At 71.9% G+C, this 57215-nt stretch carries 51 protein-coding genes and 1 riboswitch; of the genes, 36 read left to right on the forward strand and 15 right to left on the reverse strand.

Annotation, left to right across the window (positions count from 1 at the left end; translation table 11 throughout):
• Window positions 1–311: 311 nt before the first annotated feature.
• Window positions 312–542, reverse strand: coding sequence for a hypothetical protein (locus AB0D99_RS13455; protein ID WP_329115038.1), 231 nt, complete (start codon window positions 540–542; stop codon window positions 312–314).
• Between the two features lie 432 nt (window positions 543–974).
• Here AB0D99_RS13455 and AB0D99_RS13460 point away from each other — a divergent pair, with 432 nt between their 5' ends.
• From AB0D99_RS13460 to AB0D99_RS13480, 5 genes are all read left to right on the forward strand, one after another.
• On the forward strand, window positions 975–3092 hold the full coding sequence (locus AB0D99_RS13460) for a DNA topoisomerase IV subunit B (protein WP_362359889.1): 2118 nt from the start codon (window positions 975–977) through the stop codon (window positions 3090–3092).
• 111 nt (window positions 3093–3203) lie between these two features.
• Entirely contained in the window at window positions 3204–4394 is a 1191-nt protein-coding gene (locus AB0D99_RS13465; RefSeq protein WP_362359891.1) for a histidine kinase, read from the forward strand.
• Window positions 4391–5146 (forward strand): response regulator transcription factor, encoded by a 756-nt coding sequence (locus AB0D99_RS13470; RefSeq protein ID WP_362359893.1) that lies wholly within the window; start codon window positions 4391–4393, stop codon window positions 5144–5146. Before AB0D99_RS13465 ends, AB0D99_RS13470 begins: the two co-directional genes overlap by 4 nt.
• A 98-nt stretch (window positions 5147–5244) precedes the next feature.
• Complete coding sequence (locus AB0D99_RS13475; RefSeq protein ID WP_362359895.1) at window positions 5245–5757, forward strand: DUF485 domain-containing protein; 513 nt, start codon at window positions 5245–5247, stop codon at window positions 5755–5757.
• Complete coding sequence (locus tag AB0D99_RS13480; RefSeq protein WP_362359897.1) at window positions 5754–7352, forward strand: cation acetate symporter; 1599 nt, start codon at window positions 5754–5756, stop codon at window positions 7350–7352. The genes AB0D99_RS13475 and AB0D99_RS13480 overlap by 4 nt, the downstream gene beginning before the upstream one ends.
• 15 nt (window positions 7353–7367) lie before the next feature.
• Here AB0D99_RS13480 and AB0D99_RS13485 read toward each other — a convergent pair whose 3' ends face one another.
• Window positions 7368–8051: a response regulator gene (locus tag AB0D99_RS13485; protein ID WP_362359899.1), complete on the reverse strand. Its 684-nt coding sequence runs from the start codon at window positions 8049–8051 to the stop codon at window positions 7368–7370.
• Window positions 8048–9718 carry a sensor histidine kinase gene (locus AB0D99_RS13490; RefSeq protein ID WP_362359901.1) on the reverse strand — a complete coding sequence of 557 codons (1671 nt, stop codon included), beginning with the start codon at window positions 9716–9718 and terminating at the stop codon, window positions 8048–8050. The genes AB0D99_RS13485 and AB0D99_RS13490 overlap by 4 nt, the downstream gene beginning before the upstream one ends.
• A 178-nt stretch (window positions 9719–9896) precedes the next feature.
• On the opposite strand from AB0D99_RS13490, the gene AB0D99_RS13495 reads away from it, so the two are divergent.
• Window positions 9897–10976 (forward strand): GTP-binding protein, encoded by a 1080-nt coding sequence (locus tag AB0D99_RS13495; RefSeq protein ID WP_362359903.1) that lies wholly within the window; start codon window positions 9897–9899, stop codon window positions 10974–10976.
• Here AB0D99_RS13495 and AB0D99_RS13500 read toward each other — a convergent pair.
• Complete coding sequence (locus AB0D99_RS13500; protein ID WP_362359905.1) at window positions 10973–13429, reverse strand: DNA topoisomerase IV subunit A; 2457 nt, start codon at window positions 13427–13429, stop codon at window positions 10973–10975. The two genes, AB0D99_RS13495 and AB0D99_RS13500, sit on opposite strands and share 4 nt — an antisense overlap.
• Window positions 13430–13652: 223 nt before the next feature.
• Here AB0D99_RS13500 and AB0D99_RS13505 point away from each other — a divergent pair, with 223 nt between their 5' ends.
• The 4 genes from AB0D99_RS13505 to AB0D99_RS13520 all read left to right on the forward strand — a co-directional run bounded on the left by AB0D99_RS13505 (window position 13653) and on the right by AB0D99_RS13520 (window position 18405).
• Entirely contained in the window at window positions 13653–14999 is a 1347-nt protein-coding gene (locus tag AB0D99_RS13505; RefSeq protein WP_362359907.1) for a pitrilysin family protein, read from the forward strand.
• Window positions 14996–16393 carry a pitrilysin family protein gene (locus tag AB0D99_RS13510; protein WP_362359909.1) on the forward strand — a complete coding sequence of 466 codons (1398 nt, stop codon included), beginning with the start codon at window positions 14996–14998 and terminating at the stop codon, window positions 16391–16393. The genes AB0D99_RS13505 and AB0D99_RS13510 overlap by 4 nt, the downstream gene beginning before the upstream one ends.
• 203 nt (window positions 16394–16596) lie before the next feature.
• Window positions 16597–16763: riboswitch (cyclic di-AMP (ydaO/yuaA leader) on the forward strand.
• Between the two features lie 12 nt (window positions 16764–16775).
• On the forward strand, window positions 16776–17558 hold the full coding sequence (locus tag AB0D99_RS13515) for a M23 family metallopeptidase (RefSeq protein ID WP_362359911.1): 783 nt from the start codon (window positions 16776–16778) through the stop codon (window positions 17556–17558).
• A gap of 163 nt (window positions 17559–17721) precedes the next feature.
• Window positions 17722–18405, forward strand: coding sequence for a GntR family transcriptional regulator (locus tag AB0D99_RS13520; protein WP_362359913.1), 684 nt, complete (start codon window positions 17722–17724; stop codon window positions 18403–18405).
• Between the two features lie 161 nt (window positions 18406–18566).
• Here the strand turns inward: AB0D99_RS13520 and AB0D99_RS13525 are convergent, their stop codons facing one another.
• Window positions 18567–18848: an HPr family phosphocarrier protein gene (locus AB0D99_RS13525; protein WP_362359915.1), complete on the reverse strand. Its 282-nt coding sequence runs from the start codon at window positions 18846–18848 to the stop codon at window positions 18567–18569.
• Between the two features lie 176 nt (window positions 18849–19024).
• Here AB0D99_RS13525 and AB0D99_RS13530 point away from each other — a divergent pair, with 176 nt between their 5' ends.
• From AB0D99_RS13530 to AB0D99_RS13560, 7 genes are all read left to right on the forward strand, one after another.
• On the forward strand, window positions 19025–22180 hold the full coding sequence (locus tag AB0D99_RS13530) for a GNAT family N-acetyltransferase (protein WP_362359917.1): 3156 nt from the start codon (window positions 19025–19027) through the stop codon (window positions 22178–22180).
• 67 nt (window positions 22181–22247) lie between these two features.
• The gene (locus AB0D99_RS13535) at window positions 22248–22832 is read left to right on the forward strand and encodes a DUF5998 family protein (RefSeq protein ID WP_362359919.1); all 585 of its coding nucleotides are present in this window, start codon (window positions 22248–22250) and stop codon (window positions 22830–22832) included.
• Window positions 22832–24037 (forward strand): nucleotide pyrophosphatase/phosphodiesterase family protein, encoded by a 1206-nt coding sequence (locus tag AB0D99_RS13540; protein ID WP_362359921.1) that lies wholly within the window; start codon window positions 22832–22834, stop codon window positions 24035–24037. The genes AB0D99_RS13535 and AB0D99_RS13540 overlap by 1 nt, the downstream gene beginning before the upstream one ends.
• Window positions 24038–24115: 78 nt before the next feature.
• A complete protein-coding gene (locus tag AB0D99_RS13545) occupies window positions 24116–24763 on the forward strand; it encodes a thymidine kinase (protein WP_362359923.1) in 648 nt (215 codons plus the stop codon).
• Window positions 24764–24960: 197 nt separating this feature from the next.
• A complete protein-coding gene (locus AB0D99_RS13550; protein WP_362359925.1) occupies window positions 24961–25581 on the forward strand; it encodes a GNAT family protein in 621 nt (206 codons plus the stop codon).
• Window positions 25582–25645: 64 nt separating this feature from the next.
• Window positions 25646–26353, forward strand: a complete 708-nt coding sequence (locus AB0D99_RS13555; protein WP_362359927.1) for a maleylpyruvate isomerase N-terminal domain-containing protein — start codon at window positions 25646–25648, stop codon at window positions 26351–26353.
• A gap of 117 nt (window positions 26354–26470) precedes the next feature.
• A complete protein-coding gene (locus tag AB0D99_RS13560) occupies window positions 26471–26875 on the forward strand; it encodes a type II toxin-antitoxin system PemK/MazF family toxin (protein ID WP_362359929.1) in 405 nt (134 codons plus the stop codon).
• 145 nt (window positions 26876–27020) lie between these two features.
• Here the strand turns inward: AB0D99_RS13560 and AB0D99_RS13565 are convergent, their stop codons facing one another.
• Together AB0D99_RS13565 and AB0D99_RS13570 are read right to left on the reverse strand one after the other, a co-directional pair.
• Window positions 27021–27449, reverse strand: coding sequence for a heme-binding protein (locus AB0D99_RS13565; RefSeq protein WP_362359931.1), 429 nt, complete (start codon window positions 27447–27449; stop codon window positions 27021–27023).
• Window positions 27450–27535: 86 nt separating this feature from the next.
• Window positions 27536–28756 (reverse strand): MFS transporter, encoded by a 1221-nt coding sequence (locus tag AB0D99_RS13570; RefSeq protein ID WP_362359933.1) that lies wholly within the window; start codon window positions 28754–28756, stop codon window positions 27536–27538.
• 288 nt (window positions 28757–29044) lie between these two features.
• On the opposite strand from AB0D99_RS13570, the gene AB0D99_RS13575 reads away from it, so the two are divergent.
• The 3 genes from AB0D99_RS13575 to AB0D99_RS13585 all read left to right on the forward strand — a co-directional run bounded on the left by AB0D99_RS13575 (window position 29045) and on the right by AB0D99_RS13585 (window position 34097).
• Window positions 29045–31690: a YfhO family protein gene (locus AB0D99_RS13575; protein WP_362359935.1), complete on the forward strand. Its 2646-nt coding sequence runs from the start codon at window positions 29045–29047 to the stop codon at window positions 31688–31690.
• A 103-nt stretch (window positions 31691–31793) separates the two neighbouring features.
• Entirely contained in the window at window positions 31794–32759 is a 966-nt protein-coding gene (locus AB0D99_RS13580) for a glycosyltransferase family 2 protein (RefSeq protein WP_362359937.1), read from the forward strand.
• Window positions 32760–32762: 3 nt separating this feature from the next.
• Window positions 32763–34097, forward strand: a complete 1335-nt coding sequence (locus AB0D99_RS13585; RefSeq protein WP_362359939.1) for a polysialyltransferase family glycosyltransferase — start codon at window positions 32763–32765, stop codon at window positions 34095–34097.
• A 29-nt stretch (window positions 34098–34126) separates the two neighbouring features.
• Here the strand turns inward: AB0D99_RS13585 and AB0D99_RS13590 are convergent, their stop codons facing one another.
• On the reverse strand, window positions 34127–34900 hold the full coding sequence (locus AB0D99_RS13590) for a VOC family protein (protein ID WP_362359941.1): 774 nt from the start codon (window positions 34898–34900) through the stop codon (window positions 34127–34129).
• A gap of 326 nt (window positions 34901–35226) precedes the next feature.
• On the opposite strand from AB0D99_RS13590, the gene AB0D99_RS13595 reads away from it, so the two are divergent.
• Window positions 35227–36069, forward strand: a complete 843-nt coding sequence (locus AB0D99_RS13595; RefSeq protein WP_362359943.1) for a sulfurtransferase — start codon at window positions 35227–35229, stop codon at window positions 36067–36069.
• 164 nt (window positions 36070–36233) lie between these two features.
• On the opposite strand, the gene sepH is transcribed toward AB0D99_RS13595, so the two are convergent.
• Window positions 36234–37277, reverse strand: a complete 1044-nt coding sequence (sepH, locus tag AB0D99_RS13600; RefSeq protein WP_362359945.1) for a septation protein SepH — start codon at window positions 37275–37277, stop codon at window positions 36234–36236.
• A gap of 487 nt (window positions 37278–37764) precedes the next feature.
• Between sepH and AB0D99_RS13605 the strand changes: the two genes are divergently transcribed.
• The gene (locus AB0D99_RS13605; RefSeq protein ID WP_362359947.1) at window positions 37765–38592 is read left to right on the forward strand and encodes a hypothetical protein; all 828 of its coding nucleotides are present in this window, start codon (window positions 37765–37767) and stop codon (window positions 38590–38592) included.
• Between the two features lie 3 nt (window positions 38593–38595).
• On the opposite strand, the gene AB0D99_RS13610 is transcribed toward AB0D99_RS13605, so the two are convergent.
• A complete protein-coding gene (locus AB0D99_RS13610; RefSeq protein WP_362359949.1) occupies window positions 38596–39945 on the reverse strand; it encodes a D-arabinono-1,4-lactone oxidase in 1350 nt (449 codons plus the stop codon).
• Entirely contained in the window at window positions 39875–41146 is a 1272-nt protein-coding gene (locus tag AB0D99_RS13615; protein WP_362359951.1) for an MFS transporter, read from the reverse strand. The genes AB0D99_RS13610 and AB0D99_RS13615 overlap by 71 nt, the downstream gene beginning before the upstream one ends.
• Window positions 41147–41279: 133 nt before the next feature.
• Between AB0D99_RS13615 and AB0D99_RS13620 the strand changes: the two genes are divergently transcribed.
• Together AB0D99_RS13620 and AB0D99_RS13625 are read left to right on the forward strand one after the other, a co-directional pair.
• A complete protein-coding gene (locus AB0D99_RS13620) occupies window positions 41280–42407 on the forward strand; it encodes a ferrochelatase (RefSeq protein WP_362359953.1) in 1128 nt (375 codons plus the stop codon).
• 9 nt (window positions 42408–42416) lie between these two features.
• A complete protein-coding gene (locus tag AB0D99_RS13625; RefSeq protein ID WP_362359955.1) occupies window positions 42417–43241 on the forward strand; it encodes an inositol monophosphatase family protein in 825 nt (274 codons plus the stop codon).
• 63 nt (window positions 43242–43304) lie between these two features.
• Here AB0D99_RS13625 and AB0D99_RS13630 read toward each other — a convergent pair whose 3' ends face one another.
• Window positions 43305–43478 (reverse strand): hypothetical protein, encoded by a 174-nt coding sequence (locus AB0D99_RS13630; protein WP_315893340.1) that lies wholly within the window; start codon window positions 43476–43478, stop codon window positions 43305–43307.
• A gap of 384 nt (window positions 43479–43862) precedes the next feature.
• Here AB0D99_RS13630 and AB0D99_RS13635 point away from each other — a divergent pair, with 384 nt between their 5' ends.
• The 4 genes from AB0D99_RS13635 to AB0D99_RS13650 all read left to right on the forward strand — a co-directional run bounded on the left by AB0D99_RS13635 (window position 43863) and on the right by AB0D99_RS13650 (window position 47466).
• A complete protein-coding gene (locus AB0D99_RS13635; RefSeq protein WP_362359957.1) occupies window positions 43863–44516 on the forward strand; it encodes a response regulator transcription factor in 654 nt (217 codons plus the stop codon).
• A 4-nt stretch (window positions 44517–44520) separates the two neighbouring features.
• On the forward strand, window positions 44521–45756 hold the full coding sequence (locus tag AB0D99_RS13640) for an ATP-binding protein (protein WP_362359960.1): 1236 nt from the start codon (window positions 44521–44523) through the stop codon (window positions 45754–45756).
• A 396-nt stretch (window positions 45757–46152) separates the two neighbouring features.
• On the forward strand, window positions 46153–46449 hold the full coding sequence (locus AB0D99_RS13645; RefSeq protein WP_003955561.1) for a DUF4193 domain-containing protein: 297 nt from the start codon (window positions 46153–46155) through the stop codon (window positions 46447–46449).
• Between the two features lie 12 nt (window positions 46450–46461).
• Window positions 46462–47466, forward strand: coding sequence for a hypothetical protein (locus AB0D99_RS13650; protein WP_362359963.1), 1005 nt, complete (start codon window positions 46462–46464; stop codon window positions 47464–47466).
• On the opposite strand, the gene AB0D99_RS13655 is transcribed toward AB0D99_RS13650, so the two are convergent.
• Window positions 47463–48020: a DUF3093 domain-containing protein gene (locus AB0D99_RS13655; protein ID WP_362359966.1), complete on the reverse strand. Its 558-nt coding sequence runs from the start codon at window positions 48018–48020 to the stop codon at window positions 47463–47465. The genes AB0D99_RS13650 and AB0D99_RS13655 overlap by 4 nt on opposite strands.
• 58 nt (window positions 48021–48078) lie before the next feature.
• On the opposite strand from AB0D99_RS13655, the gene AB0D99_RS13660 reads away from it, so the two are divergent.
• From AB0D99_RS13660 to AB0D99_RS13695, 8 genes are all read left to right on the forward strand, one after another.
• Window positions 48079–48663 carry a PaaI family thioesterase gene (locus tag AB0D99_RS13660; RefSeq protein WP_362359969.1) on the forward strand — a complete coding sequence of 195 codons (585 nt, stop codon included), beginning with the start codon at window positions 48079–48081 and terminating at the stop codon, window positions 48661–48663.
• Window positions 48663–49175, forward strand: a complete 513-nt coding sequence (dut, locus tag AB0D99_RS13665) for a dUTP diphosphatase (protein ID WP_030146953.1) — start codon at window positions 48663–48665, stop codon at window positions 49173–49175. Before AB0D99_RS13660 ends, dut begins: the two co-directional genes overlap by 1 nt.
• Before the next feature lies 1 nt (window position 49176).
• A complete protein-coding gene (locus AB0D99_RS13670; RefSeq protein WP_362359973.1) occupies window positions 49177–49938 on the forward strand; it encodes a DUF3710 domain-containing protein in 762 nt (253 codons plus the stop codon).
• Between the two features lie 145 nt (window positions 49939–50083).
• Window positions 50084–50812 (forward strand): ABC transporter ATP-binding protein, encoded by a 729-nt coding sequence (locus tag AB0D99_RS13675; RefSeq protein ID WP_362359976.1) that lies wholly within the window; start codon window positions 50084–50086, stop codon window positions 50810–50812.
• A 156-nt stretch (window positions 50813–50968) separates the two neighbouring features.
• On the forward strand, window positions 50969–53515 hold the full coding sequence (locus tag AB0D99_RS13680; protein WP_362359979.1) for a sensor histidine kinase KdpD: 2547 nt from the start codon (window positions 50969–50971) through the stop codon (window positions 53513–53515).
• 100 nt (window positions 53516–53615) lie between these two features.
• A complete protein-coding gene (locus tag AB0D99_RS13685) occupies window positions 53616–54302 on the forward strand; it encodes a response regulator (protein ID WP_362359982.1) in 687 nt (228 codons plus the stop codon).
• A 193-nt stretch (window positions 54303–54495) separates the two neighbouring features.
• The gene (locus tag AB0D99_RS13690) at window positions 54496–54894 is read left to right on the forward strand and encodes an OB-fold nucleic acid binding domain-containing protein (protein ID WP_260226041.1); all 399 of its coding nucleotides are present in this window, start codon (window positions 54496–54498) and stop codon (window positions 54892–54894) included.
• 3 nt (window positions 54895–54897) lie between these two features.
• Window positions 54898–55653 (forward strand): DUF3159 domain-containing protein, encoded by a 756-nt coding sequence (locus tag AB0D99_RS13695; protein ID WP_362359985.1) that lies wholly within the window; start codon window positions 54898–54900, stop codon window positions 55651–55653.
• 148 nt (window positions 55654–55801) lie between these two features.
• On the opposite strand, the gene AB0D99_RS13700 is transcribed toward AB0D99_RS13695, so the two are convergent.
• Complete coding sequence (locus AB0D99_RS13700; RefSeq protein ID WP_362359988.1) at window positions 55802–56482, reverse strand: TrkA family potassium uptake protein; 681 nt, start codon at window positions 56480–56482, stop codon at window positions 55802–55804.
• Window positions 56482–57150, reverse strand: coding sequence for a TrkA family potassium uptake protein (locus tag AB0D99_RS13705; RefSeq protein WP_362359990.1), 669 nt, complete (start codon window positions 57148–57150; stop codon window positions 56482–56484). Before AB0D99_RS13705 ends, AB0D99_RS13700 begins: the two co-directional genes overlap by 1 nt.
• Window positions 57151–57215: the final 65 nt, after the last annotated feature.

The following is a 57215-nucleotide window of genomic DNA, read 5'->3' on the forward strand; positions in this document are numbered from 1 at the left end:
TGTCTCCAGGTAGCCGCTGGCTCGAGGTGTCTCAGAGCGGCAGGCGCGGGCCTTCAGTGTCTGCGGGTGGCAGCCGTGGGGCCGCACACGCCTCAGAGCGGCAGGCACGGGCCGTCGGCGTCTGCGGGCGGCGGCCCAGGACCCGTGGCCGCTCGTGAGGGGTCCCGCTCGGACCGGCCAGGCAGCGGCGTGAGGCCCGAGCGGGGCTCGGTCCCAGGTGCGAGAACGGGCGGCCACCCCCCTTGGCTGCGGGGGTGGCCGCCCGTCGTCCGGTCAGCGACCGGCCCTTGGCTCGTCGTGTGTGCGAGGCGTCAGCGGTCCTCGTCTACTGCCTTGGCCGGCACATCGGTGAGCCGGTCCGTCTCATCCTGTATTTCCGCGGCGATCTTCTTGAGTTCCGGCTCGAACTTGCGCCCGTGGTGGGCGCAGAAGAGCAAGTCACCGCCGCTGGTCAGGACGACGCGCACGTACGCCTGGGCGCCACAGCGGTCGCAGCGGTCAGCGGCCGTCAGGGGGCTCGCGGGGGTCAGAACAGTAGTCACGTCGCCTCTTCTCTAGCTCGACGAGCTGTCGTACCAGGGTCAACATCCAACCAGGCCGAAAACGTTCCCGCTCGTGGCTTTTCCTCGAAACTTCTTCCCGAGGTGGCTGTCTGCTGCCGGTTGGCGGCGAATGAGCCGTATTGCGTCGCTCTACGGATTTCGCATTGCTTGTCTCGGTTCGTCCTCCCGGCTGGGTTGCCGGTTGTTCATGAGGACGTGCCCGGAGCCTAAATGGTTCATGCCTGGAAGGGAACGTGATGTTCACGTCACCCCTTCGAGGGATCGAACACCTATGCGACTCTGCACTAGCATGAGGAATCAGGAGGGTGGCGTGACAACGGCTCTACCAGGCATCGGTACCCTCAGACCGGTGAACGACGCCGGGCCTTACCCCACCGGGCCACTTTTCAAATTCAGCGAGGAGCGAACCGCGTGACCGCCGAAACGTCCGTGCAGTCCAGTGCGCTGCTGACCGCAGACCGTGACGGTTCCAACTACACCGCGCGGCATCTGCTCGTACTCGAAGGGCTCGAAGCGGTCCGCAAGCGCCCCGGCATGTACATCGGGTCCACCGACAGCCGCGGCCTGATGCACTGCATCTGGGAGATCATCGACAACTCGGTCGACGAGGCGCTCGGCGGCTTCTGCGACCGCATCGACGTGATCCTCCACGACGACGGCTCCGTCGAGGTACAGGACAACGGCCGGGGCATCCCCGTCGACGTCGAGCCCAAGACCGGGCTCTCCGGCGTCGAGGTCGTCATGACCAAGCTGCACGCGGGCGGAAAGTTCGGCGGCGGCTCGTACGCGGCCTCCGGTGGTCTGCACGGCGTGGGTGCCTCCGTGGTGAACGCGCTGTCGGCCCGGCTCGACGTCGAGGTCGACCGGAACAGCGCCACCCACTCGATCAGCTTCCGTCGCGGCGTCCCCGGCATCTTCACCGAGCAGGGCCCCGACAGCCCCTTCGACCCGGGCAACGGGCTGCTGAAGGGCAAGCGCGTCCCGAAGACCCGTACCGGTACCCGGGTGCGGTACTGGGCCGACCGCCAGATCTTCCTCAAGGACGCCAAGCTCTCCCTGGAGACGCTCCACCAGCGCGCCCGCCAGACCGCCTTCCTGGTGCCCGGCCTGACCATCGTGGTCCGGGACGAGCGCGACCTGGACGGCGTCGGCAAGAGCGAGGAGACCTTCCGCTTCGACGGAGGCATCAGCGAGTTCTGCGAGTTCCTCGCGCAGGACAAGGCCGTCTGCGACGTCCTGCGGCTGACGGGCACGGGCACCTTCAAGGAGACCGTCCCGGTCCTCGACGACCGCGGCCACATGACGCCGACCGAGGTCACCCGCGAGCTGGGCGTCGACGTCGCCCTGCGCTGGGGCACCGGCTACGAAAGCATGGTCAGGTCCTTCGTCAACATCATCGCCACCCCCAAGGGCGGCACCCACGTCTCCGGCTTCGAGCAGGCCGTCACCAAGACGGTGAACGAGGTCCTGCGCTCCGCGAAGATGCTGCGCGTCGCCGAGGACGACATCGTCAAGGACGACGCCCTCGAGGGACTCACGGCCGTCGTCACGGTCCGGCTCGCCGAGCCGCAGTTCGAGGGACAGACCAAGGAGGTGCTCGGCACCTCCGCCGCCCGCCGGATCGTCGCCAACGTGGTCGCCAGGGAGCTGAAGGCCTTCCTCACCTCCACCAAGCGCGACGCGAAGGCCCAGGCCCGGGCCGTCCTGGAGAAGACCGTCGCGGCCGCCAGGACCCGCATCGCCGCCCGCCAGCACAAGGAGGCGCAGCGCCGTAAGACCGCGCTGGAGTCCTCCTCGCTGCCGGCGAAGCTCGCCGACTGCCGCAGCGACGACGTGGAGCGCAGCGAGCTCTTCATCGTCGAGGGAGACTCCGCGCTCGGCACGGCCAAGCTTGCCCGCAACAGTGAGTTCCAGGCGCTGCTGCCGATCCGCGGCAAGATCCTCAACGTCCAGAAGTCCTCCGTCTCGGACATGCTCAAGAACGCCGAGTGCGGGGCGATCATCCAGGTCATAGGGGCCGGCTCGGGCCGCACCTTCGACATCGACGCCGCCCGGTACGGCAAGATCGTCCTGCTCGTCGACGCCGACGTCGACGGCGCGCACATCCGCTGTCTGCTGCTCACCCTGTTCCAGCGCTACATGCGGCCCATGGTCGAGGCCGGGCGCGTCTTCGCGGCCGTCCCGCCGCTCCACCGCATCGAGCTCGTCCAGCCCAAGAGGGGCCAGGACAAGTACGTCTACACGTACTCGGACAACGAGCTGCGCCAGACCCTGCTCGAGTTCCAGCGCAAGGGCGTCCGCTACAAGGACGCCATCCAGCGCTACAAGGGTCTCGGCGAGATGGACGCCGACCAGCTGGCGGAGACGACGATGGACCCGCGGCACCGGACCCTGCGTCGGATCAACATCGGGGACCTGGAGTCGGCCGAGCACGTCTTCGATCTGCTGATGGGCAACGACGTCGCTCCTCGCAAGGAGTTCATCACCAGCTCCGCGGCCACTCTCGACCGTTCGCGGATCGACGCCTAGCGGGGCTCGGGACGAGAGTCCACCCAGGGGTGGAGCCGCTGGGTTCCACCCCTGAGACGATCACAGGCGCGTCACCCCTCCGTAGCATCGAATCGACGGAGGGGGACGGACATGGACGGCAGCAGGACGACCGCGCGATGGCTCGTGTGGCCCGCGCCCGAGGCGCTGACGCGGGTCGGTGTGCCCCGCGGCCGGCTCGTGATCGACGGCCTCCTCCTCACCGCGATCAGCTCGTGGATCGTGGCGAGCGCGTACCTCTCGGGAGCCTTCCCCGGCTGGTACGGGATCCTGCCGCCGCTCGGTCTCGCCCTCTGCGTGGCCGCGGTCGTCGCCTATCACGCCACGACCGTCGCCCATCAGCTCTCGCGGTCGCTCGGGCTGCTCGCCCTCGTGGCGACGGTCGGGCTCGGCGCCCACGCCGCCGGCGCCCATGTCTCCGCGACGCTCGTCTGGATCGTCGTCTCGGTCACGGCGATGGAGCGCCTCCCGCTGCTCGTCGCCCTGGCCACCGTGCTGGTCCTCGCCGGGGGCTTCGTCGACGCGGACGAGACCGGCGTCCTGGGAGCCGGGGTCACCACGGCCGCCGTGCTGCTCACCGGATACTCCCTCCGCCTGGACGCGCAGGCCCGCAGCGCCGGATTCCGGCTGCTCGCGCACGAGCGGGCGGCCCGAGAGGCGGAAGCGGCCTCCGCGGCCCTGGCCGAGCGGGCCCGGATCGCCCGGGAGATCCACGACGTCCTCGCCCACAGCCTCTCCGCGCAGCTGGTGCACCTGGAGGCCGCGCGGCTCCAACTGGAGGCCGGCGCCCGGCGGGAGGACGTCCTCGAGCGGGTGGCCGCCGCACGCTCCATGGCCCGGGAAGGACTCGCCGAGACCCGGCACGCGCTCTCCGCGCTCCGCGGCGACATGGTGCCCGTCGAGGACTACCTGCGGGAGCTGGCACGCGGTGACCGGGCCGAGGTCGAGGTGACCGGCGAGCGCAGGCCCCTCAAGGCCGAGGCGTCACAAGCGGTACGGAGGGTGGCCCAGGAGGCCCTCACGAACGTACGCAAGCATGCGCCGGGGGCCAGGACTCGGCTCCGGCTCGCCTACGAGACGGGGGAGATCGCCCTGGAGATACGGGACACGGGTGCGGCAGGCAACGACGGCGCGGCAGGGGGCAACGACGGCGCCGGGCTGAGCGGTTCGGGCTCCGGCTACGGACTCCTCGGGATGCGGGAGCGCGCCGAACTCCTGGGCGGCACGCTGGAGGCCGGTCCCGAGGGCGAGGGGTTCGCGGTGCGGCTGAGGGTGCCGGCATGAGCGACAGCAAGACGCCGCACGACGGCCGGGTCGCACGCGTGATCGTGGCCGACGACCAGTCCATGGTGCGCGAGGGCATCGTGCTCGTCCTCGGCCTGCTCCCCGGCATCGAGGTCGTCGGAGCGGCCAGGGACGGTGAGGAGGCGATCGCGCTGACCGCGGAACTCGCCCCCGACGTGGTGCTGATGGACCTGCGGATGCCGCGCTGCGACGGGGTGGAGGCGACCCGGCGGATCCGCTCCGAGCACCCGGACACCGAGGTCGTCGTCCTGACCACCTACGCCGACGACGACTCGCTCTTCCCGGCGCTGCGCGCCGGAGCCCGCGGCTATCTCACCAAGGACGCGGGCGGGGAGGAGATCGTACGGGCCGTCCATGACGTGCTCGACGGACGGGCCGGGCTCGCGCCCGCCGTCCAGCGCAGGCTCCTGGAGCAACTCATGGCCCGGCCGCAGGGGCGCCCGCCGTTCCGGGGACGACCCGCCGAGGCGGCGCGGGAGGAGTGGCGAGACCCGGGGTCCGGAGCGTCCGCGCCCGACGGACTCACCGAGCGCGAGACCGAAGTGCTCGGTCTGGTCGCGGACGGGCTCTCCAACCAGGAGATCGCCCGTCGGCTGGGCATCTCCACGGCGACCGTCAAGACACACATCAACAACCTCTTCGCCAAGATCGGTGTGCGGGACCGGGTCCAGGCGGTGCGCTACGCATATCGTCACGGGCTCGGCGCCCCACCTGGCGAAACCATCACCTGATGGGGTGAAGAGCGGGAGGAGAAGAGTCCTGGATCTTCCCGCTCTGTCCATCCTTGGGCACGCGGCCGAAACGGTTCGCTGACAAGGAGAGTTCACCGGTGGAGAAGCGCGAAGGGCCGGACCACCCGGCCGTGCGGATCGACGACCCCTGGTACGACGCACTGGCCGCCGGCTGGGGCGAGGCGGCCGACACCGAGACGCCGGCCGGCGCCCCCGGCCACAGCGCCTCGGCGCCCGGAGCCGTTCCGCGGCAGCAGCCGGCCCACAGTGCCGCCGACATCTACCTGGCGGTCCAGCGCAGCCCCGCCTTCCAGGAAGTGCGCAGGCGCTACCGGCGGTTCGTGATCCCCGCGGCCCTGGCCTTCCTCCTCTGGTACCTCGCCTATGTCGTGGCGGCGACCGTGGCGCCCGGAGTGATGGCCAGGCCCGTCGTCGGCGCGGTCAACGTGGCGATGGTCGCCGGACTCGGCCAGTTCCTCACCACCTTCCTGCTGACCTGGGCCTACGCCCGTCACGCCCGGCTGCGCCGGGACCGGGCGGCACTGGAACTGCGCTGGACCGTCTACGACGAGACGCGTGCCCAGGAGATGACGCGAGGGGGCCGACGATGACCGACGACCATCAGACGCTCGCGCTGCTGCTGTTCAGCGCGTTCATCGCGGTGACGCTGGGGATCACCACCTGGGTGAGCCGCAACCGGCATGGCTCGGCGGAGGAGTTCTACGCCGGAGGACGGCTGTTCTCCCCGATGGAGAACGGTTTCGCCATCGCCGGTGACTACATGTCCGCCGCCTCCTTCCTCGGCATCTCCGGACTCATCGCGCTCTTCGGCTACGACGGGATGCTCTACTCCGTCGGCTTCCTCGTCGCCTGGCTCGTCGTGCTCCTCCTGGTCGCCGAACTGGTGCGCAACTGCGGTCGGTTCACGCTCGCCGACGTCGTCGCCGCGCGGATGGCGGAACGCCCCGTCCGGATCGCCGCCGGAACGTCCTCCGTCACCGTCTCCGTGCTCTATCTCGTGGCCCAGATGGTGGGCGCCGGCAGCCTGGTCGCCCTGCTCCTCGGCGGCACCAGCGAGGCGGCCCGGTCCTGGACCGTCATCGGCGTCGGCGCCCTGATGGTCATCTACGTGTCGCTGGGCGGGATGCGCGCGACCACCTGGATCCAGATCGTCAAGGCGGTGCTCCTCATGGCCGGCACGATCGCCCTCACCGTGCTCGTCCTGCTGCGCTTCCACGGCGACTTCAACCAGCTGCTCAACGCCGCCGCCGAGCGCAGCGGGCACGGACGGGACTTCCTCGCACCGGGGCTGCGCTACGGCGGAGAGTGGACCGCGCGCCTCGACTTCATCAGCCTCGGCATCGCGCTCGTCCTGGGCACCGCGGGCCTGCCGCACATCCTGTCCCGCTTCTACACCGTGCCCACCGCACGCGCGGCCCGTCGCTCGGTCGTCTGGGCCATCGGGCTCATCGGCGGCTTCTACCTGATGACGATCGTCCTCGGCTTCGGCGCGGCCGCGATCATCGGACCCGACGCCGTCCGCGCCTCCAACGCCGCAGGGAACACCGCCGTACCCCTGCTGGCGCTCGACCTCGGCGGGGGAGCGGGGTCGACCGGAGGCACCGTCCTCTTCGCGATCGTCGCCGCCATCGCCTTCGCCACGATCCTGGCCGTCGTCGCCGGCATCACCCTCGCCTCCTCCGCCTCCGTGGCCCACGACCTGTACGCCTCGCTGCGTCGCCGCAACGCGCACGCCAAGCAGTACAGCGAGGTGACCGTGGCGCGCCTCGCCGCAGCGGGGATCGGGGTGGCCGCGATCGGTCTCGGACTGCTCGCCCGGGACCTCAACGTGGCGTTCCTCGTCGGGCTCGCGTTCGCGGTCGCCGCCTCCGCCAACCTTCCCGTGCTGCTCTACTCGCTCTTCTGGCGGAGCTTCACCACCCGGGGCGCCGTGTGGTCCGTGTACGGAGGGCTGATCCCGGCCGTCCTGCTGGTCGTGCTCTCGCCGGTGGTCTCCGGAAGCCCCGACGCCCTCTTCCCGGGCGTCGACTTCCACGTCTTCCCGCTCCAGAACCCGGGCGTGGTCTCGATCCCGCTCGGCTTCCTGGCCGGCTGGATCGGCACGGTCACCTCCCCCGAGCCGCCGGACGCGGCCAAGCACGCGGAGACGGAGGTCAGGGCGCTGACCGGCGCGGGCGCGGTGTGAGCCCGGGGCACGGACTCAGCGCGCGGACGGGACCCAGGCGTAGCGGTGCTCGGGGCGGCCCGTCTCGCCGTACCTCAGCGAGAGGCGGACACGACCGGCGCGTTCGAGAAGCTTGAGGTAGCGCTGGGCGGTCTGCCGGCTCACCCCGGCCCGCTCGGCGATCTCCTGCGCCGACAGGGCCCCGTCGGCGGCGAGCAGCACCTGCCGCACCAGCTCGGCCGTGGTCGGGGAGTGCCCCTTCGGCAGCTCGGGCTCGGCCGCGCCCGCGGACAGGGCGCCGAAGAACCGGTCGACCTCCGCCTGCTCGGCCTCGCCGCCGCCGTCGAGGGTGTGGCGCAGGGCCGCGTACGCCTCCAGCTTGGTGCGCAGCCCGGCGAAGGTGAACGGCTTCACCATGTACTGGAGGGCACCGTGGCGCATCGCGGCCTGGACGGTCGCCACGTCCCGTGCCGCGGTCACCATGATCACGTCGGTCTGATGGCCCTGCCGGCGCAGCTCCCGCACCACCGCGAGGCCGTTCTCGTCCGGAAGGTAGTGATCGAGCAGGATGAGGTCGACCGGGACCTCGCCGAGGCGGCTGATCGCCTCCGCGGTCGAGTGGGCGGTGGCGACGACGCGGAAGCCCGGCATCTTCGTCACATAGGCCGCGTTGATCCGCGCGACGCGAACGTCGTCGTCCACGACCAGTACGTCGATCATCGCGCCTCCTCGCTCACCCGGGCCGAGGCGTGCTCCGGCTCCGGCTCGCTCAGCGCCTCGGGGAGTACGACCGTGAACTCGGCGCCCCCGTCCGGACCGTCCGCGACCCGGGCGATGCCGCCCCGGCGCTCGGCGAGTCGGCGCACCAGGGCCAGGCCCAGCCCCCGCTTGCCGTGCGACGGCAGCTCCTTCGTGGTCCAGCCCTCGGTGAAGATCAGCTCGCGGCGGTCGTCGGGAACACCGGGACCGCTGTCGGTGACCCGCAGGACGGCGGTGCGGCCCTCGGCCCGCAGCGCGACCTCGACACGCGGTCCAGCCGTGCCCGCCGCCGCGTCCAGGGCGTTGTCGACGAGGTTCCCGACGACGGTGACCAGCTCGCGCGGGTCCACCAGACGGTCGGGGAGCAGCGAGTCGGACGAGATCCGCAGCGAGACGCCCCGCTCCGCGGCGACCGTGGCCTTGCCGACGAGCAGGGCGGCGAGCAGGGGGTCGTGGACCTTCTCGGTGACCTGTTCGGCGGTGGCCCGGTGGACCCCGACGACCTCGGTGACGAACTCCACCGCCTCCTCGTGCATCTCCAGCTCCAGGAGGCCCAGCAGGGTGTGCAGCCGGTTGGCGTGCTCGTGGTCCTGGGCGCGCAGGGCGTCGATCAGGCCGCGGGTGGAGTCCAGCTCGCGGCCGAGGCGCTCCAGCTCGGTCCGGTCGCGCAGGGTGGCCACCGCGCCGCCGTCGTCCGTCGGCATCCGGTTGGCGATGAGGACGCGGTGACCGCGGACGGTCACCAGGTCCTCGCCCGTGACCCGGCCCGCCAGCACATCGGCCGTGCGGCCGGGACCGAGGGCCTCCTCCAGCGGCCGGCCGGTGGCCTCGGGGCCGATCCCGAGGAGGCGCTGGGCCTCGTCGTTCATCAGGCGTATCCGACCGGTCCGGTCCAGGGCGACGACGCCCTCGCGGATGCCGTGGAGCATGGCCTCGCGCTCGGCCAGCAGCGCCGAGATGTCGGAGAACGCCAGGTCGTGGGTCCTCCGCTGGAGCCTGCGGGAGATCAGGTACGCGGCGAGGGCACCGGCCGCCAGCGCCCCTCCGGCGTACGCGAGGAGGCCCGGGATCGCGCCGAGCAGCCGGTCCTGGACGCTGTCGTACTCGATGCCGACGGACACCGCCCCGACGATCGTGCCGTCCTGGCTCCGCAGGGGGGCCTTGCCACGCGCGGAGCGGCCCAGGGTGCCGCTGTCGATCTCCATGACCTCACGCCCGGCGAGCGCCTGGCTGGGATCCGTGGAGACGCGCCTGCCGATCTGCCCGGGGTCGGTGTGGGACCACCGCACCCCGCGGGTGTCCATGACGACGACGTACTCGGCACCGGTGGACCGCCGGATCCGCTCGGCCTCCGCCTGCACGGGTCCCCGGGCGGAGGGCGCGGAGCCCGTCAGTGCGGAGGCGACCTGCGGGGAGGCGGTGGTCTCGGCGATGGCGAGGGCGCGGCGCATCGCCTGGTCGTCGAGCTGGGCGCTGAGCGGGGCGAGGAAGAGGCCGGTGGCGAGGACCGTGACACCGGTCGCGATGGCCAGCTGCATGAGCAGGACCTGCGAGAAGACCCGCTGCGGCCAGCCGAACCGCCTGCGTCGCGCGGAGGGCGGCGAGGGGGCGGTCGGTGCGGGGCTCATGGCAGGAACGGTACGGGGAGGGCGCCGAGGACCGGAAATGCGCGCCGAGGGGTGGGCCCGGGGCGGGGCCGGGTGGGGCGTCGGCCACGGGGCGGCCGCACGGTCACGGGGCGCGGGGCCCCGTGGCCTGCCTATTCTGGGGGCTTTGGTGTGTGTCGAGTCGCCGGAGGGTTGTCCCTTGAGCAAGCAGCAGATCCCCGTCCTCGTCCTCTCCGGGTTCCTCGGATCGGGCAAGACGACGCTGCTCAACCATCTGCTGCGCAGTGCCCGGGGCACCCGGATCGGAGTCATGGTCAACGACTTCGGCGACATCGGCATCGACGCGATGACGGTCGCCGGACAGGTGGGGTCGACCGTCTCGCTCGGCGACGGATGCCTCTGCTGCGCCGTCGACGTGAGCGAGCTGGACGAGTACCTGGAGGTGCTGACCCGCCCCGAGCTGCGCCTCGACGTGATCGTGATCGAGGCGAGCGGGCTCGCGGAGCCCCAGGAGCTGGTGCGGATGGTGCTCGCCAGCGAGAACGAGCGGATCGTCTACGGCGGTCTCGTGCAGGTCGTCGACGCCGCCGAGTTCTCCGCCACGCGCGCGCGGCACCCCGAGACCGACCGGCATCTCGCCCTCGCCGACCTGGTCGTGGTCAACAAGGCCGACCGTGTGGGGGAGCGGGAGCTGGACGCCGTCCACGAGACGGTCGGCGCACTCGCGGGGCCCGCCGCGGTGGTCCGCACCGCGCACGGACGCGTCGACCCCGAGCTCCTCTTCGACCGGGTGGTGCCCGACGGGGAGATCGAGGGGCAGATGTCCATCGAGGACCTGCTCTACGGAGATCCCGACGAGGACCACGACCACCCGCACGCCGTCTACGAGACCCTCTCGCTGGCCTCGGACACCGCACTGCACCCGCGCCGGCTGATGGAGTTCCTGGACTCCCGCCCGGAGGGCCTCTACCGCATCAAGGGATTCGTCGACTTCGGCGCGGCCGACCCCGACAACCGCTACACGGTGCATGCCGTCGGCCGGTTCCTGCGCTTCCACCCCGAGCCCTGGCCGGCCGGTGAGGAGCGGCTCACCCAGCTCGTCCTCATCGGCTCGGGCGTCGACGGCGCCGCCCTCCGCAAGGCACTCGACGGCTGCCGCGTGAACGGCCCGCAGGACGCCCCCGACGAGCACAGCATGTGGGGCGTCCTGCGGTACGTACAGCAGCCGGACGAGCCGGGTGCGGACTCCTGGCCGGCCGGACCGGCCGCGGGGTCCTAACTGGCCGGGCCGGCCAGGACCGCGACCGGCTTCGGCAGCGGGGTGCCCGAGCCGTCACGGCGCGGGTCGGGCTCCGGCAGCTCCACCGGGGTGCCGTTCTTCTGCGCGGCGAAGGCAGGAGTCGTCCCCGCCCAGGCGAGGATCAGCGCCTCCTCGCCCTTCAGGAAGCGCTGGCAGCGCACGCCACCGGTCGCCCGCCCCTTGCGGGGGTACTGGTCGAACGGCGTCAGCTTCGCCGACGTGCCGGCGGAGTCGTCCAGCGTGCCCGTGGAACCCGCCACCGTGAAGACGACCGCGTCCGCGGCCGGGTCCACCGCCGTGAACGAGAGCACCTCGGCGCCCGCGGCCAGCTTGATGCCCGCCATGCCGCCCGCGGGGCGGCCCTGGGGCCGTACCTGCGACGCCTGGAAGCGCAGGAGCTGGGCGTCGGAGGTGATGAAGACCAGGTCCTCCTCGCCCGTGCGCAGCTCCGTCGCGCCGACGATCCGGTCACCGTCCTTGAGGGTGATGACCTCCAACTCGTCCTTGTTCGCCGGATAGTCCGGCACCACACGCTTGACGACACCCTGCAGGGTGCCGAGCGCCAGTCCCGGCGAGGACTCCTCGAGCGTGGTCAGGCAGACCACCGTCTCGCCGTCCTCCAGTGTGAGGAACTCGGCCAGCGGCGCCCCGCCCGCCAGGTTCGGCGCGGTGGCCGTGTTCGGCAGCTGCGGCAGGTCGATCACCGAGATCCGCAGCAGCCGTCCGGCGGAGGTCACGGCGCCGACATCGCCGCGCTGCGTCGCCGGGACCACGGAGACGATCACGTCGTGCTTGGCACGCCTGCCCTCCGCGGCGGCGGGGATCTCCTCCGTCGCCGTGCGGGCCAGCAGCCCCGTCGAGGACAGCAGGACCCGGCAGGGGTCGTCCGCGACCTCCAGGGAGGCGGCGGCGACCGGCGCGCCCGCCGACTCCAGCAGGACCGTGCGCCGGTCGGTGCCGAACTTCTTGGCCACCGCGGCCAGTTCGGACGAGACCAGCTTGCGCAGCTCGTTGTCCGAGTCCAGGATCCCGGTCAGCTCGTCGATCTCGCCGTTGAGCCGGTCGCGCTCGGTCTCCAGCTCGATCCGGTCGAACTTGGTGAGCCGGCGCAGCGGGGTTTCCAGGATGTACTGCGTCTGGACCTCGCTCAGCGAGAAGCGCTCGATCAGGCGCTCCTTGGCCTGCGCCGAGTTCTCGCTGGAGCGGATGAGGCGGATGACCTCGTCGATGTCGAGCAGCGCGACGAGCAGGCCCTCGACCAGGTGCAGCCGGTCGCGCTTCTTGCCGCGCCGGAACTCGGAGCGGCGGCGCACCACGTCGAAGCGGTGGTCGAGGTAGACCTCCAGGAGCTCCTTGAGGCCCAGCGTGAGCGGCTGGCCGTCGACCAGCGCCACGTTGTTGATGCCGAAGGACTCCTCCATCGGCGTCAGCTTGTACAGCTGCTCCAGGACCGCCTCGGGCACGAAGCCGTTCTTGACCTCGATGACCAGACGCAGCCCGTGGGAACGGTCGGTGAGGTCCTTGACGTCGGCGATGCCCTGCAGCTTCTTGGATCCGACCAGATCCTTGATCTTGGAGACCACCTTCTCCGGGCCGACCGTGAAGGGCAGCTCGGTGACGACGATGCCCTTGCGGCGGGCCGTCACGGTCTCCACCGTGGTCGTGGCGCGGATCTTGAACGTGCCGCGGCCGTTCTCGTAGGCGTCCTTGATGCCGGACAGGCCGACGATCCGGCCGCCCGTCGGCAGGTCCGGGCCGGGCACGAAACGCATCAGCGCCTCAAGGTCCGCGTTCGGGTGCCTGATCAGGTGCCGGGCGGCCGCGATCACCTCGCCGAGGTTGTGCGGCGGCATGTTCGTCGCCATGCCGACGGCGATGCCGGACGCGCCGTTGACCAGCAGGTTCGGGTACGCCGCCGGGAGGGCGACGGGCTCCTGCTCCTGGCCGTCGTAGTTCGGCGCGAAGTCGACGGTGTCCTCGTCGATCGACTCGGTCATCATCAGCGCCGCGGCGGCCATCTTCGACTCGGTGTACCGCATGGCGGCCGGCGGGTCGTCGTTGCCGAGGGAGCCGAAGTTGCCGTGGCCGTCGACCAGGGGCAGCCGCATGGAGAAGGGCTGCGCCATGCGGACCATCGCGTCGTAGATCGACGCGTCGCCGTGCGGGTGCAGCTTGCCCATGACCTCGCCGACGACGCGCGCGCACTTCACATAGCCGCGGTCGGGGCGCAGGCCCATCTCGTTCATCTGGTAGACGATGCGGCGCTGCACCGGCTTCATGCCGTCCCGGGCGTCGGGCAGCGCGCGGGAGTAGATCACCGAGTACGCGTACTCGAGGAAGGAGCCCTGCATCTCGTCGACGACGTCGATGTCGAGGATCCTCTCCTCGAACGCGTCGTCCGGCGGCGGTGTCTTCGTGCTGCGGCGGGCCATCGCGGCTGCGGCTCCTTCACCAACAAGGTTGATCTGACGCGGACCATTGTGGACCGTCCCACCGACAACGCCGACCGCGACCCGGGTAGCGTCCGCCGTCAGCCGTCCGACGCGCCCCCACGACCCGGAAGAGGGACGCCTCGAACCTGCGGGAACTTCGCGAGGTGTCGGTGCGCTTGCATAGGGTGGCAGGACTTTCCATATCGCGATCGAAGGGACGTACATGCCCATGGGTCACACGGCCACGGCAGAGGCCGGCTCCGGCGGCCTGACAGCGACCGAGCACCGGCTGGCCAACGGCCTGCGGGTGGTGCTCTCCGAGGACCACCTGACCCCGGTCGCCGCGGTCTGCCTCTGGTACGACGTCGGCTCGCGCCACGAGGTCGCGGGCCGCACCGGCCTCGCCCACCTCTTCGAGCACCTGATGTTCCAGGGCTCGAAGCAGGTCCAGGGCAACGGCCACTTCGAGCTGGTGCAGGGCGCCGGCGGCTCGCTCAACGGCACGACGAGCTTCGAGCGCACCAACTACTTCGAGACCATGCCCACCCACCAGCTGGAGCTGGCGCTCTGGCTGGAGGCGGACCGCATGGGCTCGCTGCTCGCCGCACTGGACGACGAGTCCATGGAGAACCAGCGGGACGTCGTCAAGAACGAGCGCCGCCAGCGGTACGACAACGTGCCCTACGGCACGGCCTTCGAGAGGCTCACCGCCCTCGCGTACCCCGAGGGCCACCCGTACCACCACACGCCGATCGGCTCCATGGCCGACCTGGACGCGGCCACCCTCGAGGACGCGCGGGCCTTCTTCCGCACGTACTACGCGCCGAACAACGCGGTGCTCTCGGTCGTCGGCGACATCGATCCGGCGCAGACCCTGGCCTGGATCGAGAAGTACTTCGGGTCGATCCCCTCGCACGACGGCAAGCTGCCGCCGCGCGACGGCACCCTGCCGGACACGATCGGCGAGCAGCTGCGCGAGGTCGTCGAGGAGGAGGTCCCGGCCCGCGCCCTGATGGCCGCCTACCGGCTCCCGCACGACGGCACGCGCGAGTGCGACGCCGCCGACCTGGCCCTGACCGTCCTCGGCGGCGGCGAGTCCTCGCGGCTCCACAACCGCCTGGTCCGCCGCGACCGCACGGCGGTGGCGGCCGGGTTCGGCCTGCTGCGGCTGGCCGGCGCACCGTCCCTGGGCTGGCTGGACGTCAAGACGTCCGGCGGCGTCGAGGTGCCCCGGATCGAGGCCGCCGTCGACGAGGAGCTGGCCAGGTTCGCCGCCGAGGGCCCGACGCCCGAGGAGATGGAGCGCGCCCAGGCCCAGTTGGAGCGCGAGTGGCTCGACCGGCTCGGCACGGTCGCGGGCCGGGCCGACGAACTGTGCCGCTTCGCGGTCCTGTTCGGCGACCCGCAGCTCGCCCTCACGGCCGTGCACCGGGTTCTGGACGTCACCGCGGAGGAGGTGCGGGCGGTGGCCGCGGCCCGGCTGCGCCCCGACAACCGCGCGGTGCTCGTCTACGAGCCCACCGGTACCGAACAGAGCGACGGCGACGAGGAAGAGGGAGCGGACCAGTGACCGACGCTGCCGCGTCTTTGACGAGCATGACGTTCCACCCGCAGCCGGAGGCGGGCACGGCGAAGCCCTGGGCCTTCCCCGCCCCGGACCGCGGAGCGCTGGACAACGGCCTGACGGTGCTGCGCTGCCACCGCCCCGGCCAGCAGGTGGTGGCCGTCGAGATCTTCCTCGACGCCCCCCTCGACGCCGAGCCCGAGGGCTTGGACGGCGTGGCCACGATCATGGCCCGTGCCCTGTCCGAGGGCACGGACAAGCACTCGGCCGAGGAGTTCGCCGCCGAGCTGGAGCGCTGCGGCGCCACGCTCGACGCGCACGCCGACCACCCGGGCGTACGGGTCTCCCTGGAGGTCCCCGTCTCCCGGCTGCCCAAGGCGCTCGGTCTGCTCTCCGAGGCCCTGATCGCGCCCGCCTTCCTCGACAGCGAGGTCGAGCGCCTGGTGCGCAACCGGCTCGACGAGATCCCGCACGAGACCGCCAACCCGGCGCGCCGGGCGGCCAAGCAGCTCTCCAAGGAGCTGTTCCCGGCCACCTCGCGCATGTCGCGGCCGCGCCAGGGGACCGAGGAGACCGTGGAGGCGATCGACGCCACGGCCGTCCGCGCCTTCTTCGAAGCGCACATCCGGCCCTCCGCGGCCACGGCCGTCGTCGTCGGGGACCTGACCGACGTGGACCTGGACAAGGTCCTCGCCGAGTCGCTGGGCGCGTGGACGGGGGACGCGGCGGAGTCGCGGCCGGTCCCGCCGATCACGGCCGACGACACCGGCCGCGTGGTCATCGTGGACCGGCCGGGCGCCGTGCAGACCCAGCTGCTCATCGGCCGTGTCGGTGCCGACCGGCACGACCGCGTCTGGCCGGCCCAGGTCCTCGGCACGTACTGCCTCGGTGGCACCCTCACCTCCCGCCTGGACCGCGTCCTGCGTGAGGAGAAGGGCTACACCTACGGCGTCCGCGCCTTCGGCCAGGTGCTGCGCTCCGACGGCCAGGGCCACGGCGCCTCGATGCTGGCCATCAGCGGTTCCGTCGACACCCCCAACACCGGCCCGGCACTTGACGACCTGTGGAAGGTGCTGCGCACCCTCGCCGCCGAGGGTCTGACGGACGCCGAGCGGGACGTGGCCGTGCAGAACCTGGTGGGTGTGGCGCCGCTCAAGTACGAGACGGCCGCCTCCGTCGCCGCGACGCTCGCCGACCAGGTGGAGCAGCACCTTCCGGACGATTTCCAGGCGCAGTTGTACGCGCGCCTCGCCGAGACCGGCACGGTGGAGGCGACCGCGGCGGTCGTGAACGCCTTCCCGGTCGACCGTCTGGTCACCGTGCTCGTCGGTGACGCGGCGCAGATCGAGGAGCCGGTACGCGCGCTCGGAATCGGTGAAGTGACCGTGGTCACCGGCTGATCGAGGCGCCCACGCACCACTCCGAGGACCCCGTCATCCTGGTATGGCGGGGTCCTCCCCTTTGTCCGCATTGCGGGAGAGGGGGGTCGTATGCCCTGTGGCATGTCTTACAAACGAGCGTGTCTGTTTGGTGATTGAAAGACGATCCGCTTAGCGTCGGTCCGGCTGTTCGCCAGTTGAACCCGCCGCGAGCCCGTGGCATCGGACAGTCATCGCCGAGTCCCCGTCAGGCGCGAGCCTGGGGAGCCGGGGACCCACACGAAGTCCCTGGGGTGAATCGGACGCCTTCGCACCCGTGCGGAGGGGCCCGTAGGAGACCTTCCTGCTCCGAACCCGTCAGCTAACCCGGTAGGCGAGAAGGAAGGAAAGGATCAGCCACTACATGGCGTTCACCCGTGCCACCGGGAAGCATCGTGGTCCGAGCCGTCTGGCGCGCCGTGGCGCGGGCATCGCCGGCATCGCGACCATCGCCACCACCGGCGTCATCGGAACCCTCGCTTCCCCGGCACTCGCCGCCGACCCGGACGCCCCCTCGCCGGAGGACACCGGACTGACCCAGATCGTCGCGGCGGACTCCCTCGCCGTCACGATCGACGCCCAGGCCGCCGCCCAGGAGCGCGAGGCCGCCGAGGCCGTCGAACGGGCCAAGGCCGAGGCGAAGCGCAAGGCGGAGGCGAAGCGCAAGGCCGAGGCCCGCGCCAAGGAGATCCGCGAGGCCAAGGAGCGCGCCGCCCGCGAGGCGGAGCGCAAGCGCCTGAACTCCTTCCAGCTCCCCGTGGCCGGTTCGTACGTGACCACCAGCTACCAGGCCGGTGGCGCGCTCTGGTCCTCCGGCAGCCACTCCGGCGTCGACTTCCGCGCCGCCTCCGGCAGCCGGGTCGTCTCCGTCGGCTCCGGCACCGTCGTCGAGGCCGGCTGGGGCGGCGCGTACGGCAACAACATCGTCATCCGGATGAACGACGGCACGTACACCCAGTACGGTCACCTGTCGGCCATCAGTGTCTCGGTCGGTCAGGCCGTCACGCCGGGCCAGCAGATAGGTCTCTCGGGTTCCACCGGCAACTCGACCGGCCCGCACCTCCACTTCGAGGCGCGCACCACCGCCGAGTACGGCTCCGACATCAACCCGGTCGCGTACCTGCGCGCCCGCGGCGTGAACGTCTGACGCAGTCCGCGAAACAGCGTCAGAAAAGCCCCGGCTCGTCCTGAGCCGGGGCTTTTCGCTGGCCAAAAGATATCCATGTTCCCGGATCTCCTTCGGAAATTCCGCCCGGCTGCAATAGAGTCGCCGACGAACCGTTTCGCGCGGATGAAGGCGGAGGTCGAAGATGCGCGTTCCCGCGCACTCGGTATGCACGGCGATTCGGGACGACATCGTCTCCGGGGTCCTCGCATGCGGCAGCCGGCTGACCGAGGAGCAGCTGGCCCGCCGGTACGGGGTCTCGCGCGTCCCGGTCCGCGAGGCCCTGCGCACGCTGGAGTCCGAGGGCTTCGTGATCAGCCGCCGCCATGCCGGCGCCCATGTCGCCGAGCCCACCGAGCAGGAGGCGGCGGACCTGCTGGACGTACGGTCCCTCCTGGAGCCGCTCGGCGCCGCCCGCGCCGCCCAGCGCCGCACCGACGCCCATCTCAAGGTGCTGCGGGGCCTGGTCAGGCTGGGACAGGAGCGGGCCAGGCGTGGTCAGGGCGAGGATCTGCACTCGCTCGGCGGCTGGTTCCACGAGACGCTGGCGCAGGCGTCGGGCAGCCCGGCGCTCACGGCGCTGCTGACCCAGCTGCGGCACAAGATCGCCTGGATGTACGCCGTCGAACCCGCCGCCCAGCCCGTGGAGGCATGGGCCGAGCACGGTGCGATCGTCGACGCCGTGGCCCGCGGAGACGCCGAGCGGGCCCGCGCGCTGACCGCGCTGCATGCCGAGCGTTCGCTGGCGCAGCACCGGCTGAAGCGTCCGGAACGGGGTCGTGTGAGGTCTTCGCAACACGTCGTAAACACCGCGAGCGCCCGGAATTAACACGCGGGCCGTATACAAAGAATAGGAATTCTCAGGGCCTTCTTCGTGCTGCCCTTTTATGTCCTGCGGTATTCCGTGCGGGCCGACATCCGGGGCGGCGGCGAAAACAATGGAGCCGCACACGCCGTCATATCGGCGGGTGCGGCTCCATGGCAATTCGGTCAGACGGTCTCGGGAAGCTCGTCGAGCCCCTCGGCAACCAGCTTGGCCAGACGGTCCAGAGCGGCCTCGGCGCCATCGGCGTCCGAGGCGAGCACGATCTCCTCGCCGCCCTGCGCGCCCAGACCGAGCACCGCGAGCATCGACGCGGCGTTCACCGGGTTGCCCTCGGCCTTGGCGATCGTCACGGGGACGCCGGAGGCCGTGGCGGCACGGACGAAGATGGAGGCGGGGCGGGCGTGCAGGCCCTCGGCCCAGCCGACGTTGACGCGGCGCTCAGCCATGGTGTTGCCCTTCAAGTCTCAAGCGGGTTGTCTAGACCAGTCTCTCACGGTTGGCGGGATGCTCGTGGCAGACGTCCGGCCCCGGTCCCGGGGCCGCTCGTCAACCCCCACCTTGCACGGCACACAGACGCCGCGCGACCGGTGCCACAGGCGTACCCCGGCCGTACGCTTGCCCCATGCAGAGCGCGTCGGAACAGCCGGCACAACCGGAACACGCCTACCCCGACCACTGGGAAGCGGACGTGGTCCTCCGTGACGGCGGCACCGCGCGCATCAGGCCCATCACCGCCGACGACGCGGACCGGCTCGTCAGCTTCTACGAGCAGGTCTCGGACGAGTCGAAGTACTACCGCTTCTTCGCGCCCTACCCGAGGCTGTCCGCCAAGGACGTGCACCGGTTCACCCATCACGACTTCGTCGACAGGGTCGGACTCGCGGCGACCGTCGGCGGAGAGTTCATCGCCACCGTCCGCTACGACCGCATCAACGCGCAGGGGCTGCCGGCCAGCGCCCCCGCCGACGAGGCCGAGGTCGCCTTCCTGGTCCAGGACGCGCACCAGGGCCGGGGCGTGGCCTCCGCGCTGCTCGAACACATCGCGGCGGTGGCGCGGGAGCGGGACATCCGACGGTTCGCGGCCGAGGTGCTGCCCGCCAACTCCAAGATGATCAAGGTCTTCACGGACGCCGGGTACACCCAGAAGCGCAGCTTCGAGGACGGCGCCGTACGGCTGCACCTCGACCTGGAGCCCACCGACCGCTCACTGGCCGTGCAGCGCGCCCGGGAGCAGCGGGCCGAGGCCCGCTCGGTCCAGCGGCTCCTCACCCCCGGCTCGGTCGCCGTCATCGGCGCCGGACGCGCGCCGGGAGGCGTCGGCCGGACGGTCCTGCGCAACCTGCTGGACTCCGGATTCACCGGCCGTACGTACGCCGTGAACCGCGCGCTCGGGGACACGGATGCCGCGCTCGACGGGGTGCCGGCCTTCCGGTCCGTCGGGGACATCGGCGAACCCGTCGACCTCGCGATCGTGGCCGTGCCCGCCGAGCGGGTGCCGGAGGCGGTCGCCGACTGCGGCGAGCACGGGGTACGGGGCCTGGTCGTGCTCACGGCGGGGTACGCGGAGAGCGGCCCGGAGGGGCGGGAGCGCCAGCGCGAACTGGTACGGCAGGCCCGCTCGTACGGCATGCGGATCATCGGGCCCAACTCGTTCGGGATCATCAACACCTCGGCCGACGTCCGGCTGAACGCCTCGCTCGCGCCGCAGATGCCGGCAGCCGGGCGGATCGGACTCTTCACCCAGTCCGGCGCGATCGGCATCGCGCTGCTCGCCGGGCTCCACCGGCGGGGCGCCGGCCTCTCGTCCTTCATCTCCGCAGGCAACCGGGCGGACGTCTCGGGCAACGACTTCCTCCAGCACTGGTACGACGACCCCGCGACCGACGTCGTCCTGCTGTACCTGGAATCGATCGGGAACCCGCGGAAGTTCACCCGCCTGGCCCGTCGGACGGCGGCGGTCAAGCCGGTGGTGGTGGTCAAGGGCGCGCGGCACAGCGGGAGTGCGCCGCCGGGGCACCGGGTGCCGGTCACCCGCATCGGGCACGCCACCGTCTCCGAGCTGCTCCGGCAGGCCGGCGTCATCCGCGTCGACACCGTCACCGAACTGGTCGACGCGGGCCTGCTCCTCGCGGGCCAGCCGCTGCCGACCGGGCCCCGGGTGGCGATCCTCGGCAACTCCGAGTCGCTCGGGCTGCTGACCTACGACGCCTGTCTGACGGAGGGGCTCCGCCCGCAACGTCCCCTCGACCTGACGACGGCGGCGACCCCGGCCGACTTCCGCGACGCGCTGACGGCGGCGCTCGGGGACGACGCCTGCGACGCCGTCGTGGTGACGGCGATTCCGTGGGTCGGCGAGAACGGCGCCGTCGAGTCGGGTGACGGCGAGGTCCTCGCGGCCTCCCTCCGCGACGCCGTCGCCTCGGCCCCGAACCCGGCGAAGCCGGTGGTCGTCGTCCACGTGGAGATGGGCGGCCTCGCCGAAGCCCTCGCCGTCGCGACCAGCACCCGACCGCCCGCCCGCAGGGGCGCGGTGGGAGCCGCCCCGGGTCCGCACGGCCTCGTCGGGGCGCACGGCGCCGAGGCTTCGGGGACGCCCGGGCCCGGAGCCGTACCGCCGGGACCGGCCGGGTCCGGAGCCGTACCGCCCGGACCGGTATCGATGGGACCGCCCGCGTCCGGAGCCGTACCGCCCGGACCGGCCGGGTCCGGAGCCGTACCGCCGGGCGCGTCCGGGTACGGCGGCGCTGACGCCGGGCGGCCGGGGGGCGGGGCACCGGCCTCCACGGGCGGACCGTCCGCTCCTGCCGCCCGCTCCGCGAGCGGCACGCCGGGGCCCGGCGCCGGTGATCCGTCCGGCCGGGACGCCGGCGAAGCCGACGCCCCGGGTGGTGACGACGCGCCGCGGCCCGGTGCCATCCCCGCCTATCCGGCCGCCGAGCGGGCCGTGCGGGCCCTCGCGGAAGCCGTGCGGTACGGGGAGTGGCGGCGGCAGGCGGCCGAGCCCGGGCGGGTGCCCGAGTTCGAGGACATCGACGAGAGCGGCGCCGCCGCGCGGATCGAGCGCGTGCTCGCCGAGGAGGCGGACGCCCGGGGCGTCACGCTCGACGCCGACGCGGCCGGTGAGCTCCTCGGCCGGTACGGCATCGCCGTGCTCCCGACCCTGCCGGCGCCGACCCCCGACGCCGCCGTCGTGGCCGCCGCCCGGCTCGGCTACCCCGTCGCCCTGAAGACGACCGCCCCGCACCTGCGCCACCGCCCCGATCTCGGCGGCGTACGGCTCGATCTGGCCACCGAGGAGCAACTCCGGACCGCGTACGCCGAATTGACCGAGACCCTCGGCAAGCCCGTCGAGCTCCAGCCCGTCGTCCAGGCCATGGTCCCGCGCGGCGTGGACACCGTCGTGCGGGCCGCCATCGACCCGGCCGTCGGCGCCGTGCTCTCCTTCGGCCTCGCCGGAGCCGCCTCCGAACTGCTCGGCGACATGTCCCACCGGCTCGTCCCCGCGACCGAGCGGGACGCCGCCGAACTCGTACGGTCCATCCGGACCGCCCCGCTGCTGTTCGGCTGGCGCGGCTCCGCGCCCGTCGACACCCCGGCCCTGGAAGAGCTGCTGCTGCGGGTCTCCCGGCTCGTCGACGACCACCCCGAGGTCGTCGCGATCGCCCTGGAGCCCGTCGTCGTCGCCGCGCAGGGCCTCTCCGTGCTCGGGGCCACCGTCCGTCTCGCCCCGCCGCCGCCCCGGACGGACCTCGGTCCGCGCCGCCTCCCCAGCTACTAGCCGACCCGCCGAGCGGCCGCCGCCGAGCGGCCCGGAGCGCCCCTTCCGACGGATTAGGATGGAGTCCATGGCGAAGACCGGTACGACGACCCAGGGGCTGCGCGCGGCGATCGAGCGCAGCGGCTACTACCCGGCCCTCGTGGCCGAGGCGGTGGAGGCCGCCGTCGGTGGCGAGGCGATCGCGTCGTACCTGGTGCACCAGGAGACCACCTTCGACTCCAACGAGGTCCGTCGCCATGTCACGGTCCTCGTTCTGACGGCCAACCGCTTCATCGTCAGCCACACCGACGAGCAGAACGCGGACACGAGCTCCCCGACGCCGTACGCCACGACCTCCACCGAGTCGGTCAAGCTCGACCGGATCTCCTCGGTCGTCGTCAGCCGCGTCGTCGCCAACCCGGAGTCGTACACCCCCGGCACCCTGCCCCGTGAGGTCGTCCTCACCATCGGCTGGGGCGCCGTCTCGCGGATCGACCTGGAGCCCGCCGCCTGCGGCGACCCGAACTGCGACGCCGACCACGGCTACACCGGCAACGCCACGGCCGACGACCTCAGCCTGCGCGTCAGCGACGCCGGTGACGGCCCGGACACGGTCCGCCAGACCCTCGCCTTCGCCCAGGCGCTCTCCGAAGCCACCGCGGCGACCCGCTGATGGTCCAGCCCACGGCCGTCAGCTCCGGCTGGCCGGACGACCCCGTTCCGCTCGACCTCGCGACAGCGCCCGTGCCCGAGTACGGCACCGGCTCGCTGGGCGACCTCCTGCCGACGCTCGTGGCCGGACAGGGCGTGCCCGGCTGCGACGCGCGGATCGCCGAGCTCACGCCGGCCGACCGGAACTGCGTCTTCCTGATCGACGGGCTCGGCTGGGAGCAGATCAAGGCCCACCCGGACGAGGCCCCGTACCTCACCTCGCTGCTCGGCGGCTCGCGCGGCGGCACGGGACGGCCCATCACGGCGGGCTTCCCCGCCACCACCGCGACCTCGCTCGCCTCGGTCGGCACGGGACGGTTCCCCGGTACGCACGGACTGCCGGGCTACACCGTCCGCAACCCCGAGACCGGCGAGCTCATGAACCAGCTCCGCTGGAAGCCGTGGACCTCCCCGCGCGTCTGGCAGCCGTACCCCACCGTCTTCCAGCTCGCCCACGCGGCCGGGGTCCACACCGCCCAGGTCTCCTCGCCGATCTTCCAGGACACCCCGCTCACCAAGATCGCGCTGAGCGGCGGAGCGTTCCACGGCAGGCTCTCCGGCGAGGAGCGGATGGACTTCGCCGCCGAGCAGCTCGCCGGCGGCGACCGCTCGCTGGTCTACACGTACTACAGCGAGCTCGACGGCGCCGGACACCGCTTCGGCATCGACTCCGACGCCTGGCGCGGCCAGCTGATGTTCGTCGACCGGCTCGTCCAGCGCCTCGCCGAGCAGCTGCCGCCCCGCTCGGCCCTGTACGTCACGGCCGACCACGGCATGGTCGACATCCCCTTCGACGAGCAGCACCGGATCGACTTCGACGAGGACTGGGAGCTGCGCGCCGGCGTCGCCCTCCTCGGCGGCGAGGGCCGCGCCCGCCATGTCTACGCGGTGCCGGGTGCCGAGGCCGACGTGCTGACGTGCTGGCGCGAGGTGCTCGGCGAGCAGTTCTGGGTGGCGAGCCGGGACGAGGCGATCGCGCGCGGCTGGTTCGGCGACGAGGTCGACGAGCGCGTGTACGGCCGAATCGGCGATGTCGTCGCGGCGGCCCACGACGACGTGGTGATCACCGCCTCCGTCAACGAACCCCACGAGTCGGCGATGGTCGGCATGCACGGATCGATGACCCCCGCGGAGCAGCTGGTGCCGCTCCTCGAAGTCCGTTCCTGACCACCCCGTCCACCCTTCGGGGAAATCCGCCCTGCGACGCGCTGATCGCCCGACGACCCGAAAGGTCACCTCCCCCTGATGTCCGAGCTGGTCTTTTTCTCCGGAACCATGGACTGTGGGAAGAGCACGCTGGCGCTGCAAATCACCCACAACCGCTCGGCCCGCGGCCTGCAGAGCGTGATCTTCACCCGTCAGGACCGCGCCGGCGAGGGCAAGCTCTCCTCCCGTCTCGGCCTGGTCACCGACGCGGTCGAGGTGGCGGACGCGATGGACCTGTACGCGTACGTGGTCAGTGAGCTGTCCCAGGGCGGCAAGGCGGACTACGTGATCGTGGACGAGGCCCAGTTCCTGGCGACGGAACAGATCGACCAGCTGGCGCGGATCGTGGACGACCTCGACATGGACGTCTTCGCCTTCGGGATCACGACGGACTTCCGTACGAAGCTCTTCCCCGGCTCGCAGCGCCTCATCGAACTCGCGGACCGGATAGAGCAGCTCCAGGTCGAGGCGCTCTGCTGGTGCGGAGCACGTGCCACCCACAACGCCCGTACCGTCGACGGGGAGATGGTCGTCGAGGGCGAACAGGTCGTCGTGGGCGACGTCAATCGCCCGGTGGAGGTCGGCTACGAGGTCCTGTGCCGACGCCACCACCGTCGCCGCATGACGTCGGCCTCCGCCCGTGCGGCCGCCCTCTCCCCGGACGTCCTCCCCGTCAATCGCGCCTGATCCATGGGGTGGTGACGCCCGTCGATCAGGACCGGCAGGGTCCCTGACCCGACGGCCTTCCTGACGATCTTTCTTCGGGTGAACGCAACCGACATCCCGTCTGAGCGCGTGTCGGCAGTCGAAGAGGTCCACAAGACGCTGCCCGTCGTGGCCGGGCGGAAACGAACCGCGCGGCCCGGGAGGATCAGGAGCCGTCCGTGTCGGACAGGATCACGCTGCGCCCCGTCACCGCCGACGATCTCGACGTGTGGGAGCAGGAGTTCACCGGACCGGACGGCTGGGGCGTCCACCAGTGGTTCGGCCACCAGTCGACGGCCGACCTGCGCCGCCGCTTCGCGGAGAACGGCCTTCTCGGCCCCGACGGAGGGCTGTTCTCCGTCGTCGAGGGCGACGTGACGGTGGGCCGGGTCAAGTGGTTCCCCGGTACGTGGGGGCCCGCGGACCTGACCAACTGGAGCCTCGCCATCGGCCTCGTGCCCTCCGCCCGCGGCCGGGGGGTCGGCACCCGGGCCCAACGGCTCCTGGCGGACTATCTGTTCGAACACACCAGGGCCGACCGGATCCAGGCATGGACGGACGTGGCCAACCTCGCGGAGCAACGGGCCCTCGAGAAGGCCGGCTTCGTCAGGGAAGGCGTCCTGCGCTCCGCCGTCTGGCGCGGCGGACAGTGGAACGACTCGGTGATCTACTCGATGCTCCGTGCGGAGCGGCCCGGAGCCGCGGACAACCGCCGGCGGAGCACCGGCCGTCCGACGGGGCCCGGAGCCGCGTCCGGGGACGGAGACGCCGACGGTGGCGGAACGACGGAGCAGGGCTGACGAAGCCCCCCCGTGCAGGACCGGACCCCGGGCCGCGACCGCGTGACCGACACGACCTTGTCCCATGACGACGGGAAACGACACCAGCGTGAATCAGGACCGAGTGCTCGAAGCCTTCCGCCGGGAAGCCGGGGCCTTGACCGATGCCATGTCAGAACTGTCCCCGGCCGAGTGGCACGTTCCGACACGCTGCACTCCCTGGAGCGTGCTCGACCTGCTCGGGCACGTATGCGTGGTGATCGACTGGCTGCCGGGCATGCTGGACGCACCGGCACCCGCAGATCCGGAGATCTCGGCAGCGGAGTACTACCGCCCGGACGACCGCTTCTCGCCCGGGACCAACGAACGTCGGATCACCCTGGCCAAGGACCGCGCGGCGAGGTCCGCCGACGGCGGCGCCTTCGCCCTGGACTTCGCCGAGACCTGGCAGCGGGTCGACCGGCTGTGCCGGGGCCAGGAGCCCGGCCGGACCGTACGAACGCGTCATGGCGACGCGATGCTCCTGACGGACTTCCTCCTCACCCGCGTGGTCGAGGTCGCCGTCCACGGTCTCGACCTCGCCGACGCACTCGGACGCGAGCCCTGGCTGACCCCGGCCGCCGGTGACGCCGTGACCGAGCTGCTCCTCGGCGCGGAACACGCCACGGCCACCGACGAGCTGGGGTGGAGCCGGACGCGGTTCCTGCGCAAGGCCACCGGCCGGGAGCCGCTGAACGTGGCGGAGGCGGCACGCGTCGAACGGCTCGGCATCGGCTGGCTCGCCCTGGGCTGACCTCGGCGTCCGCCTCCAGGGGGTGTCCTGAGACACCCTCTGGCCCCGAGAATCCGTGAATCTCCCGGTGCGCGAGCGCCGGGTGCGTCCATCCGCCGTCTCGTATCAGGAGGACTCGTGCGACGTGGTGAGGTCTGGTGGGTCGACTTCGACGAGCGGCGGCTGGTCGTTCTGTTGTCGGAGGACGGTGCGTCCGGGATCCGGGTGATGCAGGTCGTCGCCCCGTCGGGCGTCGACATCGGCGGCCTGGGCGTCGAAGTGCGCGTGGGTGCCACGGAGGGACTGCCCCTGGACGGTGTGCTGCGGGTCGCGTTCCCGCGCCCGGGCTTCACCCCCTGTACGTGGCTGACCACCGTGTCCCGCGACGACCTGATCGAGCGGGCGGGCGTCCTGCCCTCCGCGAAGCTCGGCGAGATCGAGGATGCCGTCCGACTCGCCGAACAGGAGCGGGAGCGGACTCCGGAGACGACCGCGAAGCTCGGCGAGATCAGGGACGCCCTCCGCCGCGGCGGCGGCGGGTAGTCGGCTTCGGGTGGGCGGGCTCGGGTGGGCGGGGAGGAAACGGACGCCGTCTCTCGCCACGCCCGGAGGCCCCGGTCTTCCGACCAGGGCCTCCGGGCGTGGCGGTCATCGGGGGCTCGGACCGTGCCGCGAGCCCCGGCCGGTCTCAGGCGAGTGCCGTCAGGGCCGTGGTCGCGAAGCCGTGGTCCTGCTCCGGGGCGCCGCCGCCGACCCCGATGGCGCCGATGAGGTGGCCGTCGCGGTGGACCGGCAGTCCACCGGCGATGAAGAGGAGCGGGCGGTCCAGCGCCGTGGTGAGGCTGTGGAACGGGCCGTCGGGCTTCACCAGGTCGACGAGGTCGGCGGTGGGGGCGTTCAACTGCAGCGCGGTGTACGCCTTGCGGGTGCTGGTCTCGCCGGAGACGAGCACGGCGCGGTCGTCCCGGCGGAAGGCCAGCAGGTGGCCGCCCGCGTCCAGGACGGTGACGCTGACGGTCACTCCGGCGTCCTCGGCGGCGCGGCGGGCGGCGTCGAGCAGGGTCTCGGCGTCCCGGGTGCTCAGCGGAGTGACGGCGGTGGGGGTGGTGGTGCTCATGGTGCGTTCTTCCTTCGTGGTGACGTGGTGCGGAGGTGACGTCGTGACGTGGTGCGGAGGTGAGGGGGAGACAGGGGGTACGAGGGTCAGTGGCCGACGGCCGTGGCGACTGCCGGGGCCGGAGCAGTGGCGGCGCCCGTCGCGACGACGCGGGAGCGGGCCTTGGTGCGCCGGTCGAGGAACGCGGCCAGGAAGGCCAGCAGCAGGGCGGTGGCAGAGAGGAGCGCGCCGACCCAGTTCGGGGCGGTGAAGCCGAGGCCGGCGGAGATCACGACGCCACCGAGCCAGGCGGCGAGCGCGTTGCCCAGGTTGAAGGCGCCGATGTTGGCGGCCGAGGCCAGGGTGGGGGCGGCGGTGGCCTGGTCGAGGACCCACTTCTGCAGCGGCGGGACCGTGGCGAAGCCGAGTGCGCCGATCAGCGTCAGGGTGATCGCGGCGAGCACCTTGTTGTGCGCAGTCGCCGTGAAGACCAGCAGGGACAGGGACAGGGCGCCCAGGGTGGTGAAGAGCAGCGGCATCAGGGCGCGGTCGGCGAACCGGCCGCCGACGAGGTTGCCGAGGAACATGCCGATGCCGAAGAGGACGAGCAGCCAGGTCACGGCGCCCTCGGTGTAGCCGGTGACCTCGGTCATCATCGGGGTGATGTAGGTGATGGCCGCGAACACACCGCCGTACCCGAGGACGGTCATCGCCATGGCGAGCCAGACCTGGACGTTCGTGAAGGCGGCGAACTCGGTGCGGACGTTCGCGCTCTCGGCCCGGCCCGTCTCCGGCACCAGCCTGGCCACGCCGAGGAGGCCGATCACGCCGAGCGCGGCGACGAGGGTGAAGGTGACGCGCCAGCCCGCGGCCTGGCCGATGTACGTGCCGAGCGGGACGCCGACGATGTTGGCGACGGTCAGGCCCATGAACATCAGCGAGATCGCCGACGCCTTCTTCTCCGGGGCGACCAGACCGGCGGCCACCACCGAGCCGATGCCGAAGAAGGCGCCGTGGGCGAGCGAGGCGACGATCCGGCCGATCAGCATCACGCCGAACGACGGGGCGAAGGCGGACAGCAGGTTGCCGACGACGAAGAGGCCCATCAGGAAGAGGAGCATCTTCTTGCGCGACACCTTGGTGCCGAGCACGGTCAGGAGCGGGGCTCCGAAGACGACGCCGAGGGCGTAGCCGGTCACCAGCCAGCCGGCGGTGGGGATCGTGACACCGAAGTCGCCGGCGACCTGGGGCAGCACGCCCATGATCACGAACTCGGTGGTGCCGATCCCGAAGGCCCCGATGGCCAGGGCCAGGAGCGCGAGAGGCATGGCGAAGCACCTTCCAAAACGATTGCAGGGGGGTCTTACGTGCTTCGACAATAGTTGCAGACGCGGGATAAACGCAAGCGATGGCTATTGCGTGGGCGGGATACCTTGTTCCGGCACCGGGCGACGGCACCCCGTGTTCACCTGCGGTGCGCCCGTACATCCCCTGCCGATCGGACGCGGGACGCCCGGCTGGGCGGTAATGGGCCTCGGCCCGTGACGGGACGCCTCACCGACGTGAGCACCGGGCCTTCGCGCAACCGCGCGCCGTACGGAACACCCGGAGGACGTGTGCCCCCTGCTGTCGAGACCGTGCCCGACCGGGGCGAGGGCGGGCGGACCGAAGGAGTCCGGCCCGACGCGGCGGACCCGGAGCGGGGCAACGGCCGCGCGCGGCTGATCCGCAGGGGCCGACGCAGCCTCCGCGTACGGGCGGCCGCCGCTGCCGCCCTGCTGACCTGCCTCGGGTTCTGTCTCGGCGGTCTGATGGCCGGCGCCCATCCCTTCGGACCCACGACCCGCAACACCGTCGACCTCGGGCAGCAATACCTGCCCTACCACGTCTACTGGCGTCGACTCCTGCTCGGCGACGCCGACGGCGATCTGTTCCTGAACTGGAGCGCGGGCTTCGGCACGAACTTCCTCGGCGACTTCGGCACGTATCTGAGCAGCCCCTTCGACCTGCTGGTCGTGCTCTTCCCGGCCGACCGGGCGGAACTCGCCCTCTACGTCATCACCACGGCCAAGATCACCGCCGCCGGTGGCGCGATGGCCGTGCTGCTCCTGACGCTGCGCCGCGGACCCTGGCCGGTGGCCGCCGTCCTGGGGACGGCGTACGCCCTGTGCGGCTGGGCGCTGAACCACGGAGCCACCGTCCCGATGTGGCTCGACGGTCTGCTCGCCTTCCCGCTGCTGTGCCTGGTGGGGGAGTGGGCCCGGGCCGGGCGCCGCCCTGTCCTCGGCCCGCTGATCGTGGCGCTGGCCTGGTTCGCCAACTTCTACACCGCGTACATGGCCACCGTCGGCGCGGCCGTCGTCCTCGTCGTCCGCTTGCTCACGGCCGACGGGCCGGACGGCGCCGTCCGCGCGCGCCTCGCCGGGCTGTTGCGCTCCGCGCGGGCGGTTCTCCTGGGCGTCGGTCTGGCGGCTCCGATCATTCTGGTGATCTTCCTGGCCACCAGGGTCGCGGACCCGACCCCCGTGGTGACGTTCGTCGCCGTCGACTGGGCGGACGTCTTCGCCCGGCTGCTCCCGGCCACGGCCGGCGTCGCGAGCCCCGCCCTGTTCATCGGCACGCCGGCGCTCGCGCTCGCCCTCACCCTGCCCTTCAACGGAGCCGTGGCGCCCCGCGTCAGGATCGCCTGGGTGGCCGCGCTCTGCCTGGTGACGCTCTCGATGCAATGGGAGCCCACCCACCTGCTCTGGCACGCGGGCGCCTCGCCCAACGGCATTCCGTACCGCCAGTCCTTCGTGCTCTGCGGCCTGCTGGTGATCGCGGGCTGGCTGTCCACCGCCCAGGGGCTGCCCCGGACGCCGGCCCTCCTCGGCGCGACGGCGCTGCTCGCGGCGACGGCGTTCGCGGCCCGGGACAGCGTCGCCGTCGACCGCTGGACCTACCCCGTCTTCGCCGCCGCACTGGCCCTCGCCGTGCCCGCCGCCGCGACCGTCGTCCTCGGGCGGCGGTACGCCTCCGGCTCCCGGGTCCTTCCGGCCGCGGCCGTCGCCCTCCTCGTCCTGGCACAGATCGGCGAGACCGCGATCACCGGCGGCAGGATCGCGGAGCAGCAGCTGGCCCAGGTCCACTGGTCGCCACGGGTCGGCCCCTGGCAGGAGGACATGGCCCGCGCCGTCGCGGCGAAGGACGCCTGGCCCCGCCACCGTACGGACCCCGGCGAGGTGCCCGGCGGCAACGATCCCCTGCTGGTCGGCGGCCAGGGCGGGGAGTACTACTCCAGCCTGAGCTCGGACGTCTACTCGCGCACGCTCTCCTCCCTCGGCTTCGGCTACTACGCCAAGGGCCGCCATCCCGTCAGCCTGGACAACCCGGTGACGGACGCGATCTTCTCGATCGGCACCCGGATGCGCTCCGAGCCCACCGCGCCGCTGCGGACGGACGAGCTGCCGGAGGCGGTCATCACCACCACCGACACGCCCGTGCCCCCGCTGGTCACCGTCAGGCCGGACGTCAGGCCGGACGCCCGGCGGGCCCGCTTCGGCGACTCCGCCTTCGCCAACCAGGAGCTGCTGCTCGGTTCGAAGGTGTACGAGACACCCGCCCGGCTCCGGCGCGCGGACGGGCCGAAGGGCAGCGCCACCCTGACCGCCACCTGCCCCGCGCGCGCGAGCCTGTGGTTCTGGGCGCCCCGACTCCAGGGCACCGCCGCCCTGAACGGACAGCCGCCCGTGTCCTTCACCGGCAAGCCGCCGTCCGTCCTCGGCCCCATGCGGCGGCTCGGCACCGTCCCGGGATCCGGCGAGGTACGGATCGACGTGCGCGGCGACCGGGGAGCCCTCGCGCTGCCACGGCAACCCGTCGGCTGCCTCGTCCAGGAGCGACTGGACACGGCCGTACGACAGTCGACCGCCACCGGAGCCACCGCCGTGCACGTCTCCGGACACGGACTCACGGCCGAACTCCCGGCCGGCAGCACCGGGACCGCCGTCATCGCCGTCCCGCGGATCTCCGGCTGGAGCTGCGCCGCCGGCGACGCGCGGCCGACCCCCGCCGAGCGCCATCTCGGCCTGCTGGCCGTTCCGCTCGACGACGGGGCGACCACGGTCAGTTGCTCGTTCCGGCCCCCCGGCCTGCGTATCGGCGGCGCCATCGCAGCCGTCTCGCTCCTCGTCCTGCTGGCGCTCGGATTCCGGGGCCGGTTTCTCCGCAGGACGGCAAGAGTTCACCTGGAATGCACGCCGGGATCGGCCGACGGGAAATGACGGAAGATACGCTCCCGCCCGGCCGGGCTTTTGTCCGGGGGAATGTCATGGCTCGATCGCCCGCGTGATCGACTGATCGTCTGTTCGAGTGTGGGGAATCCGCGTGCCGAAACTGTCCGTCATCGTGCCCTTCCACAATGTCGGGATCTACGCCCCCGACACCATGCGCAGCCTCGCGAACAACGCGGACCCGGACTTCGAGTTCCTGCTGGTCGACGACTGCTCGACGGACGAGACGCCCTACGTGCTGGAGCGCTGGGCGAGCCGCGTCCCCCAGGCGACCGTCATCCGCCACGACACCAACCTCGGTGTCGCGCAGGCACGCAACACCGGCCTGGACGCGGCGACCGGCGACTACGTCACCTTCCTCGACGGCGACGACTGGTACGCCCCCGGCCACCTGCGCGCCCTGGTCCGCGGCATCGAGTCGCTCGGCTGCGACTTCGCCCGCACCGACCACGTGCAGTCGACCGGAAGCTCCCGCAGCATTCGCTACGCGCCCGCGAGAATCCGCGACACCGTGATGAATCCGCGCGACGGAATCGCCCCGGCCAAAATGGTGACGATGGTGGACTATCCCTTCGTCCCCTTCGGTATCTACAGCAGCCGCCTTTTCGAGAACGGCGCCTCGCGATTCGAGACGAGACTGCGCACCGCCGAGGACCGTCTCTGGGTATGGCGTCTCCATCTGAAAGCCACCACCTACGCGGCTCTCAGCCTGCACGGCGTCTTCTACCGGCGCGGTGTCACGACCTCTCTCACGCAGATCACCGACAACCGCCAACTGGACTTCATTCCCTCCTACGACCTCCTCCTCGAAGAGGTGTCGAAGGATCCCGAGGCCGACCGCTTTCTGCCGAAGGCCGTCCGCACCTACTGCGCGATGATCGCCTTCCACATGGGCAAGGCCGACCAGTACGAGGCGGCCGTGACCAGGCGCCTGAAGCAGAACGTCACGGAGGCCCTGCGCCGCATGCCCCAAGACGTGCTGGACGAGACGCTGGCCACGATGGACACCGCGCGCAGCACCCTGCTCACCAGCCTGCGCGCGACCGGAAGGACCGCCTGACCCATGACCGCGAACCCGCGTACCCAGATCTTCCAGGTCTCCACGCTCTACGGCGCCGCGACGTTGGCGGCGGCGCTCGACACAGGCCGGTTCGGCGCTCGCGAGGAGGTCCGGCGGATCCTCCTCGTGTCGAACAACGCCGAGATCCCCGAGACGGCGCTGCGGCTCGACGAGATGACCGGCTACGAGCGGATCGCCACCCGGTTCGACGAGACGATCGACTGGAACGAGGCCATCCATCCGCACCACCCGAGCTCCTGGTCACCTCGCCCGGAGGAGGCACCGCTGTGGCAGCGGGTCTTCCGGACGGCCTGGGAGCTCGGCACCGCCCCGGTCGAGCTGATCGTCGAGTCCATCCAGGTCAACCCCGCCAAGGCGCTCGCCGCGGTCTTCGCCGAGAGCACGGTCGAGGTGTACGCGGACGGCCTGATGAGCTACGGGCCGACCCGCGACGAGCTGCCCCAGTCGATCGCCTGCCGCATCCGGCGCCTGCTCCATCTGGACCTCGTGCCCGGTCTGCGCCCGCTGCTCCTGGCCGAGTACGACGTCGAGCCCGAGATCGTCCCCGACACGGCCTTCCGGGCGGTGCTCGCGGAGATCGCCGAGGCGGCCGGAGACGACCGGCGACTGGCCGCCGCGGCCGCGGCCGAGCCCACCGCCCTCCTCCTCGGCCAGTACCTCGCCGCCCTCGGCATCCTCACCGCCGACGAGGAGGAGGAACTGCACGTCCGGATGTTGCGCGGAGCCGCCGCGGCCGGCCACAGGTCGGTGGTCTTCAAGCCGCACCCGACCGCACCCTCCCGCTACTCGACCGCCCTGCACGCGGCGGCCGAGACGTCCGGAGTGCGCCTCACCGTCCTGGACGGTCCGCTCCTCGCCGAGACCTTCTACGAGCGCTGCCGCCCGCGGCTCGTCGTCGGCTGCTTCTCCACCGCGATGCTCACCGCCTCCGTCTACTACGACGTCCCCATCGCCCGGGTCGGCACCGACACGGTCCTGGAGCGGCTCAAGCCGTACGAGAACAGCAACCGGGTGCCGCTCACCGTCGTGGACCACGTCGTGTCCGACCTGGAATCGGCCGACGGCCCCGCCGTGCCCGGCGCCGCACCGGCGACCCTGAACCCGCTGGTACGGGCGGTGGGCTACTGCATGCAGCCGAAGCTCCATCCACTGCTGCGCGAGGAGACGGCCGGGTTCGTCACGGCGCTCCGCCGCGATGGCGGCACGGAGCGGTACTTCCCCGGGGAGCGGCTGACCGAACTCGGACTGCCCGGCGGCGAGCCGCGGCGGGGCGCGTCGAGGCTCCGCCGGAGCCTGGTGCGCGGCGGTCGGAGCTGACGGGCGGGACCGTGACGGCGGGGCGGAGCTCAGCCACCCGCCGAGCGGACGATGGTGAAGACCGCGCCCTCGGGGTCGGTGACCAGGGCGAGTCGGCCCGCCGTGCCCTCCCTGGGCGGCCGCAGTACCTGACCACCCAGTTCGACGACCAGGCGCGCGGCCGCGTCCGTGTCGTCGACCTCGAAGTACGTCATCCAGTGCGCGCCCCGGTCGCGCGGGAGCGCGGTGCCGACGCCGTGCAGCGACGCGACCGGGCGGCCCTCCAGATGGAGGGTCACGAAGTCGAGGTCGGCGGAGACCACCGGTTCGACCTCGTACCCGAACACCGTCCGGTAGAACTTGCCGACCGCCGAGGTCTCGTACGTCAGGAGCTCGTTCCACACCGGGGTGCCGGGCGCGCCCGCGGCCGCCGCGCCGAGGTGTGCGCCGGCCTGCCAGACACCGAAGACCGCGCCCGTCGGGTCGGAACAGATCACCATCCGCCCCGCCTCGCCCGCGTCGAGCGGACCGACCGCCACCGTTCCTCCGCAGCAGCGGATGATCTCCGCAGACTCGTCGGCGTCGTCCGTCGCCAGATACGTCGTCCAGGCGACCGGCAGATGCCGGTCCGGCGGCAGCTGGCCGATGCCCGCCACTTCCCTGCCGTCGAGCAGCGCACGGACGTACGGGCCGAGCTGCTGCGGACCGGGGACGAACTCCCAGCCGAAGAGCGCGCCGTAGAACTCCTGCGTCGCGTCAAGTCCGTGCACCATCAAGCTCACCCAACAGGGTGTACCCGGTGTGCGCCGGGTCGCCTCGGTCATCGTCACTCTCTCCTCGGACCATCGTCGTGGCCGTACGGGGGGACAAGCCGTGCGCACGAGCGCGTACGGGCGGCGGGAGCGGGGCTCCGGGTACCGCAGCGGATTACTGCCCGCCGTCGACCGGCCGTACGCGCGTGGGGTCGTGCGCCTCCGAGCAGATGCTCGCACCACCGGGCGGACAGTGCGCCAGGGCCGCGCCGTGGTTCGGCGCGATCCCGCGTGAGGATGTCCGGATCGCCGGACCGGGCCTCGCGGTCGCGCGATGACGTGCCGACGATCCCTGGGGCGTGCTCCGGGGCAGGGTGTGCTGCGCGAGGATGGCCCCTATGAAGCCCATCATCACCGCAAGCGAACTCGTGAGCGAGTCGGCGGGGGCCACGCCCCCGGTACTGCTGGACGTCCGCTGGCAGCTCGGCGGCCCGCCCGGGCTGCCCGCCTACGAGGCGGGGCACATCCCCGGTGCCGTCTTCGTGGACCTGGACGCGGAACTGGCCGGTCCGCCCGGCAGCGGGGGGCGGCACCCGCTGCCGGACCCGGCGGCCTTCGGAGCCGCGATGCGCCGGGCGGGCGTCTCGGCCGACACCCCGGTCGTCGTCTACGACGACTGGCTCGGCTGGGGTGCGGCCCGTGCCTGGTGGCTGCTGCGCTGGACGGGCCACGCGCGCGTGCGGGTCCTGGACGGCGGGCTCGGGGCGTGGACGGCGGCCGGACACGGCCTGTCGAGGGAGACTCCGGCGCCGGAGCCGGGCGACTTCGCTCCGGAGCCGGGCGCCGTCGCGCTGCTCGACGCGGACGGCGCGGCGGCCCTGGCCCGCACCGGCCTGCTCCTCGACGCCCGGGCGGCGGAGCGCTACCGGGGCGATGTCGAGCCGATCGACCCGGTCGGCGGCCACATCCCGGGCGCCGTGTCGGCCCCGACGACGGAGAACGTGGACGCGGAGGGCCGCTTCCTGTCCGCGGAGGACCTGGCGGCACGCTTCTCGAAGCTCGGCGCGGGAGACGCGCGCGGCGGCGAAGCCGTGGGTGTCTACTGCGGCTCGGGCGTCTCGGGCGCGCACGAGGTGCTGGCCCTGGAGATCGCCGGCGTCCCGGCGGCCCTCTACGCCGGTTCCTGGTCGGAGTGGTCGAACGACCCCGGCCGACCGGTGGCGACGGGGCCGAACCCCTAGCCGGCCGGCCGCCACGCGTCGTCGGCCGCCACGCGTCGTCGGCCGCCACAAGGAGGACCCCGGTCCGCCGGTGCGACGCGACCCTCGGCCGTCCTGCGCCCCGGGAGTGCCGCGCGAGAAGGGGCCCGCGCCAGGTCGGCGCGGGCCCCTCTCTCGTACGGCGATCAGTCCTGCTTCTTCCTTCGCGTGCCGAAGACGATCTCGTCCCAGCTCGGAACCGCCGCGCGGCGGCCCGGGCGGACGCCGTCCGCCTCCGCCTGGCGGTCCGTGGTGCCCGTCAGGCGGTCGCGGTGACCGGAGACCGCGCGGGGCATCAGGACGTCGGCGTACGCCGAGCCCGCTCCCGCCGAGGCCGCGGGAGCCGGGGGCTCCTCCGCCTCGGGCTCGTCGCTCGGCTCCGTGGAGGACGGCTCCGTGTTCCGTTCCGGGACGACCATGTCGCCGCGGAAGCTCGGCACGGCCTCCAGGAGGCTGGTGAGCGAGTCGCGCTCCTCCTCCGGCTCGGCGGACGGAGCGGACCGTTCCGACTGGCGCTCCATCTGGCGGTCCAGGGCCCGGTCCAGCGGCCTGTCCCGAGGCAGCCGGGCGATGCGCGGCACGAAGGGGAAGCTGGGCTCCGGCGCGGCGGCGATCGTGTCGTCCGTCTCGCCGATCAGCGCCCGCGCCTCGTCGTCCACGGCCTGGACGAGCCGCCTGGGCGGGTCGTACGTCCAGCTCGCCGTGTGGACCTCGCCGGCCACCCGGTAGACGAGCAGCACCTCCCAGGTGCCGTCGTCCCGGCGCCAGGAGTCCCACTGCACGGTGTCCTTCTCGGCGCCGCGCAGCAGCAACCGCTCCTGCACCGCCTCACCGAGCTGCGGACCGGTGTTCTCGCCGGGCCGGCGCACGGGTGTCTTGCGGGCCCGCTCGGCCATGAACGCCCGCTCGGCGAGCACGGGGCCCTCGAAGCGCCGCACGCGGTCGACGGGGATGCCGGCGAGCTGGGCGACCTCCTCGGCGGAGGCACCGGCACGTATCCGCGCCTGGATGTCGCGGGGGCGGAGGTGGCTCTCCACCTCGATCTCGATCTGACCGAGTCGCGCGCGGTCGTTGCGCACGGCGGCCCGCAGCCGCTCGTCGATCGGAAGCGTGTACTCCGTGCTGTCAGCAGCCTTCAGCACCAGTCGTGTGCCGTCGTTGGAGACGGCCACGACACGCAGTTCGGGCATGGGGACCTCCCGGGTGGTGCCTGCCGACGTCACGTGCGTCGCTGCTTCCGCTAGTCGAGTGTGGCCTGCCCGGGTGCAGCCTGCCACAACCTTGCCGAGTTGCCCGGCGTGTCGGGCATGGACCCTGGAACGCCGTTATGGCACGGTTACCTGTTCACGACTCAGAGTGACCGGCGGTCACGCTGTGCGACAGGAATCCGCGCGGTGCCACGGCGCCGCCGGTTCGAGCGCCACTTTCGGCCCCCTCCCGTAGAGCCCGAGCACCCTCGCGGGAGCGCGGACCCAGGGCTCGACACAGTACTCCATTCGGGCCACGTGGGTGGACCGGCGCGCCGCCCAACTTCTCCGGAGGTACGGGAGTTGAGTCTCCGCGCCCGTCGCCCGTACGTGTCGCTCTTCACAGAACCAGCGGAAACGGAACTATTCACTTCGCCCATTTGTCCCTTGTGGGTGGATGGTTGAACAGCTGAGCAGGCAAAGGCGGGGCATGGAGCAGGGCAAGGACGAGAAGAAGAAGCGGATCGATCTCAGCGTCGCCCAGGTCTCCGGCAGCGCCGTCGCCGCCGTCGTGGCCGCCAAACTCGCCTCCACCCTCGGCGTGTACGGCACGATCCTCGGCGCCGGTGTGATCAGTGTCATCGCGACCTGCGGAGGCTCGCTCTTCCACCACCTCTTCACGCGTACGGGAGAGCAGCTGCGGGAGGCCGCCGGACCCTCCGGTCCGGGGAAGGCGGGGGAGCCCGCGGCACGGCGGCCGGCGCCGGACCGTACGCGGACGCTCACGGCCGTCGGCGGGCCCGGGAAGCTCCCGCATGCCCGCGAGTTCGGGGCGGGGCCCGGTGGGGAGTTCGGCGAGGCCACCACGCACGGCACCCGCGTCCGGGGCTGGAAGCGCTCCGGCATCGCCGCGGCGCTCGTCTTCCTCGTCGCCATGGGAGGCATCACCACCTACGAACTGATCTCCGATCAGGACTTCAGCGGCACCAAGGGGAGCACGACCTTCGGCTCGGTCGTCCGGGGCGACGGCGGAGGAAGGGCCGAGCCCTCGACCGGCACGACACCGTCGCACCGGCCCGGCACCGAGCGGCAGCCGGAACGGGACACGAGCGGCGGCGCCGCCGGCACACCGTCTCCGGATTCCGGCGGGACGGCCCCCGCCCCGACGCCGACGCCCTCGCGCTCGACCGGGGGTGACCCGGCGCCCACTCCCACCCCGACGCCGACGCCCACGGACACGGCGCCGACCCCCGGCCCTTCGGCGACCCCGTCCACCGGCACGGGTGCCGGTGGACAGGCGGCCTCGCCGGCCGAGTGACCGTCAGTCGCCCAGTACCCGGCGCAGATAGTCGTTGGCGAACAGCCGGCCCGGGTCCAGTCGGTCCCGCAGCGCCGTGAACTCGGCGAAGCGCGGGTAGACCTCGGAGAAGTACGCGGCGTCCCGGGTGTGCACCTTGCCCCAGTGCGGCCGGCCGCCGTGCGCGGTCATGATGCGCTCCACGGCCGTGAAGTACGCGCGGTGGGGCGTCCCCTTGTAGAGATGCACGGCGATGTACGCGGTCTCCCGGCCCGAGGCCGTGGAGAGCGCGATGTCGTCGGCGGGGGCCGTCCGCACCTCCACCGGGAAGCTCACCTTCAGCGGCGAGCGCTCGACCATGGCCTTCACCTCGCGCAGCGCCGCGACGGCGGCCTCGCGCGGCAGGGCGTACTCCATCTCCAGGAAGCGGACCCGGCGCGGGGAGGTGAAGACCTTGTACGGGATGTCGGTGTACGTGCGGGCCGACAGCGCGCGACTGGAGATCTTGGCGAGCGAGGGGATCACCGGAGGGACGGCCCGGCCCAGCGAACAGGCGAGCTGGAAGACCCCGTTGGAGAGCAGCTCGTCCTCGACCCAGCCGCTGATCCTGCCGGGCGGGGCGGCGGGGCCGGCGCTGCGGTTGTTGCGCTTGGTGTTGCAGTTGTCGGTGTGCGGGAACCAGTAGAACTCGAAGTGCTCGTTCTCCGCGTGCAGCGCGTCGAACTCCGAGGTGACCCGGTCGAAGGGCATCGGCTCCTCGCGCGCGGTGAGCAGGAAGACCGGCTCCACGGCGAAGGTGATCGCCGTGACCACGCCGAGAGCGCCGAGGCCGATCCGGGCGGCCGCGAAGACCTCCGGGTTCTCCTTCTCCGAACAGGTCATCAGCCGGCCGTCCGCCGTGACCAGCTCCAGCTCCCGGATCTGCGCGGCTATCGAGGCCGAGTCGCGGCCGGTGCCGTGGGTTCCGGTGGACGTGGCGCCGGCGACCGTCTGCTCCATGATGTCGCCCATGTTCGTGAGCGACAGGCCCTCCCGGGCCAGCGCCACGTTGAGCCGCTTGAGCGGAGTGCCGGACTCCACCGTGACCGTCATCGCCTCGCGGTCGATGCGCCTGATGCCCGTCAGCAGATCGGGCCGGACCAGCACGCCGTCCGTGGCGGCGATCGAGGTGAAGGAGTGGCCGGTGCCCACGGTCTTCACCCGCAGTCCGTCCTCGGCCGCCTTCCCGATCGCCTCGGCCAGTTCCTCGGCCGAGGCCGGGCGCACCTCCCGTACCGGACGGGAGGTGACGTTCCCCGCCCAGTTACGCCACGGGCTGTTCGCCGTCCCGGCGCTCTCCGACCGCTGTGACTGCCCCGTGCTCGTCCCGCTCACGCTGCCCCTCCCGTGTCGGCACCGGCTGCCGCAGCCGGTGGTAGCCGAGGAGACCCACCAGGACCGCGAGCGCGCCCGAGACGACGGGCACCACGTACGCCGCTTCCGCCCCCGAGGCGTCGACGACCCAGCCGGCGGCCGAGGAGCCGAGCGCCACACCGATCGCGAGCCCGGTCCCTGTCCAGGTCATGCCCTCGGTCAGCTTGGTGCGAGGTACGTGCGCTTCGACGAGGGCCATGGTGGTCACCATCGTCGGTGCGATGGACAGGCCCGCGACAAAGAGCGCCACGGCCAGCAACGGCAGGTTCCCGGCCAGTAGGAGGGGGATCATACTCACGGCCATCGCGCAGACGCCCAGCAGCCACCTGCGCGACGGCTCGCCCTTGAGGTGGAGCAGGCCGAAAACGGCGCCGGCCAGACAGGAACCCAGCGCGTAGACCGCGAGCACCAGGCTGGCGGCCGCCTTGCTGCCCTGCTCCTCCGCGAACGCCACCGTCACCACGTCGATCGAGCCGAAGATCGCGCCGGTGGCGACGAAGGCGAGGGCGAGGACCTGGAGTCCGGGGGAGCGGAGCGCGGAACTTCCGGAGCTCCCGTCGTGCGGGTGCGGCGCGGGCTCCGTGGCGCGCAGCGAGGTCAGCCAGAAGACGCCGACGGCGAGGAAGACGGCCGCGAACAGCGGGCCGGCCTCGGGGAACCAGACGGTGGACAGGCCGATGGAGATGATCGGGCCGAAGATGAAGCACACCTCGTCGACGATCGACTCCCAGGAGTACGCGGTGTGCAGTCGGCGCGCCTCCCCCTGGTAGATGTCCGCCCAGCGGGCCCTGGTCATGGCCCCGAGGCTCGGCACGCAGCCGATCACGGCGGTGAACACGAACAGGGTCCAGTCCGGGGCGCCCTGCTGGACGCAGAGCAGCAGCCCGGCGGCCGCGACCAGCGACACGAGGGTCACCGGGCGCAGCACACGGCGCTGGCCGTACCGGTCGACCAGGCGTGAGACCTGCGGTCCCAGGACGGCGGCGGACATGGCCATGGTCGCGGAGAGCGCGCCCGCGAGGCCGTACCTCCCCGTCACCTGGGAGATCATGGTGACGATGCCGATGCCCATCATGGACAGCGGCATACGGCCGATGAATCCGGCGACCGAGAACGATCTGGTGCCGGGCGCCGCGAAGATCGCGCGGTAGGGACTGGGCAAGAGGATCTCCGGGCATCAGCTCAACACGTGTAATTAATAGCTAAAGCCTACGGTGTTGAACTGGATGCCGCAGCCGCATTTTTCGGCCGGGGCGCGCCATCGGCCTTCAGCGACGGATGGGAAGATCGGTGCCATGTCCGATCAGCACGATCCCGCCCCGTACGACGCCCTTCTGCTGCTCTCCTTCGGCGGCCCCGAGGGCCCGGACGACGTCGTCCCGTTCCTCGAGAACGTCACCCGCGGCCGAGGCATTCCGAAGGAGCGGCTCAAGGAAGTGGGCCGGCACTACTTCCTCTTCGGCGGCGTCAGCCCGATCAACGACCAGAACCGCGCACTGCTCGACGCGCTGCGCGCGGACTTCGAGCAGGCCGGCCTCGACCTGCCGGTCTACTGGGGAAACCGGAACTGGGCGCCGTACCTCACCGACACCCTGCGGGAGATGGTCACCGACGGCAGGCGCCACATCGCCGTCCTCACCACCAGTGCCTACGCCTCCTACTCCGGCTGCCGGCAGTACCGCGAGAACCTCGCCGACGCGCTCTCCGAGCTGGAGGCGGAGGGCCTTCCGCTGCCCCGGGTCGACAAGCTCCGGCACTACTTCAACCACCCCGGGTTCGTCGAGCCCATGGTCGAGGGCGTGCTCGCCTCGCTGGCCGACCTCGACGACTCCGTCCGGGCCGGCGCCCACCTCGCCTTCACCACCCACTCGATCCCCGACTCGGCGGCCGACTCCTCCGGCCCCTCCGGCGAGCACGGCGAGGGCGGCGCCTATGTGAAGCAGCACCTCGACGTGGCCCGGGTGATCGTGGACGAGGTACGCCGGAGGACGGGCGTCGACCGCCCCTGGAAGCTCGTCTACCAGTCCCGAAGCGGCGCCCCGCACATCCCCTGGCTGGAACCGGACATCTGCGACCACCTGGAGGAGCTGCACGGCGCCGGGGTCCCGGCCGCCGTGATGGTCCCGATCGGCTTCGTCTCGGACCACATGGAGGTGCTGTACGACCTCGACACCGAGGCCACCGCCAAGGCCGCCGAGCTGGAGCTCCCCGTCAAGCGCTCCGCCACCGTCGGAGCCGACCCGCGCTTCGCGGCGGCCGTGCGGGACCTCGTCCTGGAGCGCGCGGCGAGCGAGCGCGGCACCCGGGTCGAGCGCTGCGCGCTCGGCGCCCTCGGGGCCTCCCACGACCTCTGCCCCATCGGCTGCTGCCCGGCGAGGGCCGAGCGGCCCGCGGCGGCCGGAGCCGACAGCCCGTACGCATAAGGAGCGCTTGTGACCGAGCCCGTGAACCCTGTGCCGACCGATCCGCTGCTCACCGAACTGCTCGACCTCGCCCTGGAGGCGTCGCGCCTGGCCGGCGCCCTGCTCCGCGACGGCAGGCCGGACGACCTGGCCGTCGCGAAGACGAAGTCCAGCCCGATCGACGTCGTCACCGAGATGGACATCGCCGCCGAGAAGCTGATCACCGGCTTCCTCTCCGAGCACCGGCCCGACGACGGCTTCCTCGGCGAGGAGGGCGCCGCAAGCCCCGGCACCAGCGGCGTCCGCTGGGTGATCGACCCGCTCGACGGCACCGTGAACTACCTCTACGGGCTGCCCACCTGGGCCGTCTCCATCGCCGCCGAGCGCAACGGCGAGACCGTCGTCGGAGTCGTCGAGGCACCCATGCGCAACGAGACGTACCGCGCCGTGCTCGGCGGCGGCGCCCACATGGGGGAGCGGCGGCTGGCCGCCCGTCCCGCGCCCCCGCTGGAGCAGGCGCTGATCTCCACCGGCTTCGGCTACGTACAGACCCGGCGAGCCCGCCAGGCCGAGATCGCGCAGCGCGTGATCCCGCGCGTGCGCGACATCCGCCGGGGCGGATCGGCCGCCATCGACCTCTGTGACGTCGCCGCGAGCCGTCTCGACGGCTACTACGAGCGCGGCCTCAACCCCTGGGACCTCGCAGCCGGTGACCTGATCGCCCGCGAGGCGGGCGCCCTGACCGGTGGACGGCCCGGAGAGCGCCCCTCGGGCGAGCTGACCATCGCGGCCCCGCCCGGGGTCTTCGAGCCGCTCCAGGAGCTGCTGGAGGAGCTCGGAGCCTGGCGCGACTAGGGCGCGGGCGCGCATGCGAAGGGGCCCCGGTGTCGACGACACCGGGGCCCCTCCACGTCCGGGTCAGGCGCTGGCGGCGCCGACCTCCACGCCGTGTTCGGCGGCCAGGCGGTGCAGGTCGTCGAGCTCGGCCTGCTCGACCTCCGCGAGGAAGTCGTCGCCCGTCTCGCGCGCCCGTGTGAGGTCGGTCTGCGCAGTCCTTATGCGCTGCAGCAGTCCTGCGGTGAAAGCGTCCATCGTGCGCCCCCTCGTCATGGGTCGGTGGCACGGGGGTGTGCCGAGGGTGGGGTGGATCACACGCTGCAACCTCTGGGGGACAGAGCGGGTTGTGGCGCGCCACATACAGGGCGTGATCGCGGGGTGTGCAGACGTCCTCCCCACGCCCTTCCTCACAGAAACCTCAACTGGCCCGTGAATCCGGCGAATTCTCCGCGCGCCCCCTCCCACCCCACTCGTGCCCCCACACGCCCCCTTCCCTTCCGCGAGCCCTCCCGTCATCCCCCGTACGCCGTCTTACAGCCGGTTTACGCGCGTACCGGGCAGGATGGATACGCACAGTCAGTGCTCGGAACCGCCCGGGTCCGCGTGTGGGGACAGGGCTCTCAGGAAGGAAGAACAGACGTGCGTGTACTCGTCGTCGAGGACGAGCAGCTGCTCGCCGATGCGGTGGCCACCGGACTGCGCCGGGAGGCCATGGCGGTCGACGTCGTGTACGACGGCGCCGCCGCCCTCGAACGCATCGGGGTGAACGACTACGACGTGGTGGTCCTCGACCGGGACCTCCCGCTGGTCCACGGCGACGACGTCTGCCGCAAGATCGTCGAGCTGGGGATGCCCACCCGCGTCCTCATGCTCACGGCCTCCGGCGACGTCAGCGACCGCGTGGAGGGCCTTGAGCTCGGGGCCGACGACTACCTCCCCAAGCCCTTCGCCTTCACCGAGCTCACCGCGCGCGTGCGGGCCCTCGGCCGGCGCACCACCGTGCCGCTGCCGCCCGTCCTGGAGCGCGCCGGCATCAAGCTCGACCCGAACCGCCGCGAGATCTTCCGCGACGGCAAGGAGGTGCAGCTCGCGCCCAAGGAGTTCGCCGTCCTGGAGGTCCTGATGCGCAGCGAGGGCGCGGTCGTCTCGGCCGAGCAGCTCCTGGAGAAGGCCTGGGACGAGAACACGGACCCCTTCACCAACGTCGTACGGGTCACGGTGATGACCCTGCGCCGCAAGCTCGGCGAGCCGCCCGTCATCGTCACCGTCCCCGGCTCCGGCTACCGGATCTGACCCGGTGGCCGCGACCCCAGCGCCCCCTCAGGCGCCGCCGAAGCCGACCTGGGACCCCAGGGACCCGGTCAGGCCCCTGCTCCGTCCGACGATCCGGATACGGCTCACCCTCCTGTACGGCGGGATGTTCCTGATCGCCGGCATCCTGCTGCTGTCGATCATCTACCTGTTCACCGCGCAGGCACTCGGCGACAGCGCCTCGGAGCTGCCCTTCAAGGTCGTCAAGGGCGAGGTCCAGCCGACCACCTCCTGGTGCCAGCTGCCCGCCACGGGCACCGGCGAGCAGCTCAACGAGGCCGTCTCCGCCTGTCTCCAGCACCAGCGGGACCTGGCGCTCGACGACCTCCTGCGCCGCTCGCTGTTCGCCCTCCTCGGGCTGAGCATCATCGCCTTCGCCTTCGGCTACGCCATGGCGGGCCGGGTGCTCTCCCCGCTCGGCCGGATCACCCGGACCGCCCGCCAGGTGGCCGGATCCGATCTGGCCCGGCGGATCGAGCTGGACGGCCCGGACGACGAGCTGAAGGAGCTCGCGGACACCTTCGACGAGATGCTGGAGCGTCTGGAGCGGGCCTTCACCGCCCAGCAGCGCTTCGTCGCGAACGCCTCGCACGAGCTGCGGACCCCGCTGGCGATCAACCGCACCCTCCTGGAGGTCCATCTCTCGGACCCCGGGGCGCCCGTGGAGCTCCAGCAGCTCGGCAAGACCCTGCTCGCCACCAACGAGCGCAGCGAACAGCTGGTGGAGGGCCTGCTGCTGCTGGCCCGCAGTGACAACCAGATCGTGGAGCGCAAGCCCGTGGACCTCGCCGAGGTCGCCTCGCGCGCCATCGACCAGGTGCACGCGGAGGCGGTGGCCAAGGGCGTGGAGCTCCGCGGGGAGCGGGAGGCGGCCGTCGTCCAGGGCAACGGCGTCCTGCTCGAACGGATCGCCCTGAACCTGGTCCAGAACGCCGTGCGGTACAACGTGGCCGAAGGAGGCTGGGTGGAGGTCACCACCGAGACCGAGCACGGCCAGGCGGTCCTCGTCGTCTCGAACACGGGTCCCGTGGTTCCCGCGTACGAGATCGACAACCTCTTCGAGCCGTTCAGAAGGCTGCGGCAGGAGCGGACCGGGAGCGACAAGGGAGTCGGTCTCGGCCTGTCGATCGCGCGTTCCGTCGCGCGCGCCCACGGGGGCCGTATCATCGCGGAGCCCCGCGAAGGCGGCGGTCTCGTGATGCGTGTCACTCTTCCGATCTGACACACTTCGGGTACCAGCCGGTTCCGTTCGCTTTGCGCGGAATTCCGAGATCCCCGTTCCTGAGACGCTCATGTGTGATCGATCACAGGAACGAGCATCCGGCTTTCTACTCTCCGTGATCGAGAAATCCCTCGGAAAACCCGGAAAAGTCCGGGTTTCCGGGGGGTCGGATGACGGGAAGTACACGGGGTGGCGCCCGTGAAGGACGGCAGGTGGACCGTGTACGGTCCCGTTCGCCACCCAAAGCCGATCACTCGTGAGAGGGCCGGTTGGGTGTCGATTGAGTAACAGACCTTGATGTGAGGCAAAATCTCCGCCTCGGGTCGGGCACAAGTCCGGCCTCTCACGCGTTACGTGCGCTGGAGACACCGCAACCACCCAGAGGGGGAGAGCGACATGGCAACGGATTACGACACCCCACGCAAGACCGACGACGACGTCGACTCGGACAGCCTTGAGGAACTGAAGGCCCGCCGGAACGACAAGTCGACCTCGACGGTCGACGTCGACGAGTTCGAGGCCGCAGAGGGCCTTGAGCTGCCCGGCGCCGATCTCTCGAACGAGGAGCTCGCCGTACGGGTCCTGCCGAAGCAGGCCGACGAGTTCACCTGCATGAGCTGCTTCCTCGTGCACCACCGCAGCCAGCTGGCCCGGGAGAAGAACGGTCAGCCGATCTGCCGCGACTGCGACTGAGATCGCTCTGCCGTGGCAGGCGACTCACCGTCCCGGAAGCGACGCTTCCGGCTTCCCGGGAGGCCGGAGGCGTATCAGGGCGGCTCGGACCCGGCGGAGGGCGCTCAGGAGGCCCCCACAGCCGAGCAGAGCACCCTCCTGCCCTCCCTCGGCGCACGTGACGACGAGCGAGGCCCTTCGGCCTCGCTCGAAGCAGCCGTCACCGACGGGACGGCCGGAACGCCCGAGCCGGCGGACCGGGAGGCCCCGCGCGGCGGGCGCCGTCTCGACGCCGTCAAGCGCGTCGCCGAACCGGCGCGCGCGCAGCTGGACCGCATGAAACTCGGCCCCGCGCGGATCGACGCCGTCAAACGCGGCGTGAAGCGTGGCGGCGAGAGCGCGAAGGCCGGGATCGCCTACCTCGCCGACCGGCTCATCGAGATCGCCCCGCGCGTTCCCGTCCGGGACCTGGCGACCCTGCGCAGACACTTTCCCGGCCTGGGGCCGGAAGAGATCGCCGACAAACTCGTCGCGGGCGCGGCCAACGCCAGCTCGACCGTCGGCGCCGGCATCGGCGTCGCCGCGATGATGCCCGTACCCCCCGCGCTGCCGGCCGAGCTCGCGGCGGAGATCACCGGAGTCGCCGCGATCGAGCTCAAGCTCATCGCCGAACTCCACGAGGTCTACGGCCTGCGGCCGCCCGGCACGCTCACCCAGCGATCGACCGCGTATCTCACCGCCTGGACCGAGGAACGGGGCATCGACCCCACCAGGCCGACCACTGTCAACGCGGCACTCGGCGGGCAGCTCAAGCGTGAGCTGCGGCAGCAGATCATGAAGCGCATGGTGCGCAACCTGCCCAACCTGATGCCGTTCATGGTCGGCGCCGCCGTCGGCGCGGTGATGAACCGCCGCGACACCAGGAAGGTCGCCCAGCACGTCCGCAAGGACCTGCGGAAGCGCCAGGTGCCCTGGAGCGCCCTGGAGGGGCTGCCCCCGCTGGAGCAGCCCGAGAACCCCAAGGAGATCGGCTTCTAGCCCTCGCCGACCCGGCCCTCGGCGGTCAACGCCCCGCCGGCCCGGCCCTCGGCGGTCAACGCCTCACCGGCCTCCGCGCCCGTCTCCTCCGCGCCCGCGGCCACCAGGGCGGCGACCAGGCCCTCCGGATCACGGCTGGACAGATAGACGTAGGGCGTCGGGTCCGCCGGGTCGGTCACCTCGACCCGGACCGCCCGGGGCACGTAGCTGCGCAGCAGCATGAAAGCGCGCGGATCGGCCTTGTACGTGCGCCAGGCGCGCGCCTCCTCCGCGTCCAGTACCTCCGGCGCGCCCAGCGCGGAGACCGGGATCCTCGCGTCGCCGGCCACCAGCGAGCCGGCCACCACCCGAATCCGCGCCGAGCCGTACGAGGAGACGACGACCGCCGCCACCGCCCCCGCGGCGATCAGCCCGATCAGGGTCGGAACCGTACCCAGCGGGAACGTCACCAGACCGCCGGACAGGCCCAGCAGCGCCGTGATCACCCACCAGGAGCGGGGGGCGGTCAGACGTTCGTCGAAGCGCGGCGCGGAAGGCGGTGCGGAAGGCTGCATACGTCCAAGCTTGGCACGGCGCGACCTGCGCCCGGCCTCGCGGGTAAGGTCTGCGGCTGTGACTGCAACATCTGCCGCCCTCACCCCGCCGGCCGACGCCATACCGCCGGTACGCCACCCCGACGCGCCCGCCCCCGGCGAGCTGCTCGGATCGCACTACGCGTCCTGTTTCGGGTGCGGCGGCGGGCAGCCCCACGGTCTCCACCTGGAGGCCCGGGCCGGCGAGGGCGTGACCGTCACCGCCGAGTTCACCGTGACCCCCGACCATCAGGGTGCCCCCGGGCTCGCGCACGGCGGCGTCCTCGCCACGGCGCTCGACGAGACCCTCGGCTCCCTGAACTGGCTGCTGCGGGTCATCGCCGTCACCGGCCGTCTGGAGACCGACTTCGCGCGGCCCGTTCCGGTCGGCACCGTCCTGCACCTGGAGGCCGAGGTCACCGCCGTGCACGGGCGAAAGATCTACTCGACCGCCACCGGCCGGATCGGCGGGCCGGACGGCCCCGTCGCCGTCCGCGCCGACGCCCTCTTCATCGAGGTCAAGGTCGACCACTTCATCGACAACGGCCGCCCGGAGGAGATCCAGGCCGCCATGTCCGACCCCGACCAGGTCCGGCGCACCCGCGCCTTCGAGGTGAACCCCTGATGCGCAACCCTGTCGACGTCCTGATCCGGCGCGTGGACCCGGACGTGCCGATCCCGGCCTACGGCCACCCCGGCGACGCCGGAGCCGATCTCGTGACCACCGAGGCGGCCGTTCTGGCCCCCGGGGAGCGGGCCGTGCTGCCCACCGGGGTCTCCATCGCCCTGCCCGACGGCTACGCCGCCTTCGTGCACCCGCGCTCCGGGCTCGCTGCCAGGTGCGGAGTCGCCCTCGTGAATGCCCCGGGGACGGTGGATGCCGGGTACCGTGGAGAGATCAAGGTGATCGTGGTCAATCTCGACCCGCGCGAGAGCGTGCGGTTCGAACGGTTCGACCGGATTGCCCAACTGGTCGTCCAGCAGGTCGAGAAGGTGCGCTTCCACGAGGTGGCGGAGCTTCCCGGCTCGGCGCGGGCCGAGGGGGGCTTCGGGTCCACCGGCGGTCATGCCGCCGTGGACGGCACAACGGGTGGGAATCGATACGCTTCGGTCGTATCCGACCGGGAAGGACAGTGACGTGTTCGGACGTCGCAAGAAGAGCGGTACCGCTGAGGACGCGGCGGGCGAGGCCGAGCAGGTCGTCGACGAGGTCGGCACCGACGGAGAGGCCGACGCCCCGCGTCGGGTGAACCTTCCTCCGGCCCCCCGCCCCGACGGGCCGTGGGACATCTCCGAGGTCTCCAAGCCCGAGGACGGTCGGGTGGACCTGGGCGGCATCTTCGTGCCCGGTGTCGAGGGCATGGAGCTCCGGGTCGAGGTGGCGGGCGACGCGATCGTCGCGGCCACCGTCGTCCTGCGCGACAGCGCCGTGCAGCTGCAGGCCTTCGCCGCGCCGAAGAAGGAAGGCATCTGGGGCGAGGTCCGCGAGGAGATCGCCTCCGGCATCACCCAGCAGGGCGGTGTCATCGACGAGGTCGAGGGTCCGCTGGGCTGGGAGCTCCGGGCCCAGGTCCCGGTGCAGCTGCCCGACGGCACCGGTGGCGTGCAGCTGGTGCGCTTCGTGGGTGTCGACGGACCCCGCTGGTTCCTGCGCGGAGTGATCTCCGGCCAGGGCGCGGTGCAGCCGGAGGCCGCCGGTCTGCTGGAGCAGATCGTGCGGGACACCGTCGTGGTCCGGGGCGAGGGCCCGATGGCCCCGCGCGACCCGATCGTCCTCAAGCTGCCGAACGACGCGCAGATGGTGCCCGAGGGTGTCCAGCAGGAGGAGCAGGAAGGCTCGCGCTTCTCCGGCGGCATGGGCCAGCTCCAGCGCGGACCGGAGATCACCGAGGTCCGCTGAACCCCTGATTCCGTGAGGCCGGTGGGCCGCGTTTCGAACACGTTGTCCGGAACGCGGCCCACCGGCGTTTCCCGGACCCTGGCCCGGCGGCCCCCCGGCGGCACATACTGACGGGCGCACACGTTCGACGAGGGGGAGTGCGGGGATGACCGACAGCAGCGTGCGGACCGGCACGGCGGTGGCCGGGGACCTGTCCGGCGGACCCATGGTCCGGGTCGAGAACCTGCACCGCTCGTACGGCACGGGCGCGGCGGCCGTCCACGCCCTGCGCGGGGTCTCCTTCGACATCCCGCGCGGCGAGCTCGTCGCGCTCAAGGGCCGCTCCGGTTCCGGCAAGACCACCCTGCTCAACCTGGTCGGCGGCCTCGACGGCCCCGACGGCGGCCGGATCACCATCGACGGCACGGACCTCGCGGAGCTCGGCGAGGACGGGCTGCTCGAACTCCGCCGGGACCGCATCGGCTTCATCTTCCAGTCCTTCGGGCTCATCCCGATCCTCACCGCCGCCGAGAACGTCGGCGTACCCCTGCGGCTGCGCAGGGCGGACCCGAAGGAGCGGGAGGAGCGGATCGCCCTCCTCCTCGCCCTGGTCGGCCTCGCCGACCACGCGGCCCAGCGGCCCGGCGAGCTCTCCGGCGGCCAGCAGCAGCGGGTCGCCATCGCCCGCGCCCTCGCCAACAGGCCGGCCCTGCTGATCGCCGACGAGCCGACCGGTCAGCTCGACGCCGAGACCGGGCTCGCCGTGATGGAGCTCCTGCGAGCCGTGGTCCGCAGCGAGGGGGTCACGGCGCTGGTCGCCACGCACGACGCCCAGCTGCTGGGCCTCGCCGACCGGGTCCTCGAACTGAGCGACGGCGAGATCACCGAGCACTGAGCTTCCTGGATAGCGGATAGGGGATTTCGGATCCGATATCCCGTCTCCGCCGCCTCCCCGGGCCGTATCGGCGGACACATCAGGATCCTGTCAAGACGACCCCCGGGCCTTGCCCCTTGTGCAGAATGTCCGTTTCGCTGGACGTAAGGTCATGCCATGGGACGCGGCAAGCTACGGATCTACCTGGGCGCGGCACCGGGCGTCGGCAAGACGTACGCGATGCTCTCCGAGGGGCACCGTCGCGTGGAGCGCGGCACGGACTGCGTCGTCGCCTTCGTGGAACACCACGACCGCCCGCGTACGGAGGTCATGCTGCACGGCCTGCAGCAGGTGCCGCGCCGCACGCTCCCGTACCGGGGCGCGACCTTCACGGAGATGGACGTGGACGCCGTGCTGGCCAGGAAACCGGCCGTCGCGCTCGTCGACGAGCTCGCCCACACCAACGTCCCCGGCTCCCGCAACGGCAAGCGCTGGCAGGACGTGGAGGAACTGCTCGCCGCCGGGGTGGACGTCATATCGACGGTCAACATCCAGCACCTCGAATCCCTGGGCGACGTCGTCGAGTCGATCACCGGCGTGCGCCAGCAGGAGACCGTCCCCGACGAGGTCGTCCGCCGCGCCGACCAGATCGAGCTGGTCGACATGTCGCCCCAGGCCCTGCGCCGCCGCATGGCCCACGGCAACATCTACAAGCCCGACCGGATCGACGCGTCCCTCGCCAACTACTTCCGGCCCGGCAATCTGACCGCGCTGCGCGAACTCGCGCTGCTGTGGACCGCGGACCGGGTCGACGAGTACCTCCAGCAGTACCGGGGCGAGCACAACATCCGCTCCACCTGGCAGGCCCGCGAGCGGATCGTCGTCGGGCTCACCGGCGGACCCGAGGGCCGTACCCTCATCCGGCGCGCCGCCCGGCTGGCGGAGAAGGGCGCCGGCGGTGAGGTCCTCGCCGTCTACATCGCCCGCAGCGACGGCCTCACCGCAGCCTCGCCCAAGGAGCTCGCCCTCCAGCGGACGCTGGTCGAGGACCTCGGCGGAACGTTCCACCACGTCATCAGCGACGACATCCCCTCGGGCCTCCTCGAATTCGCCCGCGGCGTCAACGCCACCCAGATCGTCCTCGGCTCCAGCCGCCGCAAGTCCTGGCAGTACATGCTCGGCCCCGGCGTCGGCCAGACCGTCGCCCGCGAGTCGGGGCCCGACCTCGACGTCCACATCGTCACCCACGAGGAGGCCGCGAAGGGCCGCGGACTGCCCGTCGCACGGGGCGCCCGCCTCGGCCGCTCCCGGATCATCTGGGGCTGGATCGTCGGCATCGCGGGACCCGGGCTGCTCGCCCTGCTGCTCACCCATGTCGACGCCGACCTCGGCCTCGCCAACGACATGCTGCTCTTCCTGGCGCTGACCGTGGCCTCGGCGCTCCTCGGCGGACTCATGCCGGCGCTGGCGTCGGCCGCCTTCGGCTCGCTGCTGCTGAACTGGTTCTTCACCTCCCCCATCCATCAGCTGACCATCGCCGACCCCAAGAACATCGTCGCGATCGCCGTCTTCTTCGGCGTCGCCGTGGCCGTGGCCTCGGTCGTCGACCTCGCGGCCCGCCGCACCCATCAGGCCGCCCGGCTGCGCGCCGAGGCCGAGACGCTCTCGTTCCTCGCCGGCGGCGTGCTGCGCGGCGAGACGAGCCTGGATTCCCTGCTCGACCGGGTCCGGGAGACCTTCGCCATGGAGTCCGTCGCCCTGCTGGAACGGCAGAGCGACGTCGAGCCCTGGACGTGCGCGGCGAGCGTCGGCGCGCACCCCGTGGCCCGTCCCGAGGACGCGGACGTGGACATGCCCGTCGGCGAGCACCTGGCCCTCGCCCTGACCGGCCGGGTGCTGCCCGCCGAGGACCGGCGCGTGCTCGGCGCCTTCGCCGCACAGGCCGCGGTGGTCCTGGACCGGCAGCGGCTCGTCGGAGAGGCCGAGGAGGCCCGCAAGCTGGCCGAGGGCAACAAGATCCGTACGTCCCTGCTCGCGGCCGTCAGCCATGACCTGCGTACCCCGCTGGCCGGGATCAAGGCGGCCGTCTCCTCACTGCGCTCCGACGACGTCGAGTGGTCGGAGGAGGACCGTGCCGAACTCCTGGAGGGCATCGAGGACGGCGCCGACCGGCTCGACCACCTGGTGGGGAACCTCCTCGACATGTCCCGGCTCCAGACCGGCACCGTCACTCCGCTGATCCGTGCCATCGACCTCGACGAGGTCGTCCCCATGGCGCTCGGCGGGGTTCCGGACGGCAGCGCCGAGCTGGACATCCCCGAGACCCTCCCCATGGTCGACGTCGACAAGGGGCTCCTGGAGCGGGCCGTCGCCAACATCGTCGAGAACGCCGTGAAGTACAGCCCGCCCGCCGTGCCCGTCGCCGTCTCCGCCAGCGCCCTGGGCGACCGCGTCGAACTGCGCGTCGTGGACCGGGGGCCGGGGGTGCCCGACGAGAGCAAGGACGGCATCTTCGAGCCGTTCCAGCGCTTCGGGGATGCCCCGCGCGGCTCCGGGGTCGGCCTGGGACTCGCGGTCGCCCGCGGCTTCGTCGAGGCGATGGGCGGCACCATCACCGCCGAGGACACACCGGGCGGCGGGCTCACGATGACCCTCACCCTCCGGGCCGTGAACGGAAAGCGGCCACCGCCGCCCGCCGACGTACCCGCTCGGGTGATTTCTTGAAGCGGGGGATCGGGCCACGGGGTCCGACCGTACGGCCCGCCGACGCCATCCGATGTGAGCCACGACCCCGTGGGAACAGACAGAGAGAAGGAAGCACTCGATGACCCGGGTTCTCGTCGTCGACGACGAGCCGCAGATCGTCCGCGCTCTGGTGATCAACCTCAAGGCGCGGAAGTACGAGGTGGACGCGGCGCCCGACGGTGCCACCGCCCTCCGGATGGCCGCCGAGCGCCACCCCGACGTGGTCGTCCTCGACCTCGGACTGCCCGACCTCGACGGCGTCGAGGTCATCAAGGGCCTGCGCGGCTGGACGCGGGTGCCGATCCTGGTGCTCTCGGCGCGGCACACCTCGGACGAGAAGGTCGAGGCGCTGGACGCGGGCGCCGACGACTACGTCACCAAGCCGTTCGGGATGGACGAGCTCCTGGCCCGGCTGCGCGCCGCTGTCCGCCGGGCCGAGCCGGTCGGTGGCGGCGAGGACGGCGTCGTGGTCGTCGAGACCGAGGGCTTCACGGTCGACCTGGCGGCCAAGAAGGTGCACCGGGACGGGAAGGACGTCCGCCTCACGCCCACCGAATGGCACCTGCTCGAAGTCCTCGTCCGCAACAGCGGCCGGCTGGTCAGCCAGAAGCAGCTCCTCCAGGAGGTCTGGGGCCCGTCGTACGGCACCGAGACCAACTATCTGCGGGTGTACATGGCGCAGCTGCGGCGCAAGCTGGAGGCCGATCCCTCCCACCCCCGGCACTTCGTCACCGAGCCGGGAATGGGCTACCGCTTCGAGCGCTGAAGGGGCTCGGGACGGGTGCGGGGAGGAGCTCGGAGACGGGTCCGGAGAGGGGCTCGGAGACGGGTCCGGAGCTGGGCTCGGGAGCGGCTTCGGAGCTGGGCTCGGGAGCGGGTTCTCGGGCGGGCTCTGGGGGCGCCGGGAGCCGGTGACGGCGGCCGGTTCCGCTGTGGGCGGGGGCCGGTACGCTTTCTGTATGAGTGCTGCACCGCGTACAGAGAAGCCGGCCGGACGGTTCCGCCGGATGCTCGACCGGCTGTCCACCTCGCAGGAGGAGCTGGAGTCCGTCGAGCTCCAGGAGGACGCCGAGGCGTCGGGCTGCACGCGTATCTGCGACTGCTCCGACCGCCAGATAGTCAAGGTGACTGGTACCTTGCGCACGGTCACCCTGCGCCCTCGGGCCGGTGTGCCGGCCCTCGAGGCCGAGCTGTTCGACGGCACGGCCCCGCTGGACGTGGTGTGGCTGGGCCGGCGGTCCATCGTGGGCATCGAGCCGGGCCGCAAGCTGATCGCCTCCGGTCGCATCTCGATGAGCCACGGCCGGCGGGTCCTCTTCAACCCCAAATACGAGCTCCGACCGCTCGGACAGGAGTAGCCGGTGACGTCGTTCGACAAGCCGACGACGGATCAGGACGCCCAGGACACCCAGGCGCGCCACGATTCCCAGGGAGCGAAGGAGGTCACGGAGGCCGCGCTGTTCGAGGCCTTCGGCGGCCTGCGGGGCATGATCGAGACGGTCGTGCCCGGCCTTCTCTTCGTGACGATCTTCACGATCAACAAGGACCTGCACATCTCGGCGATCGCGGCGCTCGCGGTCTCCCTGGTCCTCGTCGCCGTCCGGCTGATCCGCCGGGACACCGTCAAGCACGCCTTCAGCGGTGTCTTCGGTGTGGCGTTCGGCGTGGTCTTCGCGATGATGACCGGCAACGCCAAGGACTTCTACCTGCCGGGCATGCTGTACACGCTGGGCCTCGCCCTCGCGTACATCATCACCACGCTCGCGGGCGTTCCGCTCATCGGCCTGATTCTCGGGCCGGTCTTCAAGGAGAACCTCTCCTGGCGGACGCGCAACCCCGGCCGCAAGAAGGCGTACGCGAAGGCGAGCTACGCGTGGGGCTTCATCCTGCTCGCGAAGTGCGCGATCCTCTTCCCGATGTACTGGTGGGCCGACACGACCAAGTTCGGCTGGGTCCTGGTCGCCCTGAAGATCCCGCCCTTCCTGCTCGCGGTCTACCTGACGTGGGTCTTCCTCGCGAAGGCGCCGCCGCCGATCGACGTGTTCGCCGAGATGGAGGCCGAGGAAGAGGCCGAGAAGGCCCGCAAGGCCGCCGCGGCACGACAGCCGGAGGCGTAGAGCCGACGGGCGTCGCGCCCCCCGGTACGAGCCAGGAGGCGCCCAGGCTCAGCGGAGGCCGTGAGACGACGTGGCGCGCGTGGCGCAGACGGAAGGGCCCGGGACCTCGTGAGGTCCCGGGCCCTTCGCGTACGGCTCTTCCGCCGGATCAGCTCGCCGACGACGTGTCGCGGCGGACCGACAGCAGGTCCTCCAGCTGCTCCTCGCGCGCCTGGGCGGCCACGAAGAGGAGCTCGTCGCCCGCCTCCAGCGTCTCCTCCGGGCTCGGGGTCAGCACCCGGGAGCCGCGGATGATCGTCACCAGGGAGGTGTCCTGCGGCCAGGCGACATCGCCCACCGCCGTACCCGCGATGCCCGACTCCGGCGGGAGCGTCAGCTCCACGAGGTTCGCGTCACCGTGGGAGAAGCGCAGCAGCCGGACGAGGTCGCCGACGCTCACCGCCTCCTCCACGAGGGCCGACATCAGACGCGGCGTCGACACGGCGACGTCCACGCCCCAGGACTCGTTGAAGAGCCATTCGTTCTTCGGGTTGTTCACCCGGGCGACCACGCGCGGCACGCCGTACTCGGTCTTCGCCAGCAGCGAGACGACCAGGTTCACCTTGTCGTCACCCGTGGCGGCGATCACCACGTTGCAGCGCTGCAGCGCTGCCTCGTCGAGCGAGGTGATCTCACAGGCGTCGGCGAGCAGCCACTCCGCCTGCGGCACCCGCTCCACCGAGATGGCGGTCGGCGCCTTGTCGATCAGGAGCACCTCGTGCCCGTTCTCCAGGAGCTCGCCCGCGATGGAACGGCCCACCGCACCCGCGCCCGCAATAGCGACACGCATCAGTGACCGCCCTCCTCGGGACCCTGGGCGAAGGCCTCCTCGACCTTCGCGATCTCGTCCGTGCGCATCATCACGTGCACGAGGTCGCCCTCCTGCAGCACGGTCTGCGACGTCGGGATGATCGACTCGCCGAGCCGGGTGAGGAACGCCACGCGCACACCCGTCTCGTCCTGCAGCTTGCTGATCTTGTGACCGATCCACGCCGGGGAGGTGTGCACCTCGGCCAGCTGCACGCCACCGCTGGGGTCGGTCCACAGCGGCTCCGCGCCGGACGGCAGCAGCCGCCGCAGCATCTGGTCGGCGGTCCAGCGGACCGTGGCGACCGTGGGGATGCCGAGTCGCTGGTAGACCTCGGCGCGCCGGGGGTCGTAGATCCGGGCGGCCACGTTCTCGATGCCGAACATCTCACGGGCGACCCGCGCCGCGATGATGTTCGAGTTGTCGCCGCTGCTCACGGCGGCGAAGGCACCGGCCTCCTCGATCCCCGCCTCGCGCAGCGTGTCCTGATCGAAGCCGACGCCGGTGACACGGCGCCCGCCGAAGCCCGAGCCGAGACGGCGGAAAGCCGTCGGGTCCTGGTCCACGACGGCGACGGTGTGCCCCTGCTGCTCCAGGGTCTGCGCGAGAGCGGCTCCCACTCGCCCGCAGCCCATGATGACGATGTGCACGTCCCCTTACCCCGCACTCCTGATCGTCTTACTGACCTGCGAATACACCCTGCTCACAACTTTCC

This window comes from Streptomyces sp. NPDC047971 (assembly GCF_040653355.1).
Classification (GTDB): domain Bacteria; phylum Actinomycetota; class Actinomycetes; order Streptomycetales; family Streptomycetaceae; genus Streptomyces.

Bases quoted from the DNA above. Each gene is read 5' to 3' on its own strand.
- AB0D99_RS13485 (WP_362359899.1), bottom strand. From the start codon at position 8,051: ATGATCGACGTACTGGTCGTGGACGACGACGTTCGCGTCGCGCGGATC.
- sepH (WP_362359945.1), bottom strand. From the start codon at position 37,277: ATGCCCGAACTGCGTGTCGTGGCCGTCTCCAACGACGGCACACGACTG.
- AB0D99_RS13590 (WP_362359941.1), bottom strand. From the start codon at position 34,900: ATGACCGAGGCGACCCGGCGCACACCGGGTACACCCTGTTGGGTGAGC.
- AB0D99_RS13490 (WP_362359901.1), bottom strand. From the start codon at position 9,718: ATGAGCCCCGCACCGACCGCCCCCTCGCCGCCCTCCGCGCGACGCAGG.
- AB0D99_RS13500 (WP_362359905.1), bottom strand. From the start codon at position 13,429: ATGGCCCGCCGCAGCACGAAGACACCGCCGCCGGACGACGCGTTCGAG.
- AB0D99_RS13685 (WP_362359982.1), top strand. From the start codon at position 53,616: ATGACCCGGGTTCTCGTCGTCGACGACGAGCCGCAGATCGTCCGCGCT.
- AB0D99_RS13690 (WP_260226041.1), top strand. From the start codon at position 54,496: ATGAGTGCTGCACCGCGTACAGAGAAGCCGGCCGGACGGTTCCGCCGG.
- AB0D99_RS13675 (WP_362359976.1), top strand. From the start codon at position 50,084: ATGACCGACAGCAGCGTGCGGACCGGCACGGCGGTGGCCGGGGACCTG.
- AB0D99_RS13645 (WP_003955561.1), top strand. From the start codon at position 46,153: ATGGCAACGGATTACGACACCCCACGCAAGACCGACGACGACGTCGAC.
- AB0D99_RS13545 (WP_362359923.1), top strand. From the start codon at position 24,116: ATGTCCGAGCTGGTCTTTTTCTCCGGAACCATGGACTGTGGGAAGAGC.
- AB0D99_RS13620 (WP_362359953.1), top strand. From the start codon at position 41,280: ATGTCCGATCAGCACGATCCCGCCCCGTACGACGCCCTTCTGCTGCTC.
- AB0D99_RS13525 (WP_362359915.1), bottom strand. From the start codon at position 18,848: ATGGCTGAGCGCCGCGTCAACGTCGGCTGGGCCGAGGGCCTGCACGCC.
- AB0D99_RS13540 (WP_362359921.1), top strand. From the start codon at position 22,832: ATGGTCCAGCCCACGGCCGTCAGCTCCGGCTGGCCGGACGACCCCGTT.
- AB0D99_RS13555 (WP_362359927.1), top strand. From the start codon at position 25,646: ATGACGACGGGAAACGACACCAGCGTGAATCAGGACCGAGTGCTCGAA.
- AB0D99_RS13465 (WP_362359891.1), top strand. From the start codon at position 3,204: ATGGACGGCAGCAGGACGACCGCGCGATGGCTCGTGTGGCCCGCGCCC.
- AB0D99_RS13570 (WP_362359933.1), bottom strand. From the start codon at position 28,756: ATGCCTCTCGCGCTCCTGGCCCTGGCCATCGGGGCCTTCGGGATCGGC.
- AB0D99_RS13470 (WP_362359893.1), top strand. From the start codon at position 4,391: ATGAGCGACAGCAAGACGCCGCACGACGGCCGGGTCGCACGCGTGATC.
- AB0D99_RS13515 (WP_362359911.1), top strand. From the start codon at position 16,776: ATGGCGTTCACCCGTGCCACCGGGAAGCATCGTGGTCCGAGCCGTCTG.
- AB0D99_RS13505 (WP_362359907.1), top strand. From the start codon at position 13,653: ATGCCCATGGGTCACACGGCCACGGCAGAGGCCGGCTCCGGCGGCCTG.
- AB0D99_RS13605 (WP_362359947.1), top strand. From the start codon at position 37,765: ATGGAGCAGGGCAAGGACGAGAAGAAGAAGCGGATCGATCTCAGCGTC.
- AB0D99_RS13585 (WP_362359939.1), top strand. From the start codon at position 32,763: ATGACCGCGAACCCGCGTACCCAGATCTTCCAGGTCTCCACGCTCTAC.
- AB0D99_RS13655 (WP_362359966.1), bottom strand. From the start codon at position 48,020: ATGCAGCCTTCCGCACCGCCTTCCGCGCCGCGCTTCGACGAACGTCTG.
- AB0D99_RS13480 (WP_362359897.1), top strand. From the start codon at position 5,754: ATGACCGACGACCATCAGACGCTCGCGCTGCTGCTGTTCAGCGCGTTC.
- AB0D99_RS13535 (WP_362359919.1), top strand. From the start codon at position 22,248: ATGGCGAAGACCGGTACGACGACCCAGGGGCTGCGCGCGGCGATCGAG.
- AB0D99_RS13595 (WP_362359943.1), top strand. From the start codon at position 35,227: ATGAAGCCCATCATCACCGCAAGCGAACTCGTGAGCGAGTCGGCGGGG.
- AB0D99_RS13565 (WP_362359931.1), bottom strand. From the start codon at position 27,449: ATGAGCACCACCACCCCCACCGCCGTCACTCCGCTGAGCACCCGGGAC.
- AB0D99_RS13700 (WP_362359988.1), bottom strand. From the start codon at position 56,482: ATGCGTGTCGCTATTGCGGGCGCGGGTGCGGTGGGCCGTTCCATCGCG.
- AB0D99_RS13520 (WP_362359913.1), top strand. From the start codon at position 17,722: ATGCGCGTTCCCGCGCACTCGGTATGCACGGCGATTCGGGACGACATC.
- AB0D99_RS13530 (WP_362359917.1), top strand. From the start codon at position 19,025: ATGCAGAGCGCGTCGGAACAGCCGGCACAACCGGAACACGCCTACCCC.
- AB0D99_RS13630 (WP_315893340.1), bottom strand. From the start codon at position 43,478: ATGGACGCTTTCACCGCAGGACTGCTGCAGCGCATAAGGACTGCGCAG.
- AB0D99_RS13680 (WP_362359979.1), top strand. From the start codon at position 50,969: ATGGGACGCGGCAAGCTACGGATCTACCTGGGCGCGGCACCGGGCGTC.
- dut (WP_030146953.1), top strand. From the start codon at position 48,663: ATGCGCAACCCTGTCGACGTCCTGATCCGGCGCGTGGACCCGGACGTG.